Below are 57,671 nucleotides of genomic sequence, written 5' to 3' on the forward strand. Positions count from 1 at the left end.
TATCACTAAGGTGATGAATTATTTTTCGATTACAGATACAACGCCTGATCCTACAGTACGTCCACCTTCACGAATTGAGAAACGAGTTCCGTCTTCAATCGCGATTGGAGAAATTAATTCAACGTCCATTTCGATGTTGTCTCCAGGCATTACCATTTCAGTACCTTCTGGTAAGTTAACTACACCAGTTACGTCAGTTGTACGGAAGTAGAACTGTGGGCGGTAGTTTGAGAAGAATGGAGTATGACGTCCACCCTCTTCTTTAGATAATACGTAAACTTCAGCTTTGAATTTTGTATGTGGAGTGATTGAACCTGGTTTAGCTAATACTTGTCCACGTTGTACGTCTTCACGAGAAACACCACGTAATAATGCACCGATGTTGTCTCCAGCTTCAGCGTAATCTAATAACTTACGGAACATTTCTACACCTGTAACTGTAGTTTTAGATGGCTCTTCAGTTAAACCGATGATTTCAACTTCTTCACCAACTTTAACTTGTCCACGCTCAACACGTCCAGTTGCAACTGTACCACGACCAGTGATTGAGAATACGTCCTCAACTGGCATCATGAATGGTTTGTCAGAATCACGTTCTGGAGTTGGGATGTACTCATCAACTGCGTTCATTAATTCTATGATTTTGTCTTCGTACTCTTCAACGCCTTCTAATGCTTTTAAAGCAGATCCAGCGATTACAGGTACATCGTCACCAGGGAAATCGTATTCAGATAATAAGTCACGAACTTCCATTTCAACTAATTCTAATAATTCTTCATCGTCAACCATGTCAACTTTGTTTAAGAATACTACTAATGCAGGTACACCTACGTTACGTGATAAAAGGATGTGCTCACGAGTTTGTGGCATTGGACCGTCAGCAGCAGATACTACTAAGATACCACCGTCCATTTGTGCAGCACCAGTAATCATGTTTTTAACGTAGTCAGCGTGACCTGGGCAGTCAACGTGTGCATAGTGACGTTTTTCAGTTTCATACTCGATGTGTGAAGTATTGATTGTGATACCACGTTCTTTTTCTTCAGGTGCGTTATCGATTTGGTCGTATGAACGAGCTTCCCCACCTAATTTTTTTGATAAAACAGTTGCGATAGCAGCTGTTAAAGTAGTTTTACCGTGGTCAACGTGACCGATTGTACCAATATTGGCATGTGTTTTCGAGCGATCAAATTTTTCTTTAGCCATTTTGAAATCTCTCCTTAGTTTTAAGTTAATAGTTTTTATTACTCATGAGGGATTCTCACCCTCATGAGGTAACACATAATACATTTATAAAACATTTGATGATAAATTGCAATATATTGAGCAATGAATACTCAAAATTACATATTATTCACCTTTGTTTTTCTTAATGATATCTTCTGCGATTGATTTTGGTACTTCTTCGTAATGATCGAATACCATTGAGTAAGTACCGCGTCCTTGCGTGTTAGAACGTAAGTTAGTCGCATAACCGAACATTTCTGCTAACGGTACGAATGCACGAACAACTTGAGCGTTACCACGAGCTTCCATACCTTCTACGCGTCCACGACGGCTTGTTACGTCACCCATAATATCTCCCATGTATTCTTCAGGCATAACGATTTCTACCTTCATCATAGGTTCTAAAATTACAGGATCACATTTTTTAGCAGCTTCTTTAAGTGCTAATGAAGCAGCTACTTTGAAGGCCATCTCAGATGAATCGACATCATGGTAAGAACCATCGAATAATTTCGCTTTAACATCGATTAATGGATATCCAGCTAATACACCGTTTTCCATAGCATCTTTAAGACCAGCTTCAACTGAAGGGATATATTCACGAGGAACTACCCCACCGACGATTGCGTTTTCGAATTCGAATCCGCCGCCGACTTCGTTTGGTGAGAATTCGATATGAACGTCACCGTATTGTCCGCGACCACCTGATTGACGTGAGAATTTACCTTGAACTGCAGCAGTTGTTTTGAACGTTTCACGGTAAGATACCATTGGTGCACCAACTGTTGCTTCAACTTTAAATTCACGTTTCATACGGTCAACTAAGATATCTAAGTGTAACTCACCCATACCACCGATGATAACTTGTCCAGTTTCAGGGTCAGTATGTGCATGGAATGTTGGATCCTCTTCTTGTAATTTAACAAGAGCATTTGTCATCTTATCTTGGTCAGCTTTAGATTTAGGCTCAACAGATAAGTGAATAACTGGTTCTGGGAATTCCATAGACTCTAAGATAACTTGGTTTTTCTCGTCACATAATGTGTCACCAGTCGTAGTATCTTTTAAACCTACTGCAGCAGCGATATCTCCAGCATATACGATAGAGATTTCTTCACGTGAGTTTGCGTGCATTTGTAAAATACGTCCTACACGTTCACGTTTACCTTTAGTAGCGTTTTGTACATAAGAACCTGAGTTTAATGTACCAGAGTACACACGGAAGAATGTTAATTTACCTACGAATGGATCTGTCATTACTTTGAATGCTAATGCAGCGAATGGTGCATCGTCATCAGCTTTCGCAATGATTTCTTCACTCTCATCGTCAGCTGCATGACCAACGATTGGTTTAACATCTAATGGTGATGGTAAGTATGCAATTGCAGCATCAAGCATTAATTGGACACCTTTGTTTTTGAATGCAGTACCGCATAATACTGGGTAGAATTCAACGTCACAAGTCGCTTGACGGATTGCAGCTTTCAGTTCTTCAACTGAAATCTCTTCTCCACCTAAGTACTTATCCATTAAATCTTCATTAACGTCAGCTACAGCTTCGATTAATTGTTCACGCATTGCTTCTGCATCTGCTAAGTACTCTTCAGGAACATCTGAAACTTCGATGTCTGTACCTAAATCATTTGTATAAGTGTAAAGCTTCATTTCAACTAAATCTACGATTGCGCTGAATTGATCTTCTGCACCGATAGGCATTTGAATTGGGTGAGCATTAGCTTGTAATCTTTCATGTAACGTACCTACTGAGTAGTTAAAGTCCGCACCAGTTTTATCCATCTTGTTGATGAATACGATACGAGGTACTCCGTAAGTCGTTGCTTGACGCCATACAGTTTCTGTTTGTGGTTCAACACCTGATTGTGCATCAAGTACTGTAACCGCACCATCAAGTACACGTAATGAACGTTCAACTTCAACTGTGAAGTCTACGTGTCCAGGTGTATCGATGATGTTGATACGGTGGCCATTCCACTGAGCTGTTGTAGCAGCTGAAGTGATTGTGATACCACGTTCTTGTTCTTGTTCCATCCAGTCCATTTGTGAAGCACCTTCGTGTGTTTCACCAATTTTATGGATACGACCAGTATAATAAAGAATACGTTCAGTAGTCGTCGTTTTACCAGCATCGATGTGAGCCATGATACCGATATTACGCGTGTTCTTCAAAGAGAATTCTCTTGCCATGGGTATTCTTTCTCCTTCCAGGATTGGTTTATTTTAAAGAAAGTATAGCCCAAAAGCCATATGTATAGGCAGCAAGCTGCCATCCGAGACTAGAGGGACTATATTTCATCTTACCAACGGTAGTGAGCAAATGCTTTGTTTGCTTCTGCCATTTTATGAGTATCTTCACGCTTCTTAACAGCACCACCAGTGTTGTTAGCAGCATCTAAGATTTCGTTAGCTAAACGCTCTTCCATAGTTTTTTCACCACGAAGACGTGAGTAGTTTACTAACCAACGTAAACCTAAAGTCGTACGACGCTCAGCGCGAACTTCTACAGGTACTTGGTAGTTAGAACCCCCAACACGACGAGCTTTAACTTCTAATACAGGCATAATATTGTTGATTGCTTCTTCAAAAACTTCCATTGCATCACGACCAGAACGTTCTTGAACTAAATCGAATGCATTGTATAAGATTTTTTGAGCAGTACCACGTTTTCCGTCGATCATAATTTTGTTGATTAATTTAGTAACTAATTTTGAATTATGAATTGGATCTGGTAATACGTCTCTCTTTGCAACAGGACCTTTACGAGGCATATTAATATCCTCCTTTCTTCAGTATATTTTTTTGATTGTGTCATGTCTAGTAAGAAAGTAACATTTACAAAAATGAAACATTCTTAATAGTATTTGTGTTTAATTATTTTTTCTCTTTAGGTTTTTTAGCACCGTATAAAGAACGTCCTTGCATACGGCCGTCAACACCTGAAGTATCTAATGCTCCACGTACGATATGGTAACGTACCCCCGGTAAGTCTTTTACACGACCTCCACGAATAAGTACTACACTGTGTTCTTGTAAGTTGTGTCCGATACCAGGAATGTAAGCATTAACTTCAATATTATTTGATAAACGCACACGTGCATATTTACGTAACGCTGAGTTAGGTTTTTTAGGTGTCATTGTTCCTACACGAGTACAAACACCACGTTTTTGTGGAGATGCAACGTCAGTAGCTTTTTTCTTATGACTGTTATAACCTTTGTTTAATGCAGGCGCAGTTGATTTCTTAGCTTTTGAAGTTCTTGGCTTTTTAACTAATTGGTTAATAGTTGGCATTCTAAATGTCCTCCTCTCTTCTCTTTAATTCCACACATCCAGGTGGTTCATTTTTAAAGTAAATAAAAATTTGTAAGAATACCGCCTTACAAAGCGAGTTTCAAGTGCGCAACAACTGTTGCACGAACTTGAATTCCATATTGTTTACCCAGCGTCTCTTTCGATTCACTGAATTCAATAGGTAATTCTTGCTGGTATGCTAGTAATAGCACATTAGTTAATAAGTGGATTTCAGTGTTCTGTGCAATCACGATGTGACTGACATCACCCTTCTTAAGAGATTTTAACGTCTGCTTAAGCCCCACAACATATTGACTAGAGTGCATAACTTTTTCATTAGACATAATTATCCTCCAAAGCTATAGAGCTACTCATCAACCTAAATAATATTAACACCTTTTTATCCATTCGTCAATAATATATAGAATAACATTTAAACTTTTTAAGTTTAAATGTTATTTACTGTTCGTTATCATTAATTATCATTCTAAAATCAATCGTTCCATATGGTTGTTCTTTTATATTTTTCATTGTAATAGGGAGTTCAATAGACTTCTCATGTACAAATATTGGTACCATGTATTTCATGAGTTCGATTTTTCTCAGAAAACTGTTACATAAACTTTTGAGTGATTCATTCGGACGATAGTCTGCCTGATCTGTAATCCGCCTTGCATCTTCAAAGTCACCATACCATTCCTGAAACTTGCAATGTGTTAGCAAATCTAATGTTTTAAAAGGTTGATGCTGATTATAACTTTCAAACATCCACACAAAATCTACATCCATATTCAGTAAGTTCGAATTCAAGTATTCTTCATTCGTTAATTCGTAAAAAATAACTTCTATACCAAATGCCTTCATCTTTTCTCTGAACAATTCATAAACCGGCTTGTTGAAATCAATTACGAGAACCTTTACATACTCTTTAGAAATCTTAATTTCTCCTGGTGCATACTGCCTTGTTGGTTTAGCTATATCAACATTACCATTGACAATTTCACTAATACATACTAATAACATATCAGAAAGAAATGTTCTCTGCGCCTTCGAATAATTTTTGGAAGGATTAAATAAAACAAACTCATCTCCAAAGTGCGTCAATACTCGTTTAGTTTGATATTCTTCATTCGACTTCATTACCTCTTCTACATCAGATGTAAATGTAATGTGGTGGATTTCCGGTTGCGAACCACGATAAAATGCATTATATGTAACTTCTATTTTTGATTCGTCAAATTTTGAAATAGAATACGGACCTGTACCTAATAAATATTCTTCTCCGGTATCCTTATAAATAGAGCTATATCTTTGCGCAAGACTATATTCAAATAACTTTGGTTTAGTTTCAAATTTAAGTATTAATTTAAAGTCATTAATTACAATAATGTCTTCAATCATATTATAAAGTCTTGTATATAAGCTATCTGTTCTTAAATTGTCCAACACTGTTTTGACGTCTCCTGCTACAAGCATATCTCCGTTAGAAAAACTTACTTCTTTCTTCAAGTATAAGTGTAATTCATTATCAATCCATTCATCGTAAGATATTAAATTTCTCTGTATCTTTCCATCCACTGTAAGCCTGTACAACGTTTCAAATATTTGATATACAACTTGCGCTTCTTCAATCGTTGATATGTGTGAAGGGTTTAATGTTTGTGGCAAATTAGTATAAGGAATTACAACTTGTTCCTCTTTGACATTTAAAACAACATTATTCACAGTTTGCTGTAGTACATGAATGGATTTCTCTTCAAACGGTAATTCTAATATCGTCTGTAACTCTTCTACACTTAGATCCGGGACTCTATTTATAATATCTTTCAGTATTAATGACTCAACATCTTTAATAAGCTTTATAGAAGCTTTATTCCCTCGTCCACTAGCAGATTGGTATTCAATTAAATTATCTTCCTGCCACTTTTTTAGCAGACGCCCCATTTGTCGCTCAGATACTTCAAAGTACTCTGATAATTCAATAAGTAAAAAAATGATAATCCCTCTGCTCTAAAAAATATTTGAGTTTTAATAATCGACTATCTATCATTACTGTTATCCTCATTTACAATCACTATTGTATTAAAATATACTATCCCATATGGATCTGTCATAACATTTTCAAAATTATCAGGGAAGTGTAAGATTTTTTTATATGTATCCAATATAACTATTAAATGATTTTCTTTCATGTAATTATCATATCGCGCTTCTATATATGGCCAGTAATCTGCACCTTTTGCATTATATACATGCAGCAGATTCTTGCTTATTCCTGGTTCATAATACCACTCGATAAATTTACCTGATGTTAACAACTCATAATAGTATTGATTATCTCTTAATACCTCGCTCATCAATATAATATCAGCATTTAAATCATCTAGATGTTTCTCTAAATAATATTCTATTGATATCTCTATAATTTCCATTGTATCAAATAATGCGTTTAATCGCGTCATAATTGATTGATTCCTAATTCTGGATTGTTTAGGTGAAACGAGTACAAAATGTTTAGTGATTGTCAAACGTGGTTCATATTTAATACCATCCATTATACAATGAATCGCATAAATGATTTCCTCGCGTTCGTCTGTCGATAATATCGTATTCGGATTAAATAATAAGAAGTCATTGTTATGTGACTCATCTAAAGATATTTCTCTAGTACTTAAACGGCTATAGTATTCCTGATATTTTTTCACATCATTCACAAAAATCACCGAAGTGATATCAGGGGTCCCATGATGATAGTAAGGATTATATACTATTTTCATTATATCATCTGCTACACTATCCACTTTGTATGGCCCAGTAAATATAAGTTGTCCATTCTGCACTTTATATATACTCGTTTCAACTTTTGAAAGAATCCATTTAATAGACTCTTTACGTTTTTTTAATTTTATCTTTAGTTTACTTGCACTTATTACCTCAACTCCAAGTATATCAGCATATACTCCTAAATTTTTCTTCTCATCGATAAGTCGTTCAATGCAATGAACAACATCAGAAGCATGCAATATATCACCATTTGAATATCGGATATTTCTATATAAATGGATAATGAGGTTATTGCCTTCCCACTCATCATAAATCACAATATTACTTTTTAATTCATTTTTATCAGAAATATATAAAGTATCAGCAACATTATTAAGTAATGTTAATAACGATATATCGATTGGATGTAATGGATCCAAGCACTTTGGAATATGATATAAATATTCCATATGATAATGATTATCTTCCTGGACTTTCTCCTTCACGAAAATACTCTCATCTATACAGATTTTTATTAGTTTTCTGGAGCTATCGCTCATAGGAATTTGTAATATTTCCTGCAACTTTTGCAAATCATAAGTTTTTATATTATGAATCAAATGATTCACAAAATGGCTTTCAATATTGATTTTAAAGCTGACTTCTGAAGCATTCCCTCTTCCCATACCACTAGAATAATCGAGAATCTCTTCTTCTTGCCATTTATTCAGTAGGCGAGAGAGCTGCCTTGGAGTAATTTCTAAAAACTCAGAAACTTCTTCACGATTGAACGGATTATCTTTTAAATATACATACAGTTTATATACACGTTCATCAACATTCACAGCATCTCCTCCCATCATAAATCGTTATTAATGGACCTCATTATGCTTAAGCATCAAGCCACCTATACTGGAAGCAAAAGTTGTCAAACCTCTGATTTCACCAGGGCTAGTAGGTGTCTCAGTTTTTGCTTTAATCAGTTTGTTTTCTATTTCTTTAAATGGAGGAAATTTTGGCGACTTTTGGTCATCAATTGAAACGATTTCTTTGTTGTCTTTATTTTTTTCATTGCTCAACGTTGGTTTACGTGAAGTATTTTTACTTTCAATCGGTAATTTAGATTGTTCACTATTAAAAATAATTGATTGATTAATATTAGTATATTTACCCGTTTTATTATCAATTAATACATCCAAAGGCAATAATATATCAGCAGTCTGTATAGTATTTATATTCAGTTGATTTGAATCACTGTTTCTCGCATCATTAACAACAATGTTTTGATTTGTTGTATGAACACGCTCAACATCATTTCTATTCACACTGTTATTGACTACATTGTCAAGCGTTGCTGGTACTTCTGTCGTCGGTAATTCCGTTGTCGGTAATTCCGTTGTCGGTAATTCTGTTGTCGGTAATTCCGTCGTCGGTAATTCTGTCGTTGGCACTTCTGTTGTCGGTAATTCCGTCGTCGGTAATTCTGTCGTTGGCACTTCTGTTGTCGGTAATTCCGTTGTCGGTAATTCCGTTGTCGGTAATTCCGTTGTCGGTAATTCCGTTGTCGGTAATTCCGTTGTCGGTAATTCCGTTGTCGGTAATTCCGTTGTCGGTAATTCCGTTGTCGGTAATTCTGTTGTCGGTAATTCTGTTGTCGGTAATTCTGTCGTTGGCGCTTCTGTTGTCGGCTTTTCTTCTACTACTTCTCTTGGAATAACTCTGACATTTGTTCTCATGACATTTGCAACTAAGTATTCAACCTTTACAACAAAGGTACGTTCAGATAGATCTATATCTGCTTTATTTTCACTTGGCAGCAAGAAGTTTATGAACTTTAGTTCATACTGACCAGTTGGAATTTTATCAAATCTAAAGTATCCAGAATTATTTGTTGTTGTTGTACTTATAACATTACCATCTCGCATTAATGCAACTTCAATATTCGGAACATTTAAATCTGAAATTCCATCATTATCTTTATCGTATGTTAAATAGCCATCAACAACATGAAGTTTAACTGATGGTATAGTACTATTCGTAGTAGTAGCGTTGTTTGTTGAGCTGATTTGGACTGCTTCTGAATCTACAACGATCCCCCCAAAAAGGATTGCACTAAGAAAAACTGATGCTGCCCCAGTTCTTTTTTTATTAATATCAAAAGAATAATTATTTTTATTCTTCCTTTTATTTTTAGACATTATTTAATTCCCTTTCAAATAAAATGATTTTGGACAGAATGCCAAATCATAGTTCTGTTGTTTTGATTTAATATTCTTTTATCTGATATTTCCTTAATAATCGCCAAAGGTAAATTACAATATCAATATATCCAATTTTAATAATATTAACATAAAATCTTATACAATATAGATATTAATAAATTGTTATATTTTTCAGTTTTTTTATTAATAAATGCACTTATCCATGTAGTACTCATTATAGTTGAAATACAATTTATTAATTAAAAAGACTTAAATGATTTAGAAAACAACTCTCATTTCCTAATACCATTCAAGTCTTTTACAATATCGATATATTGTATAATATATTTCGATACTCGATTTTTATGTTTCTACTGGTGCTTCTTCCATTTTCGGCAGATCTTTATCGTATTCAACGTCTCTATAACGTCTCATACCTGTACCTGCTGGAATTAACTTACCAATAATAACGTTTTCTTTAAGTCCAAGTAAGTCATCACGCTTACCTTTAATTGCTGCATCAGTTAACACACGTGTAGTTTCCTGGAACGAAGCAGCTGATAAGAAACTTTCTGTTTCAAGAGAAGCTTTCGTAATACCAAGTAATACCGGTTTAGCTGTTGCTGGGTGTTTTCTTTCTTTAAACACTTTTCTGTTTGCATCTGTAAATGTATGAATATCTACCAATGCACCTGGTAATAGATTCGTATCTCCTGCTTCGATAATACGTACTTTACGTAACATTTGACGTACCATTACTTCAACGTGTTTATCAGAAATTTCTACCCCCTGCATACGGTAAACTTTCTGTACTTCTTTAAGTAAGTAACTTTGTGTTGCATTTAAACCTGCAATTGCAAGTAATTCTTTAGGCTCGATAGAACCTTCAGTCAGTACTTCACCACGTGCAATTTTCTGACCGATTTCAACCTTAAGTCTTGCGTTACCTGGTGCTAAGTACGTACGTACTTCGTTTTCACCTTTAACTTTAATTTCCTGCATACGATCTTTTACGACATTGATGTCGATAATTTCACCGTTAATTTCAGAAATTACTGCCTGACCTTTCGGATTACGCGCTTCGAATAACTCCTGAATACGCGGTAAACCTTGAGTGATATCGGCACCTGCTACCCCACCTGTATGGAATGTACGCATTGTAAGCTGCGTACCAGGTTCACCGATAGATTGTGCAGCGATTGTACCAACTGCTTCACCCACTTCAACTTTTTCACCTGTTGCAAGGTTTTTACCATAACACTTCTCACATACACCGTGACGTGTGTTACATGTAAATGCTGAACGGATATGCATTTCTTCAATACCTGCATCAACAATTAATTTCGCGATTTCTGGCGTAATTAATTCGTTTGATTTCACAAGTATTTCTTTCGTTTCAGGGTGTCTTACTGTTTCTCTTGAATAGCGACCTTCAAGACGCTCAATGAATGGTTCAATAAGTTCTGAACCTTCACGGATAGCTGATACAAGTAATCCACGGTCTGTACCACAATCAGGTTCACGCACGATAACATCTTGTGCTACGTCAACAAGACGACGTGTTAAGTAACCTGAATCGGCTGTTTTAAGTGCTGTATCGGCAAGACCCTTACGCGCGCCGTGTGTTGAAATGAAGTACTCTAATACCGTTAAACCTTCACGGAATGATGATTTGATCGGTAACTCGATGATACGTCCAGATGGGTTGGCCATCAGACCACGCATACCTGCTAACTGTGTAAAGTTAGATGCGTTACCACGGGCACCAGAGTCACTCATCATGAAGATTGGGTTTAAGTCATCTAAAGAGTTCATTAGTTTCGCTTGAATATCATCTTTCGCTTTCGTCCAGATTTCGATAACACGTGCGTAACGTTCACTTTCAGTAATTAAACCACGTGTGAATTGTTTCGTCACTTGATCTACTTTCTCTTCTGCTGCATCGATGATTTCCTGTTTATCTGGTAATACCACGATATCAGATACACCAACTGTAATACCTGCACGTGATGAATATTTAAATCCTAAATCTTTCATTCTGTCTAACATCATTGAAGTATCAGTGATATGGAACTTATTGAATACTTCGGCAATAATTTGTCCTAAGAACTTCTTATTAAATGGTTTCACAAGTGGTGTTTCATTTAATAATTTAAGTAGTCCTTCTTCAGTAATGTCAGTTGCATTAATGAAATATTTATCCGGCGTTCTTTGTTCTAAGTTAGATAAAGATGGTTCATTGATATATGGGAATGATTCCGGCATAATCTCGTTGAAAATTACTTTACCTACTGAAGTTAACAATAACTGATTGTTTTGCGTTTCAGTAAATGTAGGATTATTAAATGATCCTGCATGAACTGCGATTCTTGAATGTAAATGAACGTAACCATTAACGTAAGCCATGATTACTTCATTTGCATCTTTGAAGATCTTACCTTCTCCAATTGAACCTTCACGCTCTAATGTTAAGTAGTAGTTACCTAATACCATATCCTGAGATGGTGTAACAACTGGTTTACCATCTTTCGGGTTAAGGATGTTCTGTGCCGCTAACATTAACATACGCGCTTCAGCTTGTGCTTCTTTAGATAAAGGTACGTGAACGGCCATTTGGTCACCATCGAAATCGGCATTGTAAGCAGTTGTTACAAGCGGATGAAGACGAATTGCGCGTCCTTCTACTAATGTAGGTTCAAATGCCTGAATACCTAAACGGTGAAGTGTTGGTGCACGGTTTAATAGTACTGGGTGTTCACGAATAACATCTTCTAAAACATCCCATACTTCAGCTTCCATACGCTCAATCTTACCTTTAGCGTTCTTAATGTTTGTTGCGATTTCACGTTCAACGAGTTCTTTCATAACGAATGGTTTGAATAATTCAAGCGCCATTTCTTTAGGAAGTCCACATTGATACATCTTTAAGTTTGGTCCTACAACGATAACCGAACGCCCAGAATAGTCAACACGTTTACCAAGTAAGTTTTGACGGAAACGTCCTTGTTTACCTTTAAGCATGTGTGATAATGATTTTAATGGGCGGTTACCTGGTCCAGTAACTGGACGGCCACGACGCCCATTATCGATTAACGCATCTACTGCTTCTTGTAACATACGTTTTTCGTTTTGAACGATGATGCCAGGAGCACCTAAGTCTAATAAACGTTTTAAACGGTTGTTACGGTTAATAACACGACGGTATAAATCGTTTAAATCACTGGTTGCAAAACGTCCACCATCTAATTGAACCATCGGACGGATTTCAGGTGGAATGATTGGTAATACGTCTAAAATCATCCATGATGGATCATTTCCTGAGTTACGGAATGATTCTACAACTTCTAAACGTTTAATCGCACGCGTTAAACGTTGTCCTGTTGCAGACTCTAACTCTTCACGTAATGTGCGTAATTCCTGATCTAAATCGATATCAGTCAGTAAATCTTTAATTGCTTCAGCACCCATTTTAGCAATGAACTGTCCTGGGAACTTATCATAATACTCACGGTATTCTCTTTCAGATAATAACGTTTTCTTTTCTAGACCAGTTGGTCCTGGCTCAATCACAACGTAAGAAGCAAAGTAGATAACTTCTTCTAATGAACGTGGTGACATATCTAATAATAATCCCATACGTGATGGAATACCTTTAAAGTACCAAATATGTGAAACCGGTGCTGCAAGTTCGATGTGACCCATACGTTCACGACGTACTTTTGATTTTGTTACTTCAACGCCACAACGGTCACAGACCATACCTTTGTAACGTACACGTTTATATTTTCCACAGCTACATTCCCAGTCTTTTGTCGGACCGAAAATCTTCTCACAGAATAAACCATCTCTTTCAGGTTTTAATGTACGGTAGTTAATTGTTTCTGGCTTTTTAACCTCACCGAAACTCCAAGAACGGATTTTTTCAGGTGAAGCGAGACCTATCTTCATGTAATGAAAGTTATTTACATCAATCAAAGCCCTACCTCCTTAGTATATTAAAAATTTTTCTTTATCGTAATGACTATAGAGATGATTCAGCAAAAGCTGAATCATCGGTTAATTCTTCCGAGACAGTGATTATTCAGTGATCTCAGCTTCTGGCATAGGCGCTTTAGCAATGTTAATCTTTGAATCAACGAAATCGTCATCTTCTAAATCACGCATTTCAATTTCTTCATCTTTGTTATCCATTACTTTAACGTCTAATCCTAAACTTTGTAACTCTTTCATAAGTACGCGGAATGATTCCGGAACACCTGGACGTGGGATGTTTTCGCCTTTAACGATTGCTTCGTAAGTTTTAACACGCCCTACAGTATCATCTGATTTGTACGTTAAGATTTCTTGTAATGTGTAAGCTGCACCATATGCTTCAAGTGCCCATACTTCCATCTCACCGAAACGTTGTCCACCGAATTGCGCTTTACCACCTAATGGTTGTTGTGTAACAAGTGAGTACGGTCCAGTTGAACGTGCATGTAACTTATCGTCAACCATGTGTGCAAGTTTAAGCATGTACATTACACCTACAGATACACGGTTATCGAATGGTTCACCTGTACGACCATCATAGAGAACAGTCTTACCGTCACGTGCCATACCAGCTTCTTCAATCGTTGACCAAACGTCTTCTTCGTTCGCACCATCAAATACTGGTGATGCTACGTGCAGACCTAAGTTTTTAGCAGCCATACCTAAGTGTAACTCTAAAACTTGTCCGATATTCATACGTGAAGGCACCCCAAGTGGGTTTAACATGATGTCGATTGGACGACCATCTGGTAAGAACGGCATATCTTCTTCAGGTAATATACGAGAGATAACCCCTTTGTTACCGTGACGACCACACATCTTATCTCCTACGTGAATTTTACGTTTCTGAACGATATATACACGTACAAGTTGGTTTACACCTGGTGGTAACTCATCGCCATCTTCACGGTTGAAGACTTTAACGTCTAATACGATACCATCTGCACCGTGTGGAACACGTAATGAAGTATCGCGTACTTCACGTGCTTTTTCACCGAAGATTGCATGTAATAAACGCTCTTCAGCTGTAAGTTCTGTTACACCTTTAGGCGTTACTTTACCTACTAGAATATCTCCGTCACGTACTTCAGCACCAACAAAGATAATACCACGATCATCTAAGTTTTTAAGCGCGTTATCTGATACGTTTGGAATATCACGCGTAATTTCTTCAGGTCCGAGTTTCGTATCACGTGCTTCAGATTCATACTCTTCAATATGAATAGAAGTATAAACGTCATCTTTAACGAGACGTTCGCTCATGATTACAGCATCCTCGTAGTTATATCCGTCCCAAGTCATGAATCCAACGACAACGTTACGACCAAGCGCCATCTCACCAAGCTCCATTGAAGGACCGTCAGCTAAGATTTCACCTTTAGTAACAACATCGCCAACTGCAACGATTGGACGTTGGTTATAACATGTACCTGAGTTTGAACGTGCGAATTTCGCAAGTTTATATACATCTAAATCTGTTTCGATTTCTTTTCCGCCTTCTTCTACGATACGGCGAACTTTAATTTGGCGTGCTTCAACGTGTTCAACACGTCCTTTGTATTTCGCAACAACTGCAGCTCCAGAGTCACGTGCTGCTACGTGTTCCATACCTGTTCCAACAAACGGTGCTTCAGGGTTCATTAAAGGTACTGCTTGACGTTGCATGTTCGCACCCATTAATGCACGGTTCGAGTCATCGTTTTCTAAGAACGGAATACATGCTGTCGCAGCTGAAACAACTTGTTTCGGCGATACATCCATATAGTCCATACGTTCACGTGCCATAACTGTGTTATCTCCACGGAAACGACAAACAACTTCATCATCTAAGAACTTACCATTGTCATCTAAACGCGCATTGGCCTGTGCAACAACGTAAGCATCTTCTTCGTCTGCTGTTAAGTAGTCGATTTGGTTCGTTACAGTATTCGTCTCGATATCAACTTTACGGTACGGTGTTTCAATGAAACCAAATTCATTCACACGTGCGTAACTTGAAAGTGAGTTGATTAACCCGATGTTTGGTCCCTCAGGAGTTTCAATCGGACACATACGACCATAGTGAGAGTAGTGAACGTCACGCACTTCCATACCAGCACGTTCTCTCGTTAAACCACCCGGCCCTAATGCAGATAAACGACGTTTATGCGTTAACTCTGCCAGTGGGTTTGCCTGGTCCATGAATTGAGATAACTGCGAGCTACCAAAGAACTCTTTAATCGATGCGATAACAGGACGAATGTTGATTAATTGTTGAGGTGTTACAGATTCTGTATCCTGTAAACTCATACGTTCACGTACAACACGTTCCATACGGCTTAAACCGATACGGAATTGGTTTTGTAATAATTCACCTACTGAACGTAAACGACGGTTACCTAAATGGTCAATATCGTCTGTATCACCTACACCTGCTAATAAGTTAAAGAAATAACTTACAGATGATAAGATATCTGCTGGCGTAATACATTTCACTTCATCATCCGGGAATGCATTACCGATAATAGTCGTCGTACGTTTTTCCTCATCACCAGGTACGTATACTTTAACAGATTGAATTTCAATCGGCTCGTCTAATAAACCGTTATCTAGATCGTAAACTTTTTGGTTGGCATTGCTTTCTAATACGTCCATAATTTGATCTAAATTACGACGGTCAAGTAATGTACCTTCCTCTGCTACGATTTCACCAGTTTCTGTGTTAACGATCGGTTCTGCTAACACCTGGTTGAATAAACGGTGCTTTAAGTGTAATTTTTTGTTCATTTTGTAACGTCCAACGCTAGCTAAGTCATAGCGTTTTGGGTCGAAGAAACGAGAGTATAACAAACTCTTAGCGTTCTCAACTGTTGGTGGCTCACCAGGACGTAAACGTTCATAAATTTCAAGTAATGCAGCTTCTGTAGATTCTGTATTATCTTTATCTAATGCGTTACGTAAGTACTCATTATCGCCTAATAAGTCGATAATTTCCTGATCCGTGCTAAATCCTAACGCACGAAGTAATACTGTAATCGGAAGTTTACGCGTACGGTCGATACGTACGAATACAACATCTTTCGCATCAGTTTCATATTCAAGCCATGCACCACGGTTAGGGATTACAGTCGCGCCGAAGCTGACTTTACCGTTTTTGTCTACTTTATCATTGAAATAAACTGACGGTGAACGAACGAGCTGAGATACGATTACACGTTCTGCACCATTGATTACGAACGTTCCTGTATCAGTCATTAATGGGAAATCTCCCATAAATACTTCCTGTTCCTTTACTTCGCCTGTTTCTTTAATGATTAAACGAACCTTAACACGAAGTGGTGCAGCATAAGTTGCATCACGGTTTTTCGATTCATCTAAATCGTACTTTGGTTCACCTAATTTGTAATCTACAAACTCTAATGATAAGTTACCTGTAAAGTCTTCAATCGGAGAAATGTCTTTAAACATTTCGATTAAACCTTCTTTTAGGAACCAGTCATAAGATTTCGTTTGAATCTCGATTAAGTTAGGTAGTTCTAGAATTTCGGAAATTCTCGCATAACTTCTACGTTTACGATGCCTTCCGTATTGGATAAGTTGACCTGTCAACAGATTCACCCCTCAAAAAATTGTGGTGCACACTTATTCATATAGCGTTGTTAAGACAAAAAGAAAACGGAAATCAGATCATTCCATTTTCATTTTTTGCTCATCCGACATCTATAAAGATAGAAAAGTGCACACTTATTCATTTAAAATTTTACATTCTATTACTATAACAGAGAGATTGTATAAGGTCAACCTTTTACACTCTTTAATATATAGTAACCTTTATCTTTCTTAAGCACAGTGACATTACTAAAAACTTCTTCCATCTTTTTCTTAGCTGATGGCATTCCTTGTTTCTTCTGAATAACAACATAGAGCGCACCGTCTTTATCAAGCACTTTCGCACTGTCTTCTAAAATGCGGTGTACAACTTCTTTCCCAGCACGAATCGGCGGGTTAGAAATAACACAATCAAAAGTTTCAGAAACTTCATTTAAGCCATCACTTTTATAAACGTGTACATCTTTAATGTTGTTATGTACTGCATTCTTTCGCGCAAGATTTAATGCACGCTCATTAACATCAACCATATGTAGTGTACAGTCCGGGAAATGTTTTGCAATCATCAGCCCCATCGTGCCATAACCACACCCCACATCGAGCAATCGATTTTGATGGGCATCTTTAATCAAAGTTTCTGTCAGGAGCTTTGATCCAAAATCAACGCCTGACTTTGAAAACACGCCATTGTCTGTCATAAGTTTCAGCGCAATATCATTCAGATTAAATGAAATTTCCGACTCGTTACTTTCAACTTGCTGTTCTTCACTATAATAATGACTCATCATACACCTCACTATTTACCATTCGTTACTGTTAGTATAACAATTAAAAGCAATAAAAACCCGTTATAAAATATATAACGGGTTTTTATAAGATTCGTTAGTAGAAATTATTTAACTTCTACAGAAGCTCCAGCTTCTTCTAATTTAGCTTTTAATTCTTCAGCTTCGTCTTTAGAAACGCCTGATTTTACTACTTTAGGAGCGTTATCAACTAATTCTTTAGCTTCTTTTAATCCTAAACCAGCAGCTTCTTTAACAGCTTTAACAACTTTAATTTTTGAAGCTCCAGCAGATACTAATTCTACGTCGAATTCAGTTTTCTCAGCAGCAGCACCTTCGCCACCAGCAGCACCAGCAGCAGCTACAGGAGCAGCAGCAGTTACACCAAATTCTTCTTCGATAGCTTTAACTAAATCGTTTAATTCTAAAACTGACATTTCTTTAATCATTTCGATAATTTTTTCGTTTGACATGATTGTAATCCTCCATTTTTTATAAGTTTAATTTTTTAAGCACTCTTATTAAGATTATGCTTCTTCGACAGCTTCAGAACCGTCTTCTTTTTGTTCTCCAACCGCTTTAACTGCATATGCAAAGTTGCGGATTGGTGCTTGTAATACTGAAAGAACCATAGAAATAAGTCCTTCTTTTGATGGTAAAGATGCAATAGCTTTAACATCTTCAGCAGACGTTACAGTTCCTTCGATGATACCAGCTTTAATTTCTAATGCTTCGTTTTCTTTAGCGAAGTCAGCGATAATTTTAGCTGGAGCAACAACTTCCTCGTTTGAGAATGCGATAGCGTTTGGACCTGTTAAGAATTCATCAATTCCTTCAATTCCAGCAGCTGCAGCAGAACGACGAACTAAAGTGTTTTTGTATACTTTAAATTCAACGCCAGCTTCACGAAGTTGTTTACGTAGTTCAGTTACTTGCGCAACTGTTAAACCACGGTAGTCAACGATGATTGTAGATACTGAATTTTTTAACTGTTCAGTAATCACGTCAGCTTTTTGTTGTTTAATTTCGATCGCTTTTGTACTCATTGTGACACCTCCATTAAGATTTTCGTGCTTTTTTAATATAATTATTAAAAAAGCACTTTTCACCCATGGCAAAAAGTGCTTGAAGTTTTCAAGTCAAATTTCACCTCGGTAGGATTATTAAGCATTACGCCCCTACTGTCTTAGGTTATTTATAAAATACAAATTACACTATAACGTGAAATTTGAATCTTGTCAATTGTTTTCTAATTAGTTTCTAACTTCTGATGGGTCGATTTTAATACCAGGGCCCATAGTTGTTGTAACAGAAACTGATTTGAAGTAAGTACCTTTAGATGAAGCTGGTTTCGCTTTAGCTAAAACATCTTTAAGTGTGTTAAAGTTTTCAACTAATTTGTCAGCATCAAATGATACTTTACCGATTGCAGCATGAACGATACCTGATTTCTCAGCACGGTATTCAACTTTACCAGCTTTGATTTCTTGAACAGCTTTAGTAACGTCCATTGTTACAGTACCAGTTTTAGGGTTTGGCATTAAACCTTTAGGTCCAAGTACACGACCTAATTTACCAACTTCACCCATCATGTCTGGTGTTGCAACGATCACATCGAAATCGAACCAACCTTGGTTGATTTTGTTGATGTATTCTGAATCACCAACGAAGTCAGCACCTGCTGCTTCAGCTTCTTTTAATTTTTCGCCTTTAGCGAATACTAATACACGTTGAGTTTTACCAGTACCGTTTGGTAGTACTACAGCTCCACGGATTTGTTGATCGTTTTTACGCACGTCAATTCCTAAGCGGAATGCAACTTCTACAGATGCATCAAAGTTAACAGTGCTTGTTTCTTTCGCAAGTTTGATTGCTTCTTCTACTGAGTAGAATTTTGTGCTATCAACTTTTTGAGCGGCTTCTTGATACTTTTTACCTTTTTTAGCCATTTTCATTTCCTCCTTATAGTGGTTTTAGCGGAATTTCCTCCCACGAGCATTGCTATATACAATGCAAGAGCAGACGAGTGAACGTCTGCTTTAAATCTTGAATTTATTATTTAATTTCTACACCCATACTACGAGCAGTACCAGCAATAATTCTCATTGCCGCTTCTACGCTTGCTGCATTTAAATCTTCCATTTTAGCTTCAGCGATTTCACGTACTTGATCTTCAGTTACTGTAGCAACTTTAGTTTTGTTAGGCTCACCAGAACCTTTCTCAATTTTAGCTGCTTTCTTAAGTAATACTGCTGCAGGTGGTGTTTTAGTGATAAATGTAAATGAACGGTCTTCAAATACAGAAATTTCAACCGGAATAATTAAACCTGCTTGTTCTTGTGTACGTGCGTTAAATTCTTTACAGAATCCCATAATGTTTACACCCGCTTGACCTAATGCTGGACCAACTGGTGGTGCTGGATTCGCTTTCCCTGCAGGGATTTGTAATTTAACAACTTTGATTACTTTTTTAGCCACGATGTGCACCTCCTTGATATCGTGATGTGGTCACAGGGTATGATATTTACCCTCCCACTCTTATACGTGCATTTGCACGACTATAAAATATTACCACTTAATTTTCATTTTGACAAGTGAAAATTTACATTTATTTTAAAATAAATATTATAATTTTTCAATCTGATCGAATTCTATTTCAACCGGCGTTTCACGTCCGAACATATCTACGAGTACAGTTAATTTATATTTCTCTGCATCGATTTCTTTCACTTCGCCGACCTGGTTCGTAAACGGCCCGCTAGTTACGCGTACTTGTTCACCAAGTTCAATTTCAACATCAATTGTTTTTTCATTCATACCCATTGATTTTAAGATGAAGCGTGCTTCTTCCGGTAATAATGGGTTTGGTTTAGATCCTGCACCCGCTGAACCTACAAAACCTGTTACACCCGGCGTATTACGTACGACATACCATGACTCATCCGTCATAACAAGTTCTACTAATACATATCCTGGGAATGTCTTTTTAAGGCTCGTTTTCTTTTTACCGTCTTTAATCGTTGTTTCTTCTTCTTCCGGAATTACTACACGGAAAATTTGGTCCTGCATGTTCATAGACTCAAGACGCTTTTCTAAATTATCTTTTACTTTGTTTTCATATCCTGAGTATGTATGAACTGCATACCAGTGCTTTTTACTTTCTTCAGACATCGAATGTGCCTCCTTATTTAATTAATCGAATTAATTCTGTAATCCCCATATCGATAAGGAAAAAGAAAATGATAAAGAATATTACTGTTGCTACTACAATTGATGTATCTCTAACGATTTCCTGACCCGTTGGCCAAGTCGTCTTCTTCATTTCTGAAACTACACCTTGAAAGAAGTTTTCTTTACGTTCCATATAGTCCGCCTCCATTATTTGATGATAAAAAATATACCGAACGAAAGCATTCGATATATTTGATTATATATTCACTTATGTCAATGCATCATTTCATTCTAATCCTAGTTTAATATACAAATTATCTCTTACTTTGTCAATTGTCACTGTCGTTGAGTATGTGCTTTCTTACTTTGTTTTTTATGCGCGTTATTGTGTTCTGTATCGTCTTTACTGACTCTTCTTCCAGTAGCGCCATTACCTGCACTGTCATGCCTTCTTTCGCATACTTCAGAACTTTATGCTCTAACGGGCTCAGCTGCAGATTTACCGGTGTCAGCTCCTCTATAAGCGCACGAACTTCACTCTCAACTTCAGGCCTGACTGAATTCGTATCTGCTATTTGTTCAACTATCGGACGATTATATGCATCTTCAGAATCGATGCTCACAACATCAAACTTCGGCTTTCTTCTTTCTCTACTCGCCATCGTTAAAAGATAATATTTCAGCATACTGAAATAATATAATTCAAATGAATCACTGCGCGTTTTATCATATTTCAGCGCTGTTTTATATAAAGTGATTAAACACTGCTGATATACGATGTCCCGTTCAATGTAATAATACTTTCTGACATATACTTCAATACTATTGCGCATACGTTTTACGAGATCATCAAAAACTTCAATATGACCTTGCTGCAATGCACATACGAGCTCGTCTACAGATTTCATCTGATATACTTCTGAAGTCTCACACAATATAAAATACGCCTTAAGCATAGCCTACCTCTAACGTTTTTATTTTAGTGTAATTTGTTTCTGCAAACATTTCAAATAATAGTATTTATTCAAGTAACTATAACTTCCCTCTTCGAATGCGTTCCAGTTTCTGAAGTGTTGCTTCATCAATTGTAATCCTCGTCCTCGGTTTCACTTCATCCATGTTTTTGATATCCTTTTCAATCATCACTTTCTCTTCTTCAAGGTTTGAAATAAATTCTCTTGAAGGAATGCGCAGGGCGCCGCTACCAAAAATTGCATGCTGCTCTGACATATCACTCGTTACGACTTTAATCGTTGTAATATGTTTATTGTACAGCTCGAATGTTAAACGCTCTATAACTGCATCTGCCGTTTCATTCTGTTTAGAGTAAATCACACGAATGCCATGAAATACTTCTTCGCGTTCGTGTGACTTGACATCATATGCATCAAAAACGACGATTACATCATCTTCTATACGTGCATTGTAGTTTGCAAGTTCCAGCAGAAGCTCTGTACGCGCTTCAGCGAGTGATTCTATTGCCATCGCCTTCAAATAATTACTTTGACCGATAACATTATAACCATCAATAATCGTATAATGCTGTTTCATCAGTTTAACGGATTCCTTTTTCGGTAAACTTCATACATGAGTAAACTTGCGGCTACAGAGGCGTTCAGACTATTGACATGTCCGACCATCGGCAAGTGAATCAGGAAATCGCATTTATCTTTAACGAGACGACTCATTCCTTCACCTTCAGAACCAATCACGATTGCAAGGTCCATATCTGCATTCATTTTTCTATAATCTACAGATTTTTTAGCATCTGTTCCCGCAACCCAGAAACCAGCATCCTTTAATTTATCAATCGCCTGATTGATATTGTTAACACGCATAACAGGTACGTGCTCTACTGCACCTGTTGATGCTTTTACAACTGTTTGATTCAGACTGACAGAGCGACGTTTCGGAATCATAATTCCATCTACACCTATCGCATCAGCCGTTCTAATAATCGAACCTAAGTTATGCGGATCTTCCAGCCCATCTAATATCATAATCGTGCTTAACTTATCACGGTTACGACTACTTAAGAAATCTTCGAGCTCTGTATACTCATATGGTGAAATCATCGCTAATATTCCTTGATGCGGCACATCCGACATATGATCAAGTTTCGACTTCGGAACGGTCTGAACGATAATCTTTTTCTCTTTACATAAATTCAGAATGCTCGAAATCTGTGACTTATTAATACCTTCTTGTATAAGCACTTTGTTAATTTCATGGTCAGAAGATACTGCACTTTTAACAGCATGTCTCCCAACAATTATGTCATCATTTGTGTTCATCTTTACCCCTCTTTTCGCACTGGTCAATGATTTCTGCCAGTAAAATTTGTAATCGTTCATCTTCGTTATTAAGGTGCAAATAGCCGATGACTGCTTCTAATCCTGTACTCTTCTTATATGTTACAACGTCTGTATTTTTAGCTTTCGTATGACTTTTTGCATTGCGGCCACGCATCAGTATATCCATTTCTTCATCAGTAAAGAAGCGGCTTTCTACTAATGCATCAAACGTTTGTGCCTGGCTTTTAGCAGACACAAAGAACGTTGCATAACGATGAAGTTCATTAGGCTTACGATTTTTCTCACGCACGATATAATTGCGCACATGTAAATCAAGCACAGCATCTCCTAAATACGCAAGCGTCAGAGGATTATAAAGACTCGCCTCATTAACCACGTTTAAATCTCACACCTTGTGCAGTGTCTTCAAGAATAATATTCTGTGCTTTTAACATATCTCGAATTTCGTCAGCGCGTTTAAAGTCTTTATTCTTTCTTGCTTCCTGGCGTTCTTCGATTAAACGTTCAATTTCTTCATCAAGAAGTGCATTCGCAACATCTAACTTCACGCCAAGTACTTCGCTGAAGATTTCAAACACTTCAAGGAAACGATTGATTACATTTAAATCTGTTGAAGCATTCTGGTTATAGATGTTCGCCTGTTTCGCCAGCTCATACCATGCTGTAATCGCATTTGCTGTATTAAAATCATCATCCATTGCCGTCTCAAATTGCTTTAATATATCATCAATTGTATTGATAACAGATGCATGATCTACGATATCAACAGATATATCTTTACGATCTTTCATCGCCTGATATGCATTCTGAATTCTTTCAAGTCCTGCTTTCGCACTTGCAACAAGCTCCATATTATAGTTGATCGGATTTCTGTAGTGCACGCTGATCATGAAGAAACGCAGTACATTCGGGTCAATTTCTTTAATAATATCGTGCACTAAAATAAAGTTACCAAGTGACTTACTCATTTTCTCGTTATCAATATTGATAAATCCGTTATGCATCCAGTAATTCGCAAATGTTGTATCGTTATGCGCTTCAGATTGTGCAATTTCATTCTCATGGTGCGGGAACGTTAAGTCACTACCGCCTGCATGAATATCAATCGAATCTCCTAAATGTTTCTTTGCCATTACTGAACATTCGATATGCCATCCCGGACGACCTTCTCCCCACGGTGATGCCCAGCTGATTTCTCCAGGCTTCGCTGCTTTCCATAGCGCAAAATCAAGTGCATCATCTTTTAGTTCTCCTGTTTGAATACGTGCACCTACTTTAAGCTCATCAATTGACTGATGGCTCAGCTTACCATATCCATCAAACTTACGCGTTCTGAAATATACATCTCCACCACTCTCATAGGCGTAGTCCTTTTTAATTAATGCTTCGATAAATTCAATAATGTCATCCATATGATCCATTACACGTGGATGATGTGTTGCTGTCTTACAATTTAATGCATGCGTATCTTCAAAGTACGCTTCAATAAAACGATCTGCAACTTCAGGAACCGTCTGACCGAGCTCGTTTGCTGCTTTAATTAACTTATCGTCCACATCTGTAAAGTTCGAAACGTAGTTCACTTCATAGCCTCTGTACTCGAAGTAGCGGCGCACGACATCAAAACTGATTGCAGGACGTGCATTACCGATATGAATGTAGTTATAAACTGTCGGTCCACAAACGTACATCTTTACTTTACCTTCTTCTATTGGCACAAACTTTTCTTTACTTCTCGTTAATGTATTATATAACGTAATCATCTTGAATCTCTCCATTTCTTGACGCCTCAATATGGCGCTCTAATTCTTTTAACTTTTCATAAATCGGATCCGGTAAGTTCGTATGTTCAAACGACTTACCTACTTTAACACCATTTTGTCTGACGATACGTCCTGGTATACCAACAACAGTCGAATAATCCGGTACGCATTTAAGAACGACAGAATTAGAACCGATATTGACGTTATTTCCAATCTGGATATTGCCAAGCACTTTCGCACCTGCAGCAATCAGTACATTATCACCAATATCAGGATGTCGTTTACCACGTTCTTTTCCTGTACCACCAAGTGTCACACCTTGATAAATCGTAACATTGTCTCCAATCGTACACGTCTCTCCAATTACAATACCCATTCCGTGGTCGATAAACAGTCGTTTCCCAATTTTAGCACCAGGATGAATCTCCACTCCTGAGAAAAACCTTGAAACTTGGCTGATACTACGAGCAATAAAGTACATTTTACGATTAAAAAACCAATGGGCGACAAGATGCCACCATACCGCATGAAGTCCAGAGTATGTTAAAAACACTTCAAGACTACTTCTTGCAGCGGGGTCCTGCTCAAATACCATTGCAATATCATCTTTAATACGCTTAAACACCGGAATCCTCCTCTCGTAAATAAAAAAGAAGCACCTCAGTTAAGAGGTGCTTCTGCACGGTTCCACTCTTCATTAATAGATATAAAATCTATTCACTCATAAAGTTATTCAGTTCAGTTATGAGGTGCATTCAGCCATCCATTTAACGTATTCTTCCACCACCCGAATACTCTCTTGTAGATAAATTGAAGACTTACTTGGTCTCATAATTTGATTATAAATGATAAAGATAAATTTTCAATGATTTTATTTTGCGTATTTATTTACGCGTGCAATTACTCGATCTTTACCTAACAGTTCTAACGTGTTCGGTAATTCAGGACCATGCATCTGGCCTGTTACCATGACACGAATCGGCATAAATAAATTTTTACCTTTAATGCCTGTTTCTTTTTGTACCGCTTTAATCGCACCTTTAATACTTGCTGCATCAAACGTTTCTAACGCTTCCAGCTGCTGAATTAAATTTTGTGCAAGTTCAGGTACTTGCTCGCCGTTTACGACTTCTGTTTCCGCTTCTCCAAGCTCGATTTCATCACGGAAGAACAGTTCACTTAGCTCAACGATTTCTCCAGCGTAGCTCATCTGCTCCTGATATAAACCTACAAGTGCTTTAGCCCATGCTAGTTCCTCTTCTGTAGGTTGCGCTGAAACAAGTTCTGCTTTTTTCATATGCGGTAACGTCATTTCGAAGACTGTATCTAAATCTTTCGTCTTCATGTATTGGTTGTTAATCCACGCAAGCTTCTGTTTATCAAAGAATGCCGGAGATTTACTTAAACGTTTTTCATCGAACATTTCAATGAATTGTTCTTTCGTAAAGATTTCTTCTTCGCCTTCTGGTGACCATCCAAGCAATCCGATAAAGTTAAATAATGCTTCAGGTAAGTATCCAAGGTCATGATATTGTTCAATAAACTGAATAATAGAGCCATCACGTTTAGATAATTTCTTACGCGCTTCATTAACGATTAACGTCATATGTCCAAAAGTCGGAATATCGTAGCCTAACGCTTCATAAACCATCATTTGTTTCGGTGTATTCGAAATATGATCATCACCACGGATTACGTGTGTAATTTCCATGAAATGGTCATCGATTGCAACCGCGAAGTTATATGTCGGAATACCGTCTTTCTTAACGATAACCCAGTCGCCGATACCGTTTGAATCAAATGAAACTTCGCCTTTGACCATATCATTAAATGTATATGTCTTATCTTTCGGTACACGAATACGAATCGAAGGTTGTCTACCTTCAGCGATTAACGCTGCTTCTTCTTCCTCTGTTAAATGTGCGTGTTTTCCACCGTATCTTGGCATCTCTCCACGCGCAAGCTGTGCTTCGCGTTCTCTTTCTAACTCTTCAGAAGTCATATAGCAGCGATACGCTTTATCTTCAGCTAATAATTTTTCAATGATCGGATTGTAAATATCCGCACGTTCAGATTGACGATATGGACCATATCCACCATCTTTATCAATAGATTCATCCCAGTCCATTCCTAGCCACTTTAAGAACTTTAACTGACTAGCTTCTCCACCTTCAACATTACGCGCCGTATCCGTATCTTCAATACGAATAACAAAGTCGCCTCCATGATGTCTTGCAAATAAATAGTTAAATAATGCAGTACGTGCATTACCGATATGTAAAAAACCAGTTGGACTTGGTGCATATCTTACTCTAACTTTACTCATTTCGTTCACTCCATTAATTAGTTTGTCTTTAATAATAATACCACAGCTTGCGCCTGTATACCTTCTTGTCTACCTAAGTAACCCATCTTTTCATTCGTTGTTGCCTTCACATTAACATTAAATATATCTGTTTCCAGTATTTCAGAAATCACTTTGCGCATTGCATCAATATGCGGTCTGAACTTTGGTTTTTCAGCAATAATTGTAGCATCCAGATTTCCGATTTCATAGCCTGTATCAAGGACGTGCTGATACGCGTCTTTTAAAAGTACTTTAGAATCCGCACCTTTATATTTCGGGTCATCATCCGGAAAAAACTTGCCGATATCACCTAAAGATACAGCGCCGAGTATAGCATCTGTAATTGCATGTAACAATACATCTGCATCACTATGTCCGAGCAACCCTTTATCATGTTCCAGCTCAATACCACCGATTATTAATGGGCGACCTTCTACGAGCTGATGTACATCATACCCATATCCTATTCTCATATTAACCCTCTTTTCTTAAGAATTGCTTCTGCGAAATACATGTCTTCAGGTGTCGTCAGCTTAATGTTATCATAATCACTTTCAACAATAGAGACCTTTTCAATACGTTCAACGAGCGATGCATCATCTGTCCCTAAAAATTGATCGCACTCTGCTTTCTCATATGCTGCTAACAACGTGTGATACTCAAAAGCCTGAGGTGTCTGAATCTGCCATAGCTCATCACGATTTAACGTATCTTTTACTTCAGTACCGTGAATACGTTTAATCGTATCTTTTACTTTAACAGCAGCAATTGCGCTCTTTCTTAATTGAACTGCGTCATATAATTTCTGAAGTGTTTCGCGTGTGACAAAAGGTCTCGCTGCATCGTGTACAAACACATACTCACACGGTTTAATCGCCTTTAACACATTATAAATACTATATTGTCGCTCACTGCCACCTTCAGTAATCACATCAAGTTTGTGATATTGCGAAGCAAACGTTCTGAACATTTCCAGTTCTTCATTTTGCGCAGCCAAATGAATAGCACGACAATTGTTATCATCCTGAAAAGCTTGTAAAGTATGTTCTAAAATCGTCTTACCGCTTAACTCTAACAGCACTTTATTTTTATTGGCCTGCATACGTTTCCCCATACCTGCAGCCGGTATTATTACGTCATACATATTAGTCATTCACTTTCTTTGTAAAAATTATACGTCCTGAAGAAGTTTGTAAAATAGACTGAACCTCTACTTTAATTTGTTTGTTAATATACTTTTTTCCATGTTCAACAACTACCATAGTCCCATCTTCCATATATCCGACACCTTGGTCCTCTTCTTTTCCAGATTTCGTCACATTGAGTAACATTTTGTCACCTTGTGCCACAACAGGTTTAATCGCTTCAGATAAGTCGTTTACATTAAGTACTTGTATGCCTTGTACTTGACATACTTTATTTAAATTAAAGTCTGTAGTAATAACACTTGCGTTCATATCTTTTGCCATTGCGACAAGCAATTGATCGACTTCCTTAATCGACTTATTGCCCGGTACAATCTTCACAGCATGTCCCGTTTCCTGCAATGCATTTAATATATCCAGGCCTCGCTGTCCTTTATCACGCTTTATACCATCTGTAGAATCAGCAATAAGCTGTAATTCGTCAAGTACACCTTGTGGTACGACAATCGTACCATCTAAGAAACCACACTTTACAACAGACAATATTCTACCATCTATAATTGCTGATGTGTCCAACAGCTTCGGAAACTCAAGCGACTTGCGTTTACTCGATTGAAAACGCTCCGGTAATAAATTTAATATTTCTCCTCGCTTTTGAATACCTACTTGAAATCCTAAATATCCAAGTACTACGGCGAGAATAATCGGCACTGTATTTTTTAAAAATGGAAAACCCATAAAATTAAAAATTAAACTAATCATCGATGCAATCATCAAACCGATAATCATACCGAACGTCGCACTAATTAAATCTATAAGGCTGATGTTCAGCAATCGCTTCTCACCTTTAATGATCCACTCAACTACACGGTCTACAAGCCAGTAAAATAAAAGAAAAAAGACAATAATACCTACTGCGCCATCAACGTATGGATTTGATACGATTTCCGGCACATTAAAATTAAAGAGACCGATAAGTTCTGGTATTAAAAAGATACCAATCGATGCACCTACTACAATAAAAATAAGTAGTACAAGCTTTCTTAACATATGTTCACCTCCTTAAAATGCGAGTCTTAATGCTTCGTTTATATTTGTCACACCGACAACTTCAATATTGCCCGGGAAATCCCAACCGCCAATATTATTTTTCGGAATGATGACGCGTTTAAAGCCTAACTTTTCTGCTTCCTGTACACGTTGTTCAATACGTGCGACACGACGTACTTCCCCTGTTAAACCTACCTCTCCGATAAAACAATCATCTCCACGCGTTGGTTTATCGTTATAACTAGATGCAATGCTAATAATAATGCTTAAATCTACAGCTGGTTCATCCAGTTTCACGCCACCTGCAACTTTTACATATGCATCCTGTTGCTGCAGTAAATACCCTTGTTTTTTCTCGAGCACTGCCATTAATAAGTTCAGTCGATTGTGATCGACTCCTGAAGCCATTCGTCTCGGGTTATGAAATGAAGTCGGCGTTACAAGTGACTGCACTTCAACAAGGAGAGGTCTTGTTCCTTCCATCGTTGCGACAATCGTTGAACCTGCAACATTCTTCGTACGTTCTTCCAGAAACATTTCAGAAGGATTCAACACTTCAGAAAGTCCTGTGTTTTTCATTTCAAATATACCCATTTCATTTGTTGATCCGAAACGGTTTTTAACAGCACGTAACACACGATAACTATGGTGCGTATCACCTTCAAAGTATAATACGGTATCTACCATATGCTCCAATAATCTCGGGCCTGCGATTTGTCCTTCTTTTGTTACGTGTCCAACGATAAACGTTGCAATGTTCATCTGTTTTGCAATACGCATCAATTCCTGCGTACATTCTCTTACTTGAGATACAGAACCTGGTGCACTCGTCACCTCTGGGTGAAATATAGTTTGGATAGAGTCGATAACAAGAAATTTAGGTTTCGTTTTCTTAACAGTTTCGTGGATAATCTGAAGGTTCGTCTCAGCATACACATCAAGCTCTCCAGCATCTTCATTCAATCGATCTGCACGCAGTTTCGTCTGTCTGACAGATTCCTCACCCGATATATATAACACCGGATGTTGCTGTGATAATATGGCACACACTTGCAACAGCAATGTCGATTTCCCGATACCAGGATCTCCGCCGATAAGGATTAAAGACCCAGGGACAATGCCGCCACCGAGTACGCGATCCAGCTCTTTCATTTGTGTGTGATCACGAGGTACGCTTTCTTTCGTTATATTTTTTAGTTTTTCAACTTTATTATTACTATTGGATTCAGAAATCGCATTTTTAGGGCCTTTCTGTTTGTGCTCAATTACTTCTTCCATTTGATTCCATGCACCACAATTTGGACACTTTCCCATCCATTTCGGTGACTGGTAGCCACATGCCATACATTCAAATGTACTTTTTACCTTTGCCAAAGCGCTTCCTCCTCTTATTATATGTATCTATTTTAAATCTTTTTAGTCAATTAAACAATTATAACAAAAAGGGCTGGCACACATATGTTCCAGCCCTTATCGATTATGCTTTTGTTTTATTTATCTTAAATGCATTGTCCACATAGTCAATAGTAATATTATGACCTGTTAAAGCTTCGCCTTTTAGCAATTCTTCTGATAACTGGTCTTCAATATTTTTCTGAATTGCACGTGCAAGTGGTCGTGCTCCGTATTCAGGATCATAACCTTCGTCAGCGATTTTATCTTTCGCAGCGTCTGTTAATGCAATATGAATATCTTGTTCTTTAAGACGATTTGCAAGCCCTTCAACCATGAGTGATACGATTTCTTTTAAGTGTTCTTTTTCTAGCTTATGGAACACGATAATATCATCAATACGGTTTAAGAACTCTGGACGGAACTGCTTCTTAAGTTCGTCCATCATCGTCTTACGAATTGTCTCATAATCCTGCGCTGCTGTCTGACCACCAAATCCGACAAACTTATTATCTTTAAGTTCCTGTGCACCGACGTTACTCGTCATAATAATGACTGTGTTTCTAAAGTCCACTGTGCGTCCTTTAGAATCTGTAAGACGTCCGTCATCAAGTACTTGCAGTAATATGTTGAATACATCTGGATGTGCCTTCTCGATTTCATCGAATAAAATAACTGAGTATGGCTTACGGCGTACTTTCTCTGTCAATTGCCCGCCATCATCATGTCCAACATAACCCGGAGGCGAACCTACCATACGTGACACACTATGTTTCTCCATGAATTCACTCATGTCTACACGGATCATCGCATCTTCTTCACCGAACATGGCTTCGGCCAACGCTTTAGCAAGTTCTGTTTTACCAACACCAGTTGGCCCTAAGAAGATAAAGCTTCCGATTGGACGTTTCGGGTCTTTAAGTCCCGCACGCGCACGACGTACCGCTTTAGAAATAGAAGATACTGCATCCGATTGACCGATAACACGATTATGCAGAATTGACTCTAAGTTCAATAACTTCTGAGACTCTGTTTCTGCAATTTTAGTGATTGGAATACCTGTCCACTGTGCCACAACATTTGCAATGTCATCCGGTGTTACAGATGTATTATTAGAGCCTTGTGATTTTTGCCACTCTTTCTTAGTTTCTTCTAACTTCTTCTCAAGTTGCGTCTGTCTATCACGCAGACTCGCAGCTTGTTCGAACTCCTGAGAGTGTACTGCAGCATCTTTTTCGTTTTTAACCTTTTCCAATTCTGCTTCCAGCTCTTTTAAGCTAGGTGGTGTCGTATAATTTCTAAGGCGTACTTTAGAACCTGCTTCATCAATTAAGTCAATTGCTTTATCAGGTAGGAAACGGTCAGAGATATAACGATCACTCATCTTAACCGCTGCAACTAATGCCTCGTCTGAAATTTTAATTCTGTGATGTGCTTCGTAACGGTCACGCAATCCTTTTAAAATTTCAATTGCATCTTCTACATTCGGTTGATCGACTTGTACCGGTTGGAAACGACGCTCTAAAGCTGCGTCCTTCTCAATATACTTACGATACTCTTCTAAAGTCGTTGCACCGATACATTGTATTTCACCACGGGCAAGTGCTGGTTTTAATATGTTAGATGCATCGATGGCACCCTCTGCTCCGCCTGCACCGATTAATGTGTGAAGCTCATCGATAAACAGGATAATATTGCCTGCCTGATGAATCTCTTCCATCACTTTCTTTAAACGCTCTTCAAATTCACCTCGATACTTCGTTCCAGCTACAACCGTACCCATATCGAGACTCATAACACGTTTACCCTTTAATGTTTCAGGTACTTCGTTGTTAACAATTGCCTGTGCTAAACCTTCAACGATTGCTGTTTTACCAACACCAGGCTCTCCGATAAGTACCGGATTGTTTTTCGTACGACGACTTAATACTTCTATCACACGCGTTATTTCTGCGCTTCGTCCAATTACAGGATCTAATGTCCCATCTTTAGCAATGACCGTTAAATCACGTGCGAGTTCATCCAATGTCGGTGTATTTTGTGATTTTGTGCTGCCTGCATCTTTATTTGACATTTCAGGACTGCCGAGTAACTTCACAACTTGTGATCTTGCTTTCGTAATATTTAAATCTAAGTTTGCAAGAACACGTGCTGCAACACCTTCATTTTCACGAATAAGCCCAAGTAAAATATGTTCTGTTCCTACGAAATTATGGTTTAGTTTACGCGCTTCATCTAATGATAATTCGATTACTTTCTTAGCACGTGGTGTATATTGAATCGTACCACCCATACCTGAACCATGACCGATTAATTGTTCTACTTCTGAAACTACTTTTTCTTCTGTAATATTGTATGCAGCTAATACTTTAGCAGCAATGCCATCAGGTTCTTTCACAAGTCCTAATAATAAATGCTCTGTCCCAATGTTATTGTGATTTAAACGAATTGCTTCTTCCTGTGCATGAGCAAGTACGCGTTGCGCACGCTCTGTTAATCTACCAAACATATAACTCCTCCTTATAGATGCGTTCTTAACATCTCTGATCGTTTTTCTTCAACTGTAACGTCACTATCATAAACTGTATTTAGAAATGGCGCCTGTATAGCTACCATTAATTCATTAAATCTAAACGGAATATCAATGATACCCATATCAATACCGAGTTTGACCTCACTTAATCTAAGACTTGCTTCTTCAACAGAAATCTTTCTACTATATTTCAATATACCTAAACTGCGGTAAATGCGATCTATCGTTTCAATATGATCGTAATTATTCATACGTTTACGCATATTGAGTTCTTCTTCTATAATCTGTTCTACTACTTGCTGTAAATCTTCAATAATACTCACTTCATCCTTACCGAGTGTCAATTGGTTAGACACCTGATAAATATGACCTAGTGCTTGCGTACCTTCTCCATATATACCACGAATCGTAAACCCGAAACGGTTAATCGTTTGTGCGATTCTATTCATTCGATTCATAATCGATAACCCTGGTAAATGCAGCATAACACTTGCTCTTAATCCCGTACCTATATTCGTCGGACAAGTCGTCAAATAACCGTAATGTTCATCGAACGAAATCATCAAATGTTCATCAAGACGTTTATCAATCTCTTGCGCACGTTGATATAATTCCTGAAGCGATAAATCCCTGCCTAACACCTGTACTCGAATATGATCTTCTTCGTTTACCATAATACTCTCAGACTCATCGTCATTTATATAGACAGCACCACCGTTATTTTTAAGTAGCTCCTTACTCATTAAGTGCTTAGCGACAAGCATTAAACGTTCCTGCTCAGATATATCCTGCATCTTTATTTCATCGTAATCTAAGCGCAATACATTCCCGACACATTCTATTACACGTTCTGCATCGCCTTCACTAAACATCATCGGATGGACAAAATTTTCTAAGTTACGTGCAAGACGTATCCTTGAGCTTAATATAACTGGCTCATCATTCCCGCTTTGCATCCAGTCACTTAACTCGCTTTGAAGATGCTTACTCAACATGTGCATCACCACTTTCTTTCAACGCTTTAATTTCATCTCGTACATGCACCGCTTCTTCAAAGTTTTGAACTTCAATAAGTTGCTGCAGCTTCTCTTCTAAACTTTCAATTCGTTTACGCAGCGCAATTTTTTCCTGAGACTTAAACGGCTGCTGTCCAACATGTTCTAAATTACCTGCTTGTACTCTCTCGATAATTTGAGGAACATATTGACTAAATGTTGAATAGCACTCACTACAACCAAACTTCCCGATATGCAGCACTTCTCTTAATGTTAGACCGCAATTGGGACATTTATCAGGCTTCGTTTGAAACTCTCCACTATTTAATAAATGCTTCAATAGCTGATTCATTGAAAACTCTTCTTCATAAGTCATACGAACACCTCCTAGTTGTAATGGATAATAGATAACACATTGTGTAAAATATTAGCGCGAATATAGTCGCGATACGGCACTTCTACCATGAGCGTATCACGATGGATAACCGATAACATCATCTTCTTCTCTCTTAATGATATAAGTTCATTATCATGAAGCCCTGAAATGATACGTTCAGCATTTTGTTGAGAAATTTGTTTACCTGTCAGCTCTTTCAGATGATTTAAAAATGCTGACTTATCATTCGATTCAATTTTAGTAATACGAATGTATCCACCGCCACCACGCTTACTTTCAATTTGATAGCCGTGTTCGTTTGTAAATCTCGTTTTAATTACGTAGTTCAACTGCGATGGTACGCAATCAAACTTCTCCGCAATATGTGCACGTTTAATTTCTACGACATCATCCGCTTCAAGCAATTGCTTTAAGTATTGCTCAATGATATCCGACATGTTCTGCATAACATCACCCACCTTTGACCTTCTTTGACTTTATTATATTTTTTATTTTAAATAAGTGCAAATAATATGTTTTAATTTTATTTTTGAACAAATGTTCAAAAATAAAAGAAAAAATGTTTAGCGCTTTCATTATTTATATAGTATGATATGGGTAGTAAATTAATATAAAAGGAGCGATATTATGAATATTATTATCGGCATGATTGGACTCATCGTATTTTTATTCCTTGCATGGATTATGAGTTCCGATAAAAAAGGTATAAGATGGCAGTACATTGGTCTAATGCTTGTTATTCAACTCGTACTAGCTTTTGTTCTATTAAAAACAACAGCTGGGATATGGCTAGTTACCCAACTTGCAACTGGATTTGGATATTTACTTCAGTATGCGGCAGAAGGTGTTTACTTTGTTTTTCCTGGTGTTAAAAATGAAGGCGTTGCAAACTCATTTTTCTTCGATGTGTTATTACCAATCACCTTCATTTCTGCATTAATTGGTATCCTTCAGTATTTGAAAATTCTACCATTCATCATTAAATACTTGGGGTTAGTTATTTCAAAAGTGAATGGCATGGGTAAACTCGAATCTTTCAATGCAGTTGCAGCTGCGATTCTTGGTCAATCCGAAGTGTTTATCTCATTAAAAAAGCAATTACCATTCATTCCGAAGCATAGACTTTATACTTTAACAGCTTCAGCTATGTCTACTGTTTCTTTATCTATCGTTGGTGCATATTTTCAAATGATTGAACCACGATTTGTCGTTACTGCAATTGTACTTAATTTATTCGGCGGATTCATTATCGCCTCAATCATAAACCCTTATAGAGTATCTGCTGAAGAAGAAGATGCAGTCATTATGACGGATAACGAGAAGAAGCAGTCATTTTTCGAAATGCTTGGTGAATATATCCTTGATGGATTTAAAGTCGCTGTTATCGTTGCAGCAATGTTAATTGGGTATATTGCTTTAATTGCAATGCTTAATGGTATTGTAGATGCTTTTACTCCAGGCAAAATGAACTTCCAGACTATACTTGGTTATTTATTTGCACCTTTAGCATTCTTAACAGGTATTGCTTGGGACGATGCAGTTCGTGCTGGTTCAATTATGGCTACAAAACTTGTATCAAATGAATTTGTAGCAATGCTGGATGTTCAATCAATTGTAAAAGGAAAAACTGGTGAATTATCACAACATGCAATTGGTGTAGTATCAGTTTTCTTAGTATCATTTGCAAACTTCTCATCTATCGGAATTATCGCTGGTGCGATTAAGTCACTTAATGATGAAAAGGGAGATGTTGTTGCAAGATTTGGACTTAAATTATTATACGGTGCAACGCTTGTATCATTCATCTCTGCAACAATCGCAGGATTCTTTATTTAATTAAAAAACGCGGATGTTATTGAATATAACATCCGCGTTTCTTATTATAAAGTTGGTTTCTTCGTTCCAACAAATGTTGTTTCTGATACGTTATACGTTAATACTTCAGATACATCATATCGACTTGATGGATAATGTTCTTTAGCAGCGATTCCAATTGCGATAAACATAACTGGTGCATAGCGCTCTGCATCAATATTTAAAGCTTGTAAAACTGATGCACGATCAAATCCTCCTATCGGATTTGTATCAAATCCAAAGTCTTTAGCAATTAGCATGAATTGCATTGCAGCCATCGCTGAGTCCATCATTCCTTGCGCATACATTAATTCTTTTGGCGTCTGATCAATTAATGATTGCATCAGTTTCGTATTTTCTACTTTAACGATTTGATTCATATAACCTTCTTTAACATTTTGCTGCATTATTCTATCTAAATCATGTATATGATTATTATCAGATAACACAAGCACAAATGCTGAGCTCGTATCTAATTGACGTGTATTAAAATGTACGTGATCTCTAATTGCTGCTTTCGCTTCATCTGAATCTACAACAACGAATCTCCATGGTTGTAAGTTTAATGATGATGGTGCCTTAGTTGCAAGCTTTATCATTTCCTCCATTGTTTCATGTGGAATTGAAATATTAGGATCAAATTCCTTAATAGAATGACGTGATTCAATTGCTTGTTTTAATGATATATCTTTCATTTAAGACACTCCTTTTATATAATGATTGATTATAACACGGTAAGTTGTATATACAAAATAAAAAGACCTCACGAATGAGATCTTCAAACTACTATTTACTTACCATTTCATCGATAAAATATTGCATGATTTTATAGTCATCCGTTAATTCCGGATGAAAAGAAATACCTAAATATTTACCTTGTCTGACAGCAACAATTTTGTCTTCTACTGTGCTTAACACTTCCACATCAGGACTGACTGATACGATGTGCGGTGCACGAATAAACACAGCATTCACTTGTGATTCAATGCCCTTAACATCCAGATCAGCTTCAAAACTATCTACTTGTCTTCCAAAGGAATTACGCTCTACTAAAATGTCCATCTTCTGAAGATGGCCTTCATCATACCCAACAATATCTTTAGCAAGTAATATAAGACCTGCACATGTACCATACATCGGGAGCTCGCTTTTACGTAAAGCGTCCGTAAAACCATATAAGTCCATCAAACGGCGCATCGTTGTTGATTCTCCACCAGGTAGTACGAGTCCATCAATCTCTGATAACGCCTCGACGCGTTTAATTGCGATACCTGTATGACCTGCAAGCTCAATATGACGTATATGCTCTCTTACCGCACCTTGTAGTGCTAATACACCAATTTTCATCTTACCAGCCACGTTCCTGCATTCTTTCTTCTAATGAAAGTTTGTTAATGTCTAAACCTTTCATTGCTGCGCCTAATTCTTTAGATAACTCCCCGATTAGTTTGTAATCTTGATAATGTGTAGTTGCCTGTACAATTGCTCTTGCAAATTTCTCAGGTGATTCAGATTTGAAGATACCAGAGCCAACGAATACACCATCAGCACCAAGTTCCATCATTAACGCCGCATCTGCCGGTGTTGCAACACCTCCTGCTGCAAAGTTTACAACCGGTAATTTTCCTAAAGTTTTAATCTCTTTTAATACTTCATATGGTGCACCTAATATTTTAGCTTCTGTCATAATTTCATCATCACTCATAACAGATAGTTTACGTACTTGTGCATTAACTTTACGTAAGTGACGAACAGCTTCTACGATGTTTCCTGTACCAGGTTCACCTTTCGTACGTAACATTGCTGCACCTTCACCAATACGACGCGCAGCTTCCCCTAAATCACGACATCCACATACAAATGGCACTGTGAATTCATCTTTCTTTAAGTGGAACTCCTCATCTGCTGGTGTTAATACTTCTGACTCATCAATATAGTCTACACCCATTGCTTCTAACACACGCGCTTCAGTAATATGACCGATACGACCTTTTGCCATTACTGGAATTGATACTGCATTCATAACTTCTTCAACGATACGTGGATCAGCCATACGTGCTACGCCACCTGCTGCACGAATGTCACTTGGTACACGTTCTAATGCCATAACAGCTACAGCACCTGCAGCTTCTGCAATTTTAGCTTGCTCAGCGTTAACAACATCCATAATAACGCCGCCTTTTTGCATTTCTGCCATACCACGTTTAACTTTATCTGAACCTACGATTTTACTCATTAATAAACACCTCATATTCTGAATTTACACTACAATTACTAATGTATAATAATATCTGGTATTATAAAAGTGTCAGTTATTAATAAAATAAAGGGGTCAGTTTCATGGAGATGCTCACATACAAATTCAGTGATCAACAATATTTATATACACAATTATATGAAAACATTAAAAGAGATATATTATCCGGTAAATTAAAGCATAATGAAAAACTTCCTTCAAAACGTAAACTTAGCACACATCTGAACTTAAGTGGTACTACTATCGAAATCGCATATCAGCAATTACTTGATGAGGGATATATATATTCAATACCAAAAGTAGGTTTCTTTGTAGAAGATATTCAGACAATAAATATCGCACCTGAAAGTAAATCAGACATACCAAACTTTAAACATACACAAAGACAACTATCTCTTAAAATAGAAGATAGTCACATTAAATCATTTCCATTTCACAAATTCCGAAAGTATGCACGCGATGCATTTGAGCAGGAACAGTATCATTTGTTAGAACGCGGTGATATTCAGGGGGAAGAAATATTACGCAATGAAATTAGACGGTATTTGTATCATTCTCGTGGCGTAAACTGTGAAAATTATCAAATCATTATCGGTAGTTCAACAGAACAGCTTTTTACACTTCTTACTAAAATATTAGGTGACAGTTCCTATATATTAGAAAATCCAGGTTACCCGCTTATTCGAAAAGTATTACAAAGTGAACATAAAAGCTATCAGTATATTGATGTTGATGAAGAAGGTCTCATCGCTTCATCGCTTCCTGAAGATGTCGAAATTGTGCACGTTACACCAAGTCATCAGTTCCCAACAGGTGTCGTCCTCAGCGCAAAGCGCAGAACTGAACTGATAAACTGGACTAAACAAAAAGAAAATCGCTATATTATCGAAGATGATTACGATAGTGAATTTAGATATAAAGGAAGACCTCTATCTGCATTACAAGGTATGAGTAATGAACGCGTCATATATATGAGTACATTTTCAAAATCAATATTTCCAAGTATAAGGTGTGCCTATTTAGTACTACCAGATAGACTGATGGAAGTGTATAAACAGATGACAAAACCAAATAATACTGTCCCAAGACATATTCAGTATATGATTGCTGCATTCATGAAAGACGGTGAATTTGAACGAAATATTAACCGAATGAGAAAAGAATATAAGAAGAAATTAGAGCTTGTGCTACAGTCTGTTAAAGAGACATTTAAACAAAGTAAAATCACTGGCAGTGATGCAGGTATGCACTTCGTACTCGAAACGAATGAAGCACTCAATAAAGATAGTATAGCCATAAATACGATAGATGACTACTATTCTGGAGATAAAATAAGTTATAAAAATCAGTATATCATCGGGTTTGGAAGTATCGAAGACGATGAAATTTCTTCCGTTATAAAAAATCTTAAAAATTAATCACAAAATAAATAAAAGTAGCTGCATACAATTGCAGTTACTTTTTTAGACAAAAAAAGAGACCTAACAGGTCCCTCAAAGTGCGGCTCATCGCATCCATTTTTATTGCCCGGCAACGTCCTACTCTCGCGGATCGTAAGACCAACTACCATCGGCGCTAGAGAGCTTAACTTCTGTGTTCGGTATGGGAACAGGTGTGACCTCTCTGCCATCGTCACCAGACAAATGAAAGATAAATAAATTATACTTTCAAAACTAGATAAAGTAAGTAAGATATATTAAGTTTTACTCGGCAATTCCGAATAAAAAATCTTTAAAATTGATTAAGTCTTCGATCGATTAGTATTCGTCAGCTCCATACATTACTGCACTTCCACCTCGAACCTATTAACCTCATCATCTTTGAGGGATCTTATAACCGAAGTTGGGAAATCTCATCTTGAGGGGGGCTTCATGCTTAGATGCTTTCAGCACTTATCCCGTCCATACATAGCTACCCAGCTATGCCGCTGGCGCGACAACTGGTACACCAGAGGTATGTCCATCCCGGTCCTCTCGTACTAAGGACAGCTCCTCTCAAATTTCCTACGCCCACGACGGATAGGGACCGAACTGTCTCACGACGTTCTGAACCCAGCTCGCGTACCGCTTTAATGGGCGAACAGCCCAACCCTTGGGACCGACTACAGCCCCAGGATGCGATGAGCCGACATCGAGGTGCCAAACCTCCCCGTCGATGTGAACTCTTGGGGGAGATAAGCCTGTTATCCCCGGGGTAGCTTTTATCCGTTGAGCGATGGCCCTTCCATGCGGAACCACCGGATCACTAAGTCCGTCTTTCGACCCTGCTCGACTTGTAGGTCTCGCAGTCAAGCTCCCTTGTGCCTTTACACTCTGCGAATGATTTCCAACCATTCTGAGGGAACCTTTGAGCGCCTCCGTTACTCTTTAGGAGGCGACCGCCCCAGTCAAACTGTCCGCCTGACACTGTCTCCCACCACGATAAGTGGTGCGGGTTAGAAAGTCAACACAGCCAGGGTAGTATCCCACCAGCGCCTCTACGTAAGCTGACGCTCACGCTTCAAAGGCTCCTACCTATCCTGTACAAGCTGTGCCGAATTTCAATATCAGGCTACAGTAAAGCTCCACGGGGTCTTTCCGTCCTGTCGCGGGTAACCTGCATCTTCACAGGTACTATGATTTCACCGAGTCTCTCGTTGAGACAGTGCCCAAATCGTTACGCCTTTCGTGCGGGTCGGAACTTACCCGACAAGGAATTTCGCTACCTTAGGACCGTTATAGTTACGGCCGCCGTTTACTGGGGCTTCAATTCGTAGCTTCGCATACGCTAACCACTCCTTTTAACCTTCCAGCACCGGGCAGGCGTCAGCCCCTATACTTCACCTTACGGTTTTGCAGAGACCTGTGTTTTTGATAAACAGTCGCTTGGGCCTATTCACTGCGGCTCTTCAAGGCTTGCACCCTAAAAAGCACCCCTTCTCCCGAAGTTACGGGGTCATTTTGCCGAGTTCCTTAACGAGAGTTCGCTCGCTCACCTTAGAATTCTCATCTTGACTACCTGTGTCGGTTTGCGGTACGGGCACCTAATTTCTAACTAGAGGCTTTTCTTGGCAGTGTGAAATCAACGACTTCGCTACTATAATTTCGCTCCCCATCACACCTTGATCTTAATGAGTACCGGATTTTCCTAATACTCAATCTCAGTGCTTGGACGTACATAACCAACAGTACGCTTCGCCTATCCTACTGCGTCCCCCCATCGTTCAAACAATCTTAGGTGGTACAGGAATATCTACCTGTTGTCCATCGCCTACGCCATTCGGCCTCGGCTTAGGTCCCGACTAACCCAGAGCGGACGAGCCTTCCTCTGGAAACCTTAGTCAATCGGTGGACGGGATTCTCACCCGTCTTTCGCTACTCACACCGGCATTCTCACTTCTAAGCGCTCCACATGTCCTTACGATCATGCTTCGACGCCCTTAGAACGCTCTCCTACCATTGTCCAAAGGACAATCCACAGCTTCGGTAATATGTTTAGCCCCGGTACATTTTCGGCGCAGCGTCACTCGACTAGTGAGCTATTACGCACTCTTTAAATGATGGCTGCTTCTAAGCCAACATCCTAGTTGTCTGGGCAACGCCACATCCTTTTCCACTTAACATATATTTTGGGACCTTAGCTGGTGGTCTGGGCTGTTTCCCTCTCGACTACGGACCTTATCACCCGCAGTCTGACTCCCGCATTAAATTATCTGGCATTCGGAGTTTGTCTGAATTCGGTAACCCGAGGGGGGCCCCTAGTCCAAACAGTGCTCTACCTCCAGTAATCATCATGCGAGGCTAGCCCTAAAGCTATTTCGGAGAGAACCAGCTATCTCCAGGTTCGATTGGAATTTCTCCGCTACCCACACCTCATCCGCTCACTTTTCAACGTAAGTCGGTTCGGTCCTCCATTCAGTGTTACCTGAACTTCAACCTGGACATGGGTAGATCACCTGGTTTCGGGTCTACGACCTGATACTCATTCGCCCTATTCAGACTCGCTTTCGCTACGGCTCCACATATACTGCTTAACCTTGCATCAAATCGTAACTCGCCGGTTCATTCTACAAAAGGCACGCCATCACCCATTAACGGGCTCTGACTACTTGTAAGCACACGGTTTCAGGTTCTATTTCACTCCCCTTCCGGGGTGCTTTTCACCTTTCCCTCACGGTACTGGTTCACTATCGGTCACTAGAGAGTATTTAGCCTTGGGAGATGGTCCTCCCGGATTCCGACGGAATTCCACGTGTTCCGCCGTACTCAGGATCCACTCAGGAGAGAATAACTTTTCGACTACAGGGCCTTTACCTTCTATGGCTGATTTTTCCAAAATCATTCGTCTAAACTATTCCTTTGTAACTCCGTATTGAGTGTCCTACAACCCCAGAGTGCAAGCACTCTGGTTTGGGCTCTTCCCGTTTCGCTCGCCGCTACTAAGGGAATCGAATTTTCTTTCTCTTCCTCCGGGTACTTAGATGTTTCAGTTCTCCGGGTGTGCCTTCTCATATGCTATGTATTCACATATGGATAACATGACATAACTCATGCTGGGTTTCCCCATTCGGAAATCTCTGGATCAAAGCTTACTTACAGCTCCCCAAAGCATATCGTCGTTAGTAACGTCCTTCTTCGGCTTCTAGTGCCAAGGCATCCACCGTGCGCCCTTAATAACTTAATCTGTTATTAATATTGTGATGTCTGCATAATGCAGACGCGCGATTTTTTTAAGAATTCAAATATGAACTCACTCGGTTTTGCTTGGTAAAATCTTTTTTATATCTTCTTACTTTATCTAGTTTTCAAAGTACAATATTAATGGTGGGCCTAAATGGACTCGAACCATCGACCTCACGCTTATCAGGCGTGCGCTCTAACCAGCTGAGCTATAGGCCCATTATTAATTTGAATGTATAAACATTCAAAACTGAATACAATATGTCTCCGTTATTCCTACAAACCTGATGGTTTGTTTCCGTATTATCCTTAGAAAGGAGGTGATCCAGCCGCACCTTCCGATACGGCTACCTTGTTACGACTTCACCCCAATCATCTGTCCCACCTTCGACGGCTAGCTCCTAAAAGGTTACTCCACCGGCTTCGGGTGTTACAAACTCTCGTGGTGTGACGGGCGGTGTGTACAAGACCCGGGAACGTATTCACCGTAGCATGCTGATCTACGATTACTAGCGATTCCAGCTTCATGTAGTCGAGTTGCAGACTACAATCCGAACTGAGAATGGTTTTATGGGATTTGCTTGACCTCGCGGTTTTGCTGCCCTTTGTACCATCCATTGTAGCACGTGTGTAGCCCAAATCATAAGGGGCATGATGATTTGACGTCATCCCCACCTTCCTCCGGTTTATCACCGGCAGTCTCTCTAGAGTGCCCAACTTAATGATGGCAACTAAAGATAAGGGTTGCGCTCGTTGCGGGACTTAACCCAACATCTCACGACACGAGCTGACGACAACCATGCACCACCTGTCACTTTGTCCCCCGAAGGGGAAAGCTCTATCTCTAGAGTTGTCAAAGGATGTCAAGATTTGGTAAGGTTCTTCGCGTTGCTTCGAATTAAACCACATGCTCCACCGCTTGTGCGGGTCCCCGTCAATTCCTTTGAGTTTCAGTCTTGCGACCGTACTCCCCAGGCGGAGTGCTTAATGCGTTAGCTGCAGCACTGAGGGGCGGAAACCCCCCAACACTTAGCACTCATCGTTTACGGCGTGGACTACCAGGGTATCTAATCCTGTTTGATCCCCACGCTTTCGCACCTCAGCGTCAGTTACAGACCAGAGAGCCGCCTTCGCCACTGGTGTTCCTCCATATCTCTGCGCATTTCACCGCTACACATGGAATTCCACTCTCCTCTTCTGCACTCAAGTTTCCCAGTTTCCAATGACCCTCCCCGGTTGAGCCGGGGGCTTTCACATCAGACTTAAGAAACCGCCTACGCGCGCTTTACGCCCAATAATTCCGGATAACGCTTGCCACCTACGTATTACCGCGGCTGCTGGCACGTAGTTAGCCGTGGCTTTCTGGTAAGGTACCGTCAAGGTACGTTCAGTTACTAACGTACTTGTTCTTCCCTTACAACAGAGTTTTACGATCCGAAAACCTTCTTCACTCACGCGGCGTTGCTCCGTCAGACTTTCGTCCATTGCGGAAGATTCCCTACTGCTGCCTCCCGTAGGAGTCTGGGCCGTGTCTCAGTCCCAGTGTGGCCGATCACCCTCTCAGGTCGGCTATGTATCGTTGCCTTGGTGAGCCGTTACCTCACCAACTAGCTAATACACCGCGGGTCCATCTATAAGTGACAGCAAAACCGTCTTTCACTATTGCTTCATGCGAAGCTAAATATTATCCGGTATTAGCTCCGGTTTCCCGAAGTTATCCCAGTCTTATAGGTAGGTTACCCACGTGTTACTCACCCGTCCGCCGCTAACGTCAGAGAGTGCAAGCACTCTCGTCAGTTCGCTCGACTTGCATGTATTAGGCACGCCGCCAGCGTTCATCCTGAGCCAGGATCAAACTCTCCATAATAGATTGCTTGATAAAGCTCTTTGATTGCTTGAGGCAATCACTCTTGGGAGTGAACTTAATCACTCAACTGACTGTACAAAGTCGCAAGCGACTTCGCAAGTCTGACTAACAATCAAAGATTGTTGTCATACTTTGGAATTAACGTTGACATATTGTCATTCAGTTTTCAATGTTCATTTTTTAAATAATAATGGTGGAGACTAGCGGGATCGAACCGCTGACCTCCTGCGTGCAAAGCAGGCGCTCTCCCAGCTGAGCTAAGCCCCCATATTTAAGTAAGTCGGGAAGACAGGATTCGAACCTGCGACCCCTTGGTCCCAAACCAAGTGCTCTACCAAGCTGAGCTACTTCCCGTATATTTAAAACGCGCCCGAGAGGAGTCGAACCCCTAACCTTTTGATCCGTAGTCAAACGCTCTATCCAATTGAGCTACGGGCGCAAATTGTAAAAAATTAAATGGTGCCGAGGACCGGAATCGAACCGGTACGGTAATCACTTACCGCAGGATTTTAAGTCCTGTGCGTCTGCCAGTTCCGCCACCCCGGCATTTAATCTTTCCAATGGAGCGAAAGACGGGATTCGAACCCGCGACCCCAACCTTGGCAAGGTTGTATTCTACCACTGAACTACTTTCGCAAATATTAAAATAAATGGTGAGCCATAGAGGATTCGAACCTCTGACCCTTTGATTAAAAGTCAAATGCTCTACCAACTGAGCTAATGGCTCAAAAAAAATGGTGCCGGAAAAAGGACTTGAACCCTCAACCTACTGATTACAAGTCAGTTGCTCTACCAGTTGAGCTATTCCGGCATAATATTAAATGGTGGAGGATGACGGGCTCGAACCGCCGACCCTCTGCTTGTAAGGCAGATGCTCTCCCAGCTGAGCTAATCCTCCTGGGTATATATTGCCCGGCAACGTCCTACTCTCGCGGATCGTAAGACCAACTACCATCGGCGCTAGAGAGCTTAACTTCTGTGTTCGGTATGGGAACAGGTGTGACCTCTCTGCCATCGTCACCAGACAAATTTTCAACACTTAATTAAGTATAACAGTTTCGAAAATATTTTCAATAGTAAATTTTACACTGCGTTCATGAACTTTACAATTGATTCAATTTCTTAATGCCACTCGTTTCAAGCGACTTTTATATCTTACAAAATACTCATATTAAAGTCAACACTTTTTCGATACTTTTTTGTTTATTTTTAAAGTTTTATTTTTCTGATAAATATTTTTATATATAAAAACGCTAAAACCCTTTGTTTACAAGGATTTTAGCGTTTTGCGATTATTTATTTCTCATGTATGGGAATAGTAATACATCACGGATTGATGCACTATCTGTAAGTAACATCACTAAACGGTCGATACCAATACCGAGTCCACCTGTTGGCGGCATACCGTATTCTAATGCTTCGATGTAATCTTCATCCATCTCATGCGCTTCGTCGTTTCCTTGCGCTTTCTCTTCCATCTGCGCTAAGAAACGTTGCTTTTGATCGATTGGATCGTTCAGCTCAGTAAATGCATTTGCATGTTCGCGACGCACGATAAACAATTCAAATCGGTCAGTAAAGCGTTTATCTTCCGGATTTTGTTTTGCTAGTGGTGAAACTTCTACCGGATGCCCGTATATAAATGTCGGTTGTACTAAATGTTCTTCCACTTTTTGTTCAAAGAATTCATTTAATACGTGTCCATATTTCATGTTAGGCTTCACTTCTACACCATGCTCTTTTGCAAGTGCATGTGCTTCTTCGTCTGTATTTACATTATAGAAATCAACACCTGTAAATTCCTTTACAGCATCAACCATGTGCCATCTACGCCATTTTGGTGCAAGGTGAATCTCTTCACCATCATATGTTACTGTTGTAGATCCAGTTACTTTTTCTGCAATGTAAGCGACCATCTCTTCAGTTAAATCCATAATATCGTTATAGTCAGCATACGCTTCATATAGTTCAATCATTGTAAATTCTGGATTGTGACGTGTTGAAATTCCTTCGTTACGGAAAACGCGTCCAATCTCATAAACTTTCTCTAATCCACCAACGATTAATCGTTTTAAGTGTAATTCAATCGCAATACGCATATATAGTTCCATGTCTAATGCATTATGATGTGTAACGAACGGGCGTGCTGCGGCACCTCCAGCAATCGTATGCATCATCGGTGTTTCTACTTCTAGGAAACCTTTCGCGTTTAAGTAGCTGCGCATTTCCTGAATAATTTTACTACGCGTAATGAACGTCTGTGTCGATTCATCACTTGTAATTAAGTCAAGATAACGTTGACGGTAGCGCTGCTCTACGTCCTGTAAACCATGGAATTTGTCAGGTAATGGGCGTAAAGCTTTCGCAAGCATCGTAAATGATGTCGCCTTTACTGATAATTCTCCAGTATTTGTTTTAAACATTACGCCTTCAATACCTACAATATCTCCTAAATCGGCACTATTCCATAAATCAAACTGCTCATCGCCCACTGCGTCTTTACGAACATAAATTTGAATTTGTCCTTCTAAATCTTTAACATGCGCAAATCCTGCCTTACCTTTACCACGCTTCGTCATAATACGTCCGGCAATCGATACGTGAGATTCCGCTTCTTTATCATGTAATTCTTCTTTAGAAAAAGCATCCCAATCTTCTTTTAAGCTTTTAGATGTTGCTGTTCTTTCAAATTTCTGTCCGAATGGATCAATTCCTAAGTCTAATAAATCCTGCATTTTCTGGCGGCGAACCAGCATTTGGTCATTTAATTCTTCAGTCATGTTATTCTACTCCTTCTAAAATTTTAGATTCTGATGCTTCAACTTCACTTTGGAATGCTCTAAGTATATCAACTAATTCATCGCGTGTCTCAGCCTGATTGATTAATTTTCTTGCTTTACCGTTACCTCTAATACCTTTTAAGTACCAAGAAGCGTGTTTACGCATTTCCATTACCGCTACTTTCTCACCCTTTAAATCAATTAAACGATCTAAATGTAATACAGCAACATTCATTTTTTCTGAAATTGGTGGCTCTGGCATTAATTCTCCTGTTTCTAAATAATGAACTGTTCGATATATCATCCACGGATTACCGAGTGCTTCACGTCCAATCATCACTGCATCCACGCCTGTCTCATCCAGCATTTTCTTTGCAAGCTCCGGACTCGTAACATCACCATTACCTATTACAGGGATACTTACTGCTTCTTTTACTTGGCGAATGACATCCCAGTCTGCATGACCTTCATACATCTGCACTCGTGTTCTTCCGTGAACTGCTATTGCTGATGCGCCTGCTTTTTCAATCATCTTCGCATTTTCTACAGCATAAATATGTTCATCATCCCAACCGATACGCATCTTTACAGTAACTGGTTTGTTTACCGCTTCTACTACAGCAGAAACCATTTCGTAAATTTTCGGTGGGTCTAATAACCATCTGGCACCTGCTTCACACTTAATAATTTTAGAAACCGGGCATCCCATATTAATATCAATGATATCTGCCGTTGTATTTTGATCAACATATTTAGCAGCTTCTACGAGCGTCTCTTTTTCACCACCAAAAATCTGAAGAGATAACGGACGTTCATTTTCATCAATATACAACATCTTCATTGTTTTTTCATTGTTGAAAAGTATCGCCTTGTCACTCACCATTTCTGCACAGACCAGTCCTGCACCAAACTCTTTAACTGTCAATCTGAACGCAGCGTTACACACACCAGCCATCGGTGCAAGCACTACTTTGTTATTAATTTCTATATCTCCAATTTTCCACATATTATTACCCTCACTTATATCGTCTTACTTCCGGGTCCACAGTAACAAGTTCTTTAATACTTTTATTTAATATCGGGTGTACAGCTTCTGGCGCAATTTCTGCTAAAGGAATTAACACAAAACTACGTTCATGCATGTATGGATGCGGTACATTTAATCTCTCATGCTCTATAATATAGTCATCCATCAGTAGGACGTCTAAATCAATCGTACGCGGCCCCCAATGCACTTTACGTTCTCGCCCTAACTCAAGTTCAATACGTTGTATTTCGTTGAGAAAATCAATTGGTGTTAATGAAGTTTCTACAATCGCAGCGCCATTTAGAAAATCATCCTGAATAACACCACCAACCGGTGCGGTTTCATATAGAGATGATACTGTAACAAGTTCTGTATCGCAAACTTGCTGCAACTTGTTTAACGCTTCGTTGATTTGTTGTTCTCTATCACCAATATTACTACCAAAACTGATATAAACCCTCATCTATTGACGCTCCCTGCTAATTTCAATCCCGACACCATTATATACACCATGTATTGGTGGGTTTTGCTTCGTTATTTTAACTTTTAACGCCATTATCTGATTATAGTGATTGAAAAGCGTTTTTGCAATACGTTCTGCAACATGCTCAAGTAGTTTCGACTGAACCATCATTTCACGCTTCACATCTTCGTATACCGCTCCGTAATTCACAGTATGTTCGAGCGCATCACTTTCACCAGCCTGCTTCAGATCAACATCAAGCGTAACATCTACGATAAAAATCTGTCCTAATTTATTTTCCGCTTCAAACACACCGTGATATGCATAAAACTGCATACCATTTAAAAAGATTTTATCCATACTATTCTCCTTTTAACTGATCCATTACACGCAAGAACTTACTGTGCATCGCTACATTATGTACACGAACCGCATCAATACCGGCATTTACACCAATAGCCGAAGTTGCAAGCGTCCCTTCATCACGCTCTTGTGCCGTAGTATCACCACCAAGCAATTCCTTTACCATACGTTTACGACTTGTAGCCAGCAATACTTTATATCCCAGGATCGTAAGTTCGTCGAGTCGTTTCATTACTTCTATTTCCTGAGCGCGACTTTTAGCAAATCCGATTCCTGGATCAATCCATATATTATCTTTATGAATACCTGCCGCTTCTGCCGCTCTTGCTTGTGTACATAAATCTGTTACCATATGTTCCATTACATCACCTGCAACTTCAGATGCTGCGTTATGCATTAATATAATTGAAGCGTTATGACGCGCAACGACTTCAAACATATCGCTATCAAACTTACCTGCCCACTGATCGTTTATAATGTCGCACCCGGCATTTAATGCCTGTTCAGCTACTTCACTACGGAATGTATCAACTGATAACAGCACCGCTTCATTACGTAACGCTTCAACGACCGGAATAACACGTTTCAGCTCTTCCTGTACAGAAATCTCTTCGTGCCCAGGTCTCGTAGAATACCCACCAATATCAATGATATGCGCACCTTCCTGCATCATTTCCTTCGCCCGACTGACAGCACTATCCAGCGTATTATACTGACCGCCATCCGAAAAAGAGTCCGGCGTCACATTTAATATGCCCATTATTTGTGTTTCTTTCATTTTCGTCACCTCATCGCTATTTACAAACTATTATATCAGAATTAATGATTTCATAAAAAATAACAAAGTCCCACAAAAATCATTCGATTTAAGTGGGACGATAATTTCTAATCCGCTAAGTTTGCAAATAACGCTGTAGATAAATAACGTTCTCCATTACTTGGAATAATCGCAACGACGTTTTTACCTTCTCCTAGTTCAATTGCTTTATCAATCGCAACTTTTACAGAAGCACCAGAAGAAATACCTACTAATATCCCTTCTTCTCGCGCTACACGACGACTCATTTCCATCGCGTCATCATTTGTCACTTGTGCAACAGCTGTATAAACTTCAGTATCTAAAGTGTTTGGTATAAACCCTGCACCGATACCTTGAATTTTGTGAGGACCAGGTTGACCACCACTTAATACAGGAGAATCTGTCGGTTCAACTGCAACGATTTCAATATCTGCATTATGTGCTTTTAATACACGCCCTGCACCTGTCAACGTTCCACCTGTACCAACACCTGAAATAAAGGCGTCTATTGACAAACCTTCCATCGCTTTTACAATTTCAGGACCTGTCGTTAACTCGTGAACTTTCGGATTTGACATATTCTCAAATTGCTGTGGCATGAAATATCCGTTTTGTTCTTTAAGTTCATTTGCTTTTTGAATTGCACCTTTCATTCCTTCAGCACCTGGAGTTAACACAAGTTCAGCACCATAAGCACGAAGTAATGTACGTCGTTCCTGACTCATCGTATCCGGCATTACTAATGCTGCTTTATAGCCTTTTGCTGCAGCTACCATCGCAAGACCAATTCCCGTATTTCCTGAAGTCGGTTCTACAATTGTATCTCCAGGCTTAATAACCCCTTCTTTTTCAGCCGCTTCAATCATCGCAAGTGCTATTCTATCTTTAACCGAACTTCCAGGGTTTTGATATTCTAACTTTACATAAACGTTAGCTACACCTTCTGGCACAACATTGTTCAATTTAACAAGTGGTGTATTTCCAATTAAATCTGTTACGCGTTCAACTCTTTGTGACATTAATATCCCTCCGCATTGTAAATTTATTCTTATTATATTTATCGGATTAATTATATCAAATTCACTTTAAAGATAAAAATAATCAAACCGAAATTTCGCTTATAATAATGCTTCTAAATCCGCTTCAGAAAATTGGTACTTTTCACGACAGAAATGACATTCAACTTCTGCACCATGGTCTTCTTCAATCATGCTTTTAATTTCCGCTTCACCTAAACCTTTAATGGCATTTAAAAACTTTTCACGACCGCAGTTACATTTAAATTCCACCGGCATTTGATCTAATATTCTTATATTATCTTCACCCAGTACTTCTTCAAGCACTTGTTCCGGCGATAATCCTCTATCAATTAATGTTGATATCGGCGTTAAATTCGCAATACGCTCTTCCAGTAATGAAATCGTTTCTTCACTAGCACCAGGCATTAATTGAATGATAAAACCACCCGCAGCATCTGTTGTTTCTTCCGGCGTACATAGTACACCAAGACCAATTGCACTCGGTACTTGTTCACTTGTTGCAAAGTAATACGTAAAGTCTTCAGCAATTTCACCATTGTGAAGTTCTGTAGATCCTGTAAAGTAATCTTTCATTCCGATATCTTTAACAACACGTAAAAATCCATTCGTACCGACCGCAGCACCAACATTCATCTTACCAGGACGAATCGATTCTACTTCAACGTACGGGTTTTCAACATATCCCCTCACTTCACCTTTACCGTTCGCATCAACAACAATTTGTCCAAGCGGACCGCCACCATTAATCGTAATCGTCAGGCGCTCTTCATTTTTAAGCATCGCACCCATCATTGCACCTGCTGTAATCGTACGCCCAAGCGCCGCTGTACCTACACGCCACGTATCATGTTTCTGTCTTGCTGTTTCTACTGTATTCGTTGTACGTACACTGAATGCACGTACTTCGTCATTAAATGCTAGCGCTCTTACTAAATAATCTTGTTTCATTATAGTTCTCCTTTAAAAAATCCCTTTTCATCTCACAGAAAGAAGAAAAGGGATTTGTTTTTAAAATTTATCTTTGTCTAATCTGTCTACTTTTGGCTCTGCTTCTTGTTCACTTTCATCTACAGGTGCATCTGGATTTTTCAGTTGCTCTTTTACTTCATCAATTGAAGCTCCTGCGTTTTCATCTTCATCATTATCCTTAACTTCGACACGATCATCAGAAGTATTATCTACAACTTTGTCTTCTTTTTCTTTAATGTGATAAAGGTGAGAATCGTCATAGCTTACTTCAGGTAATGTACCGTTTTCGAACAAGCTATTAATTTGGTTTGCAACTAACGTCTCTTCTGTTAATAACGTTTTTGCAATTAAATCAAGTTTATCCTGATTTTCTAATAAGATTTGTTTACAACGCGCATAACTTTCTTTAATGATACGTTGTACTTCTAAATCGATTTCATAAGCAATCTGATCTGAATAGTTCGGTTCATGACCCATATCGCGTCCTAAGAACACTTCACCTTGCGTATGACCGAATTGTAATGGTCCAAGTTTATCACTCATACCATACTCTGTAACCATCTTACGCGCGATACCCGTTGCTCTCTGGAAGTCATTATGTGCACCTGTTGAAACTTCACCGAATGTAATTTCTTCAGCAACACGTCCACCAAGTAAACCTACAATCTTATCAAGTAATTCAGGTTTCGTCATAAAGTAACGATCTTGTTTCGGTAACATCATCGCATATCCACCCGCATTACCACGAGGAACGATTGTTACTTTATGAACCATCTCTGCCTCATCGAGTACGCAACCGATAATTGTATGTCCTGCTTCATGCCAAGCAACGATATTACGTTCTTTTTCTGAGATTACACGTGATTTCTTCGCCGGACCTGCAATTACACGGTCTGTCGCTTCATCAATGTCACGCATATCTATTTTAGTTTTACCTTGACGTGCAGCAACTAATGCCGCTTCGTTTAATAAGTTTTCTAAATCCGCTCCTGAGAATCCAGGTGTACGTTGACTTAATGCTTTTAAATCTACCGTTTCATCTAAAGGTTTGTTACGCGCATGTACTTTAAGCACAGCTTCACGACCTTTAACATCTGGTGCACCAACTTGAATTTGACGGTCGAAACGTCCTGGACGTAATAATGCAGGATCCAGTATGTCTGGTCTGTTTGTTGCAGCAATCATAATAATACCTTCGTTTTCACCGAAACCATCCATTTCAACTAATAACTGGTTTAACGTTTGCTCACGCTCATCATGTCCACCACCGACTCCGGCACCACGTTGACGACCTACTGCATCGATTTCGTCAATGAAGATAATACATGGTGCATTCTTCTTAGCGTTCTCAAATAAGTCACGTACACGGCTCGCACCAACTCCGACGAACATTTCTACGAAATCAGAACCACTAATTGAGAAGAATGGCACACCTGCTTCACCTGCTACTGCACGTGCAAGTAATGTTTTACCTGTACCTGGAGGTCCAACTAATAGTACCCCCTTCGGAATACGTGCACCCATCTTCTTAAACTTACGGTTATCCTTTAAGAAGTCTACGATTTCAACAAGTTCCTGCTTCTCTTCGTCAGCACCAGCAACATCTGTGAATCGCACTTTTTTCTTTTTATCATCATATAATTTGGCCTTTGATTTACCAAAATTCATTACACGGCCGCCACCGCCGCCACCTTGTGATTGAGAGAGGAAGAAGATAAAGATAAATGCTAATAATAAGATTGGAATTAAAGTACTTAACATACCTAAAAATACGTTTTCTTTATCAGCGGGCTTTATATCAAACTTCAAATCACCTGATTGATCTTCAGCGATTTTAGTAATCTTCTCTAAATCTTTCTGGTTGTTATACATTAGTACAGAAGTGAACGTTTCGTTCGCCTTTGCACCTTTAAGTTTTCCTTTTACGAGATAAACATCCTGTCCAGGTTGAATTGTCATTTCTTCAACTTTTCCTTTTTCAAGCTCGGACATGAGTTTCGTATATGTCATTTGCTTAGGCATCGATCCAGTGCCGTTAATCATAGAAAACACACCGAATATTACGATACCGACAAGCGCTACCATTAAAATACTACGAAAGGCTTTTTGCATTCAAATTTTCCTCCTACTCCATATGTAAAGCTAAAAAGCATTTTACCATATTTAAGCTATATCATTCTACTAATTAAACTTAATGTGAAATAACGGCCTTAAAGTGTTATTTCGTATATACTTCTTCTTTTAATAATCCGATGTAAGGAAGGTTTCTGTAACGTTCCTGATAATCAAGACCATAACCTACTACAAACTCATCCGGAATTTTCTCTCCAACATATTTCGCTTCGATTTCTACTTTTCTGCGCATCGGCTTATCTAATAACGTTACGATTTCAATAGATTTCGCCTTACGATATTTCAATAAATCAACAATTGCATTTAATGTAGTACCTGTTTCAAGAATGTCTTCAATAATAATTAGATCACGACCTTCTACAGAAACGTCTAAGTCCTTTAAAATCTTAACTTCGCCAGTAGATTCTGTACCTCCATGATAACTTGAAACATCCATGAACTCTAACTCAACATGTGTATCAATATTTTTAATTAGATCAGCCATAAATAAAATAGATCCTTTTAAAATACCGATACAAAGTGGATTTTTACCGTCGTAGTCCTTTGTTATCTGCTGACCAAGACGTTTACATGTTTCTTGAATTTGTTCACTTGTTAACACTGTACTTTTAATATCATTATGCATATTTAATACTCCTTTAAAATAGTTATATACTGATTCATCAAATGATTGTTTGACTTCAAGTTCCCAACGGCAATAATTGCACCTTCACATAAAACAATCGGCATCATCTGACGTTCATGTTTCGGTACTTTATTATCTTTCATAATTCTTGAAACTTTCTGGCGGTGTCCATCAATGAGTAATGTATCTCCACTTTGACGACTCCTTACTATTATATCACTTTTTATTGTATTTACTTTAATGATATATTCATTAAATTTATATTTCCCGGGTGATGTAATATGAATGGTTTCTGCAATCGGCGTTATTGCTTTAATTGTAAGTGCTTCATACGTAATATAGAGCACATATTTACCGAATACATAAGAAGCGTGCGTAGTGTCCGACTTTAAGACACGTATAATTTCATCGATTTGTCTGATGCTAATAGTCTCATCTATTACAACTTTATGAATCAACGCTTTGACCACATATTGCTGGACGAGCTTATTCTCACGCATTAAACGCTGACGCGTCACCATGTTCTGCTCAACTTCAGTCTCATAACGTTCGGCTACTTGTGCAACAAGACTTTGTGCATCATCTATATATGCTGCAACATGCATAATATTTTCTTTCGATAAATTCGCATGTTCCATATTATCAATAATTTCATGTCTGATGTAGTTACGCGTATATTTCACTTCATGATTCGAAACATCTTCCATGTATGGTACATGATGTTTTGCTGCATATTCATAAAGTGCATCTTTCGTGTAATGTATTAATGGCTTACCGAAACATGGCTTATCGCCCTGAACGATATGCATACGTGGTGATTGAAATGTAAAACGGTTTGTCAGTAGCCTGAACATGATCGTCTCGATTTGATCATCATAATGATGTGCTGTTAAAATCCAGTCTATCGCTTTTTCTTCTGCAGCGCGTCTAAAAAAATCATAGCGTATTTTACGGGCGGGCTCCTGAATGCTTCGCTTTCCATCAAATGTACCTTCCGGAATGCGGTAAACGATACATTCGATACTATGTTGTTCACAGTAACGTTGTACCATGCGCTCTTCTTCAATCGACTCTGTGCGCAACTGATGGTTCACATGGAGCACGTATAATTGTTCATATGAACGCGATATTCTTATTTTGTCAAGCAGTACCATGCTATCCACGCCACCTGAAACAGCTATCGCGATTGTATCATTTTCATCCCAGAATCGTTCCATGACATCACCTTTTATTCATAAAAATAAAACAATCTCACTATTGAAATATATAAGTGAGATTGTTTAATTGCTTACTAGCGTTTTGATCCACGACCACCACGACGAGATTCTGATTGTCGTTTAATTGAAGTTTGTCTATCTTCACTATCTTTTAAGAAGTTTGATAATTTCTTTTCGAAATCTTCCGGCTTCTTCTCTACTTTAGGTGCTACAGGTTTCTTTGGACGGTCTTTAGCTTTCTTGATTGAAAGGCTGATTTTACCGTCATCTCCGATTGTTAAAACTTTAACTTCTACTTCATCGCCAACTTTTAAATGATCAGCAACATTTTCAACGTAGCTATCAGCAACTTCGCTAATATGCACAAGACCACTTTTGCCTTCAGGTAATTCAACGAAAGCACCGAAATTTTTAACACCTGTAACTTTACCTTTTAATTTGCTTCCAACTTCAATTGACATAAGATTAATAAATCCTCCTGATAAAATTCTTCATAATATATCATTATATGCTTACTTATCTATTTTTACAACGTTATAAATCTAAATAATCAGTGAACTTATCGCTACGGTTGCTCCGTTGAATTCGATTCCTCACTATCTGGTA

49 protein-coding genes, 9 tRNA genes, 4 rRNA genes and 1 other annotated feature (1 of these 63 cut by a window edge) are annotated in these 57,671 nt (G+C 38.7%); of the genes, 2 read left to right on the top strand and 60 right to left on the bottom strand.

Translation table 11 applies throughout. From position 1 onward, the window contains the following. Positions 1-18: 18 nt before the first annotated feature. From tuf to LAU42_RS11250, 32 genes are all read right to left on the bottom strand, one after another. Complete coding sequence (gene tuf / locus LAU42_RS11095; RefSeq protein WP_224183607.1) at positions 19-1,206, bottom strand: elongation factor Tu; 1,188 nt, start codon at positions 1,204-1,206, stop codon at positions 19-21. 144 nt (positions 1,207-1,350) lie between these two features. Next, positions 1,351-3,432: an elongation factor G gene (fusA, locus tag LAU42_RS11100; RefSeq protein WP_224183608.1), complete on the bottom strand. Its 2,082-nt coding sequence runs from the start codon at positions 3,430-3,432 to the stop codon at positions 1,351-1,353. 110 nt (positions 3,433-3,542) lie between these two features. Continuing rightward, on the bottom strand, positions 3,543-4,013 hold the full coding sequence (gene rpsG, locus LAU42_RS11105) for a 30S ribosomal protein S7 (protein WP_015912362.1): 471 nt from the start codon (positions 4,011-4,013) through the stop codon (positions 3,543-3,545). A gap of 103 nt (positions 4,014-4,116) precedes the next feature. Next, the gene (gene rpsL, locus LAU42_RS11110) at positions 4,117-4,536 is read right to left on the bottom strand and encodes a 30S ribosomal protein S12 (protein ID WP_224183609.1); all 420 of its coding nucleotides are present in this window, start codon (positions 4,534-4,536) and stop codon (positions 4,117-4,119) included. An 86-nt stretch (positions 4,537-4,622) separates the two neighbouring features. Next, positions 4,623-4,880: a ribosomal L7Ae/L30e/S12e/Gadd45 family protein gene (locus LAU42_RS11115; RefSeq protein ID WP_224183610.1), complete on the bottom strand. Its 258-nt coding sequence runs from the start codon at positions 4,878-4,880 to the stop codon at positions 4,623-4,625. A 115-nt stretch (positions 4,881-4,995) separates the two neighbouring features. After that, positions 4,996-6,537 carry an ABC transporter substrate-binding protein gene (locus tag LAU42_RS11120; protein WP_338147640.1) on the bottom strand — a complete coding sequence of 514 codons (1,542 nt, stop codon included), beginning with the start codon at positions 6,535-6,537 and terminating at the stop codon, positions 4,996-4,998. Positions 6,538-6,575: 38 nt separating this feature from the next. Then, the gene (locus LAU42_RS11125; RefSeq protein WP_224183611.1) at positions 6,576-8,144 is read right to left on the bottom strand and encodes an ABC transporter substrate-binding protein; all 1,569 of its coding nucleotides are present in this window, start codon (positions 8,142-8,144) and stop codon (positions 6,576-6,578) included. 27 nt (positions 8,145-8,171) lie between these two features. Beyond that, the gene (locus tag LAU42_RS11130; protein ID WP_224183612.1) at positions 8,172-9,497 is read right to left on the bottom strand and encodes an SdrD B-like domain-containing protein; all 1,326 of its coding nucleotides are present in this window, start codon (positions 9,495-9,497) and stop codon (positions 8,172-8,174) included. 366 nt (positions 9,498-9,863) lie between these two features. After that, the gene (gene rpoC / locus LAU42_RS11135; protein ID WP_224183613.1) at positions 9,864-13,475 is read right to left on the bottom strand and encodes a DNA-directed RNA polymerase subunit beta'; all 3,612 of its coding nucleotides are present in this window, start codon (positions 13,473-13,475) and stop codon (positions 9,864-9,866) included. Positions 13,476-13,577: 102 nt separating this feature from the next. Next, the gene (gene rpoB, locus LAU42_RS11140) at positions 13,578-17,120 is read right to left on the bottom strand and encodes a DNA-directed RNA polymerase subunit beta (protein WP_224183614.1); all 3,543 of its coding nucleotides are present in this window, start codon (positions 17,118-17,120) and stop codon (positions 13,578-13,580) included. A 188-nt stretch (positions 17,121-17,308) separates the two neighbouring features. After that, positions 17,309-17,905 carry a class I SAM-dependent methyltransferase gene (locus LAU42_RS11145; protein ID WP_224184809.1) on the bottom strand — a complete coding sequence of 199 codons (597 nt, stop codon included), beginning with the start codon at positions 17,903-17,905 and terminating at the stop codon, positions 17,309-17,311. 107 nt (positions 17,906-18,012) lie between these two features. After that, entirely contained in the window at positions 18,013-18,378 is a 366-nt protein-coding gene (rplL, locus tag LAU42_RS11150; RefSeq protein ID WP_420907963.1) for a 50S ribosomal protein L7/L12, read from the bottom strand. Positions 18,379-18,432: 54 nt separating this feature from the next. Further along, positions 18,433-18,951 (bottom strand): 50S ribosomal protein L10, encoded by a 519-nt coding sequence (rplJ, locus tag LAU42_RS11155; RefSeq protein ID WP_224183615.1) that lies wholly within the window; start codon positions 18,949-18,951, stop codon positions 18,433-18,435. A 37-nt stretch (positions 18,952-18,988) separates the two neighbouring features. After that, positions 18,989-19,114, bottom strand: a sequence feature (ribosomal protein L10 leader region). A 44-nt stretch (positions 19,115-19,158) separates the two neighbouring features. Further along, on the bottom strand, positions 19,159-19,854 hold the full coding sequence (rplA, locus tag LAU42_RS11160) for a 50S ribosomal protein L1 (RefSeq protein ID WP_224183616.1): 696 nt from the start codon (positions 19,852-19,854) through the stop codon (positions 19,159-19,161). Between the two features lie 106 nt (positions 19,855-19,960). Then, positions 19,961-20,383: a 50S ribosomal protein L11 gene (gene rplK / locus LAU42_RS11165; protein WP_224183617.1), complete on the bottom strand. Its 423-nt coding sequence runs from the start codon at positions 20,381-20,383 to the stop codon at positions 19,961-19,963. Positions 20,384-20,530: 147 nt separating this feature from the next. Further along, positions 20,531-21,076 carry a transcription termination/antitermination protein NusG gene (gene nusG / locus LAU42_RS11170; RefSeq protein ID WP_224183618.1) on the bottom strand — a complete coding sequence of 182 codons (546 nt, stop codon included), beginning with the start codon at positions 21,074-21,076 and terminating at the stop codon, positions 20,531-20,533. A 13-nt stretch (positions 21,077-21,089) separates the two neighbouring features. Beyond that, the gene (gene secE / locus LAU42_RS11175) at positions 21,090-21,269 is read right to left on the bottom strand and encodes a preprotein translocase subunit SecE (protein ID WP_224183619.1); all 180 of its coding nucleotides are present in this window, start codon (positions 21,267-21,269) and stop codon (positions 21,090-21,092) included. Between the two features lie 136 nt (positions 21,270-21,405). Next, positions 21,406-22,032 (bottom strand): hypothetical protein, encoded by a 627-nt coding sequence (locus LAU42_RS11180; protein ID WP_224183620.1) that lies wholly within the window; start codon positions 22,030-22,032, stop codon positions 21,406-21,408. Positions 22,033-22,108: 76 nt separating this feature from the next. Beyond that, positions 22,109-22,627, bottom strand: coding sequence for an NYN domain-containing protein (locus tag LAU42_RS11185; RefSeq protein WP_224183621.1), 519 nt, complete (start codon positions 22,625-22,627; stop codon positions 22,109-22,111). Further along, positions 22,627-23,370, bottom strand: coding sequence for a 23S rRNA (guanosine(2251)-2'-O)-methyltransferase RlmB (rlmB, locus tag LAU42_RS11190; protein ID WP_224183622.1), 744 nt, complete (start codon positions 23,368-23,370; stop codon positions 22,627-22,629). The genes LAU42_RS11185 and rlmB overlap by 1 nt, the downstream gene beginning before the upstream one ends. Continuing rightward, positions 23,357-23,767, bottom strand: a complete 411-nt coding sequence (locus tag LAU42_RS11195) for a Mini-ribonuclease 3 (RefSeq protein WP_224183623.1) — start codon at positions 23,765-23,767, stop codon at positions 23,357-23,359. The genes rlmB and LAU42_RS11195 overlap by 14 nt, the downstream gene beginning before the upstream one ends. Beyond that, complete coding sequence (gene cysS / locus LAU42_RS11200) at positions 23,760-25,154, bottom strand: cysteine--tRNA ligase (protein ID WP_224183624.1); 1,395 nt, start codon at positions 25,152-25,154, stop codon at positions 23,760-23,762. The genes LAU42_RS11195 and cysS overlap by 8 nt, the downstream gene beginning before the upstream one ends. Then, on the bottom strand, positions 25,138-25,779 hold the full coding sequence (gene cysE / locus LAU42_RS11205; RefSeq protein WP_420908090.1) for a serine O-acetyltransferase: 642 nt from the start codon (positions 25,777-25,779) through the stop codon (positions 25,138-25,140). The genes cysS and cysE overlap by 17 nt, the downstream gene beginning before the upstream one ends. A 246-nt stretch (positions 25,780-26,025) precedes the next feature. Next, complete coding sequence (gltX, locus tag LAU42_RS11210; RefSeq protein ID WP_224183625.1) at positions 26,026-27,480, bottom strand: glutamate--tRNA ligase; 1,455 nt, start codon at positions 27,478-27,480, stop codon at positions 26,026-26,028. Positions 27,481-27,497: 17 nt separating this feature from the next. Continuing rightward, on the bottom strand, positions 27,498-27,974 hold the full coding sequence (gene ispF, locus LAU42_RS11215; RefSeq protein ID WP_224183626.1) for a 2-C-methyl-D-erythritol 2,4-cyclodiphosphate synthase: 477 nt from the start codon (positions 27,972-27,974) through the stop codon (positions 27,498-27,500). Then, positions 27,971-28,645, bottom strand: coding sequence for a 2-C-methyl-D-erythritol 4-phosphate cytidylyltransferase (gene ispD / locus LAU42_RS11220; RefSeq protein WP_338147528.1), 675 nt, complete (start codon positions 28,643-28,645; stop codon positions 27,971-27,973). The genes ispF and ispD overlap by 4 nt, the downstream gene beginning before the upstream one ends. A 1-nt stretch (position 28,646) precedes the next feature. Further along, complete coding sequence (locus LAU42_RS11225) at positions 28,647-29,696, bottom strand: PIN/TRAM domain-containing protein (RefSeq protein ID WP_224183628.1); 1,050 nt, start codon at positions 29,694-29,696, stop codon at positions 28,647-28,649. A gap of 12 nt (positions 29,697-29,708) precedes the next feature. Next, entirely contained in the window at positions 29,709-31,070 is a 1,362-nt protein-coding gene (gene radA / locus LAU42_RS11230) for a DNA repair protein RadA (protein WP_224183629.1), read from the bottom strand. Between the two features lie 103 nt (positions 31,071-31,173). After that, complete coding sequence (locus LAU42_RS11235) at positions 31,174-33,597, bottom strand: ATP-dependent Clp protease ATP-binding subunit (RefSeq protein WP_224183630.1); 2,424 nt, start codon at positions 33,595-33,597, stop codon at positions 31,174-31,176. An 11-nt stretch (positions 33,598-33,608) separates the two neighbouring features. After that, entirely contained in the window at positions 33,609-34,616 is a 1,008-nt protein-coding gene (locus tag LAU42_RS11240; protein ID WP_224183631.1) for a protein arginine kinase, read from the bottom strand. Beyond that, positions 34,606-34,992 (bottom strand): UvrB/UvrC motif-containing protein, encoded by a 387-nt coding sequence (locus LAU42_RS11245; RefSeq protein ID WP_224183632.1) that lies wholly within the window; start codon positions 34,990-34,992, stop codon positions 34,606-34,608. The genes LAU42_RS11240 and LAU42_RS11245 overlap by 11 nt, the downstream gene beginning before the upstream one ends. An 11-nt stretch (positions 34,993-35,003) precedes the next feature. Further along, a complete protein-coding gene (locus LAU42_RS11250) occupies positions 35,004-35,459 on the bottom strand; it encodes a CtsR family transcriptional regulator (RefSeq protein WP_224183633.1) in 456 nt (151 codons plus the stop codon). Between the two features lie 181 nt (positions 35,460-35,640). Here LAU42_RS11250 and LAU42_RS11255 point away from each other — a divergent pair, with 181 nt between their 5' ends. Then, positions 35,641-36,849, top strand: a complete 1,209-nt coding sequence (locus LAU42_RS11255; protein ID WP_224183634.1) for a NupC/NupG family nucleoside CNT transporter — start codon at positions 35,641-35,643, stop codon at positions 36,847-36,849. Positions 36,850-36,893: 44 nt separating this feature from the next. On the opposite strand, the gene LAU42_RS11260 is transcribed toward LAU42_RS11255, so the two are convergent. From LAU42_RS11260 to pdxS, 3 genes are all read right to left on the bottom strand, one after another. Beyond that, positions 36,894-37,562, bottom strand: a complete 669-nt coding sequence (locus LAU42_RS11260; RefSeq protein ID WP_224183635.1) for a nitroreductase family protein — start codon at positions 37,560-37,562, stop codon at positions 36,894-36,896. Positions 37,563-37,653: 91 nt separating this feature from the next. Next, complete coding sequence (gene pdxT / locus LAU42_RS11265) at positions 37,654-38,214, bottom strand: pyridoxal 5'-phosphate synthase glutaminase subunit PdxT (RefSeq protein WP_224184812.1); 561 nt, start codon at positions 38,212-38,214, stop codon at positions 37,654-37,656. Position 38,215: 1 nt separating this feature from the next. Further along, entirely contained in the window at positions 38,216-39,103 is an 888-nt protein-coding gene (gene pdxS, locus LAU42_RS11270; RefSeq protein ID WP_224183636.1) for a pyridoxal 5'-phosphate synthase lyase subunit PdxS, read from the bottom strand. 104 nt (positions 39,104-39,207) lie between these two features. On the opposite strand from pdxS, the gene pdxR reads away from it, so the two are divergent. Next, entirely contained in the window at positions 39,208-40,542 is a 1,335-nt protein-coding gene (gene pdxR, locus LAU42_RS11275; protein ID WP_224183637.1) for a MocR-like pyridoxine biosynthesis transcription factor PdxR, read from the top strand. Positions 40,543-40,649: 107 nt separating this feature from the next. On the opposite strand, the gene rrf (LAU42_RS11280) is transcribed toward pdxR, so the two are convergent. The 25 genes from rrf (LAU42_RS11280) to LAU42_RS11400 form a co-directional block, all read right to left on the bottom strand. After that, positions 40,650-40,764: ribosomal RNA gene (gene rrf, locus LAU42_RS11280) — 5S ribosomal RNA — on the bottom strand. A gap of 97 nt (positions 40,765-40,861) precedes the next feature. Continuing rightward, positions 40,862-43,786, bottom strand: a 23S ribosomal RNA gene (locus LAU42_RS11285). 138 nt (positions 43,787-43,924) lie between these two features. Beyond that, positions 43,925-44,001 (bottom strand) — tRNA-Ile (locus tag LAU42_RS11290). A 94-nt stretch (positions 44,002-44,095) separates the two neighbouring features. After that, positions 44,096-45,649: ribosomal RNA gene (locus LAU42_RS11295) — 16S ribosomal RNA — on the bottom strand. A gap of 191 nt (positions 45,650-45,840) precedes the next feature. Then, a tRNA-Ala gene (locus LAU42_RS11300) sits at positions 45,841-45,916 on the bottom strand. 13 nt (positions 45,917-45,929) lie between these two features. Then, positions 45,930-46,003, bottom strand: a tRNA-Pro gene (locus tag LAU42_RS11305). An 11-nt stretch (positions 46,004-46,014) separates the two neighbouring features. After that, a tRNA-Arg gene (locus LAU42_RS11310) sits at positions 46,015-46,088 on the bottom strand. Between the two features lie 18 nt (positions 46,089-46,106). Continuing rightward, positions 46,107-46,195: transfer RNA gene (locus LAU42_RS11315), tRNA-Leu, on the bottom strand. A gap of 15 nt (positions 46,196-46,210) precedes the next feature. Next, positions 46,211-46,285: transfer RNA gene (locus tag LAU42_RS11320), tRNA-Gly, on the bottom strand. Between the two features lie 15 nt (positions 46,286-46,300). Next, positions 46,301-46,376, bottom strand: a tRNA-Lys gene (locus tag LAU42_RS11325). Positions 46,377-46,384: 8 nt separating this feature from the next. Further along, positions 46,385-46,460, bottom strand: a tRNA-Thr gene (locus tag LAU42_RS11330). 11 nt (positions 46,461-46,471) lie between these two features. Next, a tRNA-Val gene (locus LAU42_RS11335) sits at positions 46,472-46,547 on the bottom strand. Between the two features lie 12 nt (positions 46,548-46,559). Beyond that, positions 46,560-46,674 (bottom strand): 5S ribosomal RNA (gene rrf / locus LAU42_RS11340). Together the 16S, 23S and 5S rRNA genes with 9 tRNA genes alongside form the textbook arrangement of a ribosomal RNA operon. 267 nt (positions 46,675-46,941) lie before the next feature. Next, the gene (lysS, locus tag LAU42_RS11345; RefSeq protein ID WP_224183638.1) at positions 46,942-48,429 is read right to left on the bottom strand and encodes a lysine--tRNA ligase; all 1,488 of its coding nucleotides are present in this window, start codon (positions 48,427-48,429) and stop codon (positions 46,942-46,944) included. A 1-nt stretch (position 48,430) separates the two neighbouring features. Further along, the gene (gene dusB, locus LAU42_RS11350) at positions 48,431-49,435 is read right to left on the bottom strand and encodes a tRNA dihydrouridine synthase DusB (RefSeq protein ID WP_224183639.1); all 1,005 of its coding nucleotides are present in this window, start codon (positions 49,433-49,435) and stop codon (positions 48,431-48,433) included. Between the two features lie 10 nt (positions 49,436-49,445). After that, positions 49,446-49,919 carry a 2-amino-4-hydroxy-6-hydroxymethyldihydropteridine diphosphokinase gene (folK, locus tag LAU42_RS11355; protein WP_224183640.1) on the bottom strand — a complete coding sequence of 158 codons (474 nt, stop codon included), beginning with the start codon at positions 49,917-49,919 and terminating at the stop codon, positions 49,446-49,448. After that, complete coding sequence (gene folB / locus LAU42_RS11360) at positions 49,920-50,279, bottom strand: dihydroneopterin aldolase (protein ID WP_224183641.1); 360 nt, start codon at positions 50,277-50,279, stop codon at positions 49,920-49,922. Position 50,280: 1 nt separating this feature from the next. Further along, the gene (folP, locus tag LAU42_RS11365) at positions 50,281-51,060 is read right to left on the bottom strand and encodes a dihydropteroate synthase (RefSeq protein WP_224183642.1); all 780 of its coding nucleotides are present in this window, start codon (positions 51,058-51,060) and stop codon (positions 50,281-50,283) included. A gap of 107 nt (positions 51,061-51,167) precedes the next feature. Beyond that, the gene (gene cysK / locus LAU42_RS11370) at positions 51,168-52,100 is read right to left on the bottom strand and encodes a cysteine synthase A (protein WP_224183643.1); all 933 of its coding nucleotides are present in this window, start codon (positions 52,098-52,100) and stop codon (positions 51,168-51,170) included. Positions 52,101-52,199: 99 nt separating this feature from the next. Further along, positions 52,200-53,069: an Hsp33 family molecular chaperone HslO gene (hslO, locus tag LAU42_RS11375; RefSeq protein ID WP_224183644.1), complete on the bottom strand. Its 870-nt coding sequence runs from the start codon at positions 53,067-53,069 to the stop codon at positions 52,200-52,202. A gap of 60 nt (positions 53,070-53,129) precedes the next feature. After that, positions 53,130-55,202, bottom strand: a complete 2,073-nt coding sequence (gene ftsH / locus LAU42_RS11380; RefSeq protein WP_224183645.1) for an ATP-dependent zinc metalloprotease FtsH — start codon at positions 55,200-55,202, stop codon at positions 53,130-53,132. Positions 55,203-55,308: 106 nt separating this feature from the next. Continuing rightward, positions 55,309-55,848 (bottom strand): hypoxanthine phosphoribosyltransferase, encoded by a 540-nt coding sequence (gene hpt / locus LAU42_RS11385; RefSeq protein WP_224183646.1) that lies wholly within the window; start codon positions 55,846-55,848, stop codon positions 55,309-55,311. A gap of 2 nt (positions 55,849-55,850) precedes the next feature. Further along, positions 55,851-57,065 carry a tRNA lysidine(34) synthetase TilS gene (gene tilS, locus LAU42_RS11390; protein WP_224183647.1) on the bottom strand — a complete coding sequence of 405 codons (1,215 nt, stop codon included), beginning with the start codon at positions 57,063-57,065 and terminating at the stop codon, positions 55,851-55,853. A gap of 74 nt (positions 57,066-57,139) precedes the next feature. Then, on the bottom strand, positions 57,140-57,526 hold the full coding sequence (locus tag LAU42_RS11395; RefSeq protein ID WP_224183648.1) for a S1 domain-containing RNA-binding protein: 387 nt from the start codon (positions 57,524-57,526) through the stop codon (positions 57,140-57,142). Between the two features lie 104 nt (positions 57,527-57,630). Continuing rightward, on the bottom strand, positions 57,631-57,671 hold the final stretch of the coding sequence (locus tag LAU42_RS11400) for an FtsB family cell division protein (protein ID WP_224183649.1). Its footprint extends 346 nt past the window's final position; the window shows 41 of its 387 coding nt (coding positions 347-387); the start codon falls outside the window, past its right edge; it ends in the stop codon at positions 57,631-57,633.

Origin of the sequence: Macrococcus armenti (assembly GCF_020097135.1) — a bacterium.
Classification (GTDB): domain Bacteria; phylum Bacillota; class Bacilli; order Staphylococcales; family Staphylococcaceae; genus Macrococcoides; species Macrococcoides armenti.

Coding starts and splice junctions, on each gene's coding strand:
- rplA (WP_224183616.1), bottom strand. CDS start 19,854: ATGGCTAAAAAAGGTAAAAAGTATCAAGAAGCCGCTCAAAAAGTTGAT.
- cysK (WP_224183643.1), bottom strand. CDS start 52,100: ATGTCACAAAGAGTTGAACGCGTAACAGATTTAATTGGAAATACACCA.
- ispD (WP_338147528.1), bottom strand. CDS start 28,645: ATGTATGACGTAATAATACCGGCTGCAGGTATGGGGAAACGTATGCAG.
- pdxT (WP_224184812.1), bottom strand. CDS start 38,214: ATGAAAATTGGTGTATTAGCACTACAAGGTGCGGTAAGAGAGCATATA.
- LAU42_RS11185 (WP_224183621.1), bottom strand. CDS start 22,627: ATGAAACAGCATTATACGATTATTGATGGTTATAATGTTATCGGTCAA.
- LAU42_RS11255 (WP_224183634.1), top strand. CDS start 35,641: ATGAATATTATTATCGGCATGATTGGACTCATCGTATTTTTATTCCTT.
- pdxS (WP_224183636.1), bottom strand. CDS start 39,103: ATGAGTAAAATCGTAGGTTCAGATAAAGTTAAACGTGGTATGGCAGAA.
- rplL (WP_420907963.1), bottom strand. CDS start 18,378: ATGTCAAACGAAAAAATTATCGAAATGATTAAAGAAATGTCAGTTTTA.
- LAU42_RS11235 (WP_224183630.1), bottom strand. CDS start 33,597: ATGTTTGGTAGATTAACAGAGCGTGCGCAACGCGTACTTGCTCATGCA.
- ispF (WP_224183626.1), bottom strand. CDS start 27,974: ATGAGAATAGGATATGGGTATGATGTACATCAGCTCGTAGAAGGTCGC.
- LAU42_RS11240 (WP_224183631.1), bottom strand. CDS start 34,616: ATGTTGAGTAAGCATCTTCAAAGCGAGTTAAGTGACTGGATGCAAAGC.
- ftsH (WP_224183645.1), bottom strand. CDS start 55,202: ATGCAAAAAGCCTTTCGTAGTATTTTAATGGTAGCGCTTGTCGGTATC.
- LAU42_RS11225 (WP_224183628.1), bottom strand. CDS start 29,696: ATGTTAAGAAAGCTTGTACTACTTATTTTTATTGTAGTAGGTGCATCG.
- tilS (WP_224183647.1), bottom strand. CDS start 57,065: ATGGAACGATTCTGGGATGAAAATGATACAATCGCGATAGCTGTTTCA.
- cysS (WP_224183624.1), bottom strand. CDS start 25,154: ATGATTACGTTATATAATACATTAACGAGAAGTAAAGAAAAGTTTGTG.
- secE (WP_224183619.1), bottom strand. CDS start 21,269: ATGGAACGTAAAGAAAACTTCTTTCAAGGTGTAGTTTCAGAAATGAAG.
- folK (WP_224183640.1), bottom strand. CDS start 49,919: ATGAGGGTTTATATCAGTTTTGGTAGTAATATTGGTGATAGAGAACAA.
- LAU42_RS11260 (WP_224183635.1), bottom strand. CDS start 37,562: ATGAAAGATATATCATTAAAACAAGCAATTGAATCACGTCATTCTATT.
- LAU42_RS11250 (WP_224183633.1), bottom strand. CDS start 35,459: ATGCAGAACATGTCGGATATCATTGAGCAATACTTAAAGCAATTGCTT.
- folP (WP_224183642.1), bottom strand. CDS start 51,060: ATGAAAGAAACACAAATAATGGGCATATTAAATGTGACGCCGGACTCT.
- hpt (WP_224183646.1), bottom strand. CDS start 55,848: ATGCATAATGATATTAAAAGTACAGTGTTAACAAGTGAACAAATTCAA.
- tuf (WP_224183607.1), bottom strand. CDS start 1,206: ATGGCTAAAGAAAAATTTGATCGCTCGAAAACACATGCCAATATTGGT.
- nusG (WP_224183618.1), bottom strand. CDS start 21,076: ATGTCTGAAGAAAGTAAAAAGCACTGGTATGCAGTTCATACATACTCA.
- lysS (WP_224183638.1), bottom strand. CDS start 48,429: ATGACTGAAGAATTAAATGACCAAATGCTGGTTCGCCGCCAGAAAATG.
- gltX (WP_224183625.1), bottom strand. CDS start 27,480: ATGAGTAAAGTTAGAGTAAGATATGCACCAAGTCCAACTGGTTTTTTA.
- rlmB (WP_224183622.1), bottom strand. CDS start 23,370: ATGAACACAAATGATGACATAATTGTTGGGAGACATGCTGTTAAAAGT.
- pdxR (WP_224183637.1), top strand. CDS start 39,208: ATGGAGATGCTCACATACAAATTCAGTGATCAACAATATTTATATACA.
- hslO (WP_224183644.1), bottom strand. CDS start 53,069: ATGAAACAAGATTATTTAGTAAGAGCGCTAGCATTTAATGACGAAGTA.
- LAU42_RS11245 (WP_224183632.1), bottom strand. CDS start 34,992: ATGACTTATGAAGAAGAGTTTTCAATGAATCAGCTATTGAAGCATTTA.
- rpsG (WP_015912362.1), bottom strand. CDS start 4,013: ATGCCTCGTAAAGGTCCTGTTGCAAAGAGAGACGTATTACCAGATCCA.
- LAU42_RS11145 (WP_224184809.1), bottom strand. CDS start 17,905: ATGAGTCATTATTATAGTGAAGAACAGCAAGTTGAAAGTAACGAGTCG.
- rplJ (WP_224183615.1), bottom strand. CDS start 18,951: ATGAGTACAAAAGCGATCGAAATTAAACAACAAAAAGCTGACGTGATT.
- rpsL (WP_224183609.1), bottom strand. CDS start 4,536: ATGCCAACTATTAACCAATTAGTTAAAAAGCCAAGAACTTCAAAAGCT.
- LAU42_RS11130 (WP_224183612.1), bottom strand. CDS start 9,497: ATGTCTAAAAATAAAAGGAAGAATAAAAATAATTATTCTTTTGATATT.
- fusA (WP_224183608.1), bottom strand. CDS start 3,432: ATGGCAAGAGAATTCTCTTTGAAGAACACGCGTAATATCGGTATCATG.
- LAU42_RS11180 (WP_224183620.1), bottom strand. CDS start 22,032: ATGCTTAAGGCGTATTTTATATTGTGTGAGACTTCAGAAGTATATCAG.
- LAU42_RS11115 (WP_224183610.1), bottom strand. CDS start 4,880: ATGTCTAATGAAAAAGTTATGCACTCTAGTCAATATGTTGTGGGGCTT.
- LAU42_RS11395 (WP_224183648.1), bottom strand. CDS start 57,526: ATGTCAATTGAAGTTGGAAGCAAATTAAAAGGTAAAGTTACAGGTGTT.
- dusB (WP_224183639.1), bottom strand. CDS start 49,435: ATGTGGAAAATTGGAGATATAGAAATTAATAACAAAGTAGTGCTTGCA.
- folB (WP_224183641.1), bottom strand. CDS start 50,279: ATGGATAAAATCTTTTTAAATGGTATGCAGTTTTATGCATATCACGGT.